Raw genomic sequence first — 56698 nt, 5'->3', positions numbered from 1 at the left:
TGCGGCACTACGGGGGCCTGCGCCTGCTGGCGGACTCCTTCACCCGGTTCCGCTACGCCGACGGCTTCACCAACGCACGGGCACTCGCCTTCCAAATGGTGCTGGGTCTGGTGCCGTTCACGGTGGCACTGGTGGGGCTCGCCACATCGGTGCACACCGAATCCGTGGGACGTACCGTGGAACTGACCCTGGCCCGGATCGTTCCCGGAGCCAGTGGCGAAGTGGTCGCGGACGCCTTCGACTCGACCCGCGGCACCGCGGACGGTGATGTGTGGAGCACCTTGGCGCTCTGGCTCGGCCTCGCTTTCGCGCTGCTGAACCTGACCTCCGCGATGGGGCAGATCGAACGGGGTGCCAACCGTATCTACGGCATCGAACGGGACCGCCCGCTCCCCCACAAGTACGCCCGCTCCCTCGCCCTGGCGCTCGCCGCCGGACTGCCGATGATCGTGGGATTCGTCGTCCTGGTGGCCGGCGAGGCGGTGGGCGACGCGGTCGAGGCGTCCTCCGGGTGGTCTCTCGGCTCGCCCGGCTGGCGAAGCGCTCTGGAAGTGCCGGTGGGTCTGGCCCTCGCGTGGATCGCGTCGGCGGTGATCTTCCGGTGGGCGCCGCGCCGGGTCCAGCCCGGATACACCTGGCTGGCCTTCGGCTCAGCGCTCCATCTGATCCTGTGGGTGACGGCAACCTGGCTGCTCGCCCTGTACGTCGAAGGCAGCGGCGCCTTCGGCGCGCTCTACGGGCCGCTCACCGCGTTCGTCGCCCTCCTGCTGTGGGCCAACCTCACCGCCGTGGCCCTCTTCTACGGCATCGCCTTCGCCGCACAGCTGGAGGCAACCCGGGCCGGCATCACCCGACCGGCCCACCCCGACCCCGGACCCGGCTCCTGAACAATCCAGGACACCCCGCGCGACGAGAATCTCCTGGGCAACGCCGTGACCGTCGGCAGGCATCTCAAACAGCGACTCAAGGCCCTGGGCGACCGCTACAGCATCATCGGCGCCGTCCACGGCTCGGGCCTGTACCTCGGCCTCGAACTCGTCCGCGACCGCACCACCCCGGAACCCGCCACCGAAGAGACCGCCGAACTCTGCGACCGCATGCTCGACCTCGGCGTCATCGTCCAGCCCACCGGCGACCACCTCAACTCCTGAAAATCAAACCGCCGCTGTGCATCGATTCCGCCGCCGCGGACTGCTTCGCGGACATGCTCGACCTCGCCCTCGACCAGCTCGGCCACGGCAGCTCCCCATGACATCTCTGAGCGTGAAGGGGCCGACTTTCGGCGGCGGCCGACGTCTGCCGATCGTCACCCGGGGAGCGCTTCGTGCCCGGCGACGCCGACGGCCGGGAACGTTTCGCGCGACCGTGGAGCCGGGCCGAGGCCCGGTTCCCCGACTTCGAACGGGGCCAGGCGCAAGTCGTCCCTCCAGCGCCAGGCCAAGGTGACGCGCCACTTCGTCGGGGGCCTCATACCGCCGCTGACCGGTCGCACGCCGGACGGCATCGCTTGGAGCGACGACGCGCTGGTAGGGACGGGCGGGGGACTGCGTCGTGCACCGCAACGAGGACGGACAGCTCCCCGCGTCGTCGCGGAATCGGCGGTAAGCCCGCTCAAGAAGCGCAACCTGTGAGGTGCCCGTGGTGGGCGGCCGAGGCCGCCGTGCCCCAGCTTCGGGACACATACCTTGCCCCCGCAGGGGCACTCGATGTTCCGGACCGACGCCGTACCGATCCGGGCGCGTCGCGGATTCGGGTCGGGATCACGGCCCGCCTTTCCCCCATGGGAGGCCGGCGCCATGTTGCTGCCTGCGGAAGAAGACCTCCGTACCGTCCTGGCACGCTTCACCGAAGCACGCACCCGACACGACGTGAAGCCCACCGGGCACTCGAGCCGGGAACTCGAGGACACCGCCTACACCCTGTGCGTCATGACCGGCACCCGGTCGGTGGATCAGGCCCTCATGGCCGCCGACGCCCTGTTGCGGCAGTACCGGGCCAGCGACCAGGCACCTGCCGGAGCCGCTGCGGCACTCACGGCATGACCTGCGTGCTGCGCCACAGGCGATCGCATCCGGCCCGTGCAGGGCCACTCCGCGTCGTCCCATGACGCGTACCGGGACGGCCTCGGCTCCGCCGGCACGCCGCCTCAGATCCGGCAGCCATCCGTACCCCTTCACCAGCAGGGACACCGTGGAGTCCAGGAGGGGGGCGTGTGCTTGCGCGGGTGTGCTGTGAGCTGTACTCGTCATGGAGCCCCGGGTTCCACGTCCCCCGGATCCCACACCCGGTCCCGGCGCGCCCTGCCCCGGGCCGGCGGACGCGGGGGTCACACGTGTTGCGGCCAGTAGTGCGTGGTGAGCTGCTCGCGGTAGTCGCTGCTGTCGTAGTGGCTCTCACGGTGGAACTCCGGCGCCTCCTTGACCTGCTCCTTGGTGAGGCTGAGGTGGACCGTCTCCTCCTCGATGTCGATCTGGGTGACGGCACGGGCGGGGATGAGGATTTCCTTGCCGAAGATCCACGGGCCGGTGTCGACCACCAGGCAGGCGGCGCCCACCTCGTTGGTGTACTTGTCGACCTTGCCGATGTCCCCGCCGACGGCCTCGACCGTGTAGCCGGTCAGGTCGGCGCCGCCGTATCCGGCGGAGGGCTGGTACTCCCAGGAGTTCTCTCGCATGGCTCGCGTTCCCTTCTCAGAGGTTTCGGAGTCGATCCGGGTCACACGGGTACCCGTTCGCCTCGGAAGCACCCGAGAGGAGTGAACGCACATGAAGATCGCCCTTCTGGTGGCCCCCGAGGGCGTGGAGCAGGTGGAGCTGACCGAGCCCTGGCAGGCCGTCAAGGACGCGCGGCATGTACCGGTGCTGGTCTCCACCGAGAGCGGCAGTGTCCAGGCGTTCGATCATCTGGACCACGCGGACACGTTTCCCGTCGACGAGGTCGTGGGCGCCGCGGACGTGGCGGACTTCGGGGCGCTGATCCTGCCCGGCGGGGTCGCCAATCCGGACGCCCTTCGGCTGGACGAGCAGGCCGTGGCGTTCGTCAGGTCGTTCTTCGAGGCCGCCAAGCCGGTGGCCGCGATCTGCCACGCGCCCTGGACACTGATCGAGGCCGACGTGGTACGGGGGCGGACGCTGACCTCCTGGCCCAGCCTGCGCACCGACATCGGCAACGCCGGCGGCACGTGGGTCGACGAGGCCGTGCACGTGTGCCGGGCCCACGGCAGCGTCCTGATCACCAGCCGCAAACCTGACGACCTCAAGGACTTCACCACAGCGTTCACGCACGAGTTCGCCGCCGCGGCGAACTGACCCCGGCCACCCGGCGTGTGCGGCAGAGAAGCGTCACCCGGGGCTTGCAAGGGCCCGCTCACCTGATACCGACGCCGGAGCACACCGCGTCCGACGCCCGGCGTGAACTCCTCGGCGGCGTACGCAAGGGCGCCGGTGCCGAGACCCGTCCACTCGCCGGACGAGTCCGCGGGTGACCGGCGCCGAGCGCACTGACGTGTCCGCCGTACGGCTTCGCCCGGTTGCGCCCGGCATCCGGCACGCCCTTCATGAGACCGGACGACACCACACCTCACCGAAGACCGAGACGAAGGAGCCCAGTCATGCCACGCGGATCCAGCCCCAAACGGGAACGTCAGTACGAGCACATCAAGGAGTCCGCCGAGGAGCGCGGCGAGTCCACGAAGCGGGCGAAGGAGATCGCCGCCCGCACGGTCAACAAGGAGCGGGCCCGCTCCGGCGAGTCCAAGACCGCGAGCCGCACCTCGCTGAAGGACCCCAAGTCCGCCTCCCAGCGCGGCGGGCAGCGTTCACACAGCGGCGCGCAGGGGCCGACGAAGGACCAGCTCTACGAAGAGGCGAAGAAGAAGAACGTCCAAGGCCGCTCCACCATGACCAAGCAGCAGCTGAAGAACGCCCTCGGCCGCTGAGCCCGTCCCCTCAACGCGCTGCCACGACCCGGACCTTGCCGAGGTCCGGGTCGGCGGCGTCCGGCACCACCATCCCGGCGGCCACCCCGGAGTTCAGGTACTCCAGCACCGCCTTGCGAACGCCTCCGCAGCGGGCGGGTGCGCCAGATGCCGTTCGGCGTCCCAGTTCGGGTCGACCCACACCGGTTCGATCCCGGCCGGCACCAGACCGGCGACAACCGACTTGTGGGCGTCACGGCCCACGACCAGCCGCTCGTGCGGGCCTGCCACGGCGAGCATCGCGGACCTCACCGACAGGGAGCTGCCGGCGGTGGCGAAGAAGGTGTGCTCGGCCCCGACGGCGTCCGCCATCAGTTCCTCCGCCCGCTCCAGTACCCGCTGCCCGCCGGTGCGGTCGTCCAGCCCGGACAGCGCCGGCACGTCGGAGGCGAACACCGCCTGCCCCAAAGCGTCCCGCACCCGCGGATCGGTCCCGCGGCCCTGCTTGTGACCGGGCGGGGTGAACGGAACCTGCCCCGACTCGTGGAAGTCGGCCAGAGCTTCCAGCACCGGTACCCGCGAGTGATCGACGCCCACTGCACATCCCTCTTCCGGGTCCGGCGACCGCCGGGCGCACATCCCGGCGGTCAGGCTCTCTCGGTCGTTCACGGCACGTGATCCGCGCCCCGCAGCCGTCGGGCGCGCCGCCCTCGCCGAGTCGGCTCCCCGGGTACCCGCCGCAGCCGCGATCACGCCGTCCGCTGCCCACCGCAGATCGACCCGCACGTGTGGGCGCTGTCGGAGGCGGGCACCCGGGAGATCCCGCGGGCCACTCCCGCCACCCCTGGGCCCGTTTGCCGGACAGGAAGGACTCCACACCGTGACCGTCTCCGCCGCAGGTGCGACACCGCTTGCCGTGCCGGTGCTGACCTGGCCGGGCGTCTACGCCCCGCAGGACGACACCCGGCTGCTGGCCGCCGCCCTGGACCGCGAGCACATCCCCCGGGGCGCCGCGGCGCTGGACTTGTGCACCGGCAGCGGCTCGCTCGCCCTCGTGGCGGCCCGTCACGCGACGACCGTGACCGCCGTGGACATCTCCCGCCGGGCGGTGTGGAACGCCCGCCTCAACGCGCTGCTCGCCCGCCGCCGGATCCAGGTGCGGCGCGGTGATCTGACCGGGGCGCTGCCCCCGGGTGGGCGCTTCGACCTCGTCGTCAGCAACCCGCCCTACGTCCCCGCGCCGCCCGGCCCCGCGGCACACGGCCGGGCCCGTGCCTGGGACGCCGGAGCCGGCGGGCGCGATGTGCTGGACCGCATCTGCGACGACGTGCCCCGCGTCCTGAGCCCCGGTGGACTGCTGCTCCTGGTGCACTCCGCGCTGAGCGGGGTGGACCAGACCCTGCACCGGCTGGCCACGGCCGGGCTGAGCGCGGAGGTCGGCGAGCGGGCCCGGGTGCCCTTCGGCCCGGTCCTGCGCCAACGACGTGACTGGCTGTGCTCGCGGGGCCTGGTGGCCCCGTGGGACGAGAGTGAGGAACTGGTGATCGTCCGTGCCCAGCGCTCCTGAACCCCGGCCCCGCCGCGTCCGTAGCGAGCCCGGCGGGCCCGTCCTGGTCGACGGCCCGGTGGAGGTGGAGCTGGACGACGGCACCACCGTCGTCTCGCACCGCCCCGTGGTGGCGCTGTGCAGCTGCCGGCGCAGCCGCATCCATCCCTGGTGCGACACCAGCCACCGGCGCAGGCCGCGCCGCGCCACCGGACCGCAGGACTCCCCGTGACGGCCCCCACGACCCTCACCGCCGCGCCCTCCCTGCCGACAGCCCGCGGCGAGGTCTCGGCCGCCGTGCTCGGCCGGCTGACCGCACCGGCCCCCGCACCGACGGGCCCGCTGACGGTCCGCCTCCCGGACGACCCGTACGGGGACGACCTGCACCTCGCCCTGTACGTCCTGTACGAACTGCACTACCGGGGCTTCGACGGCGTCGACGAGCGACTGGAGTGGGACCCGGAGCTGCTGCGCCTACGGGCCGCGCTGGAGGAACGGTTCCTGACCGCCCTGCGCGACGAGATCCCCCAGGGCGGCGGAGCCCACCAGGAGTTGGCCGGGCTGTTGGCCGCCCCGCAGGACGGCAAGGGAAGCGTCAGCCATCACCTGCTGCGCAAGGGCGAGTTGTGGCAGCTCCGGGAGAACGCCGCACTGCGCTCCCTGTACCACCTCAAGGAGGCCGACCCCCATCTGTGGGTGGTGCCCCGGCTGCGCGGACGGGCGAAAGCCGGCATGGTCGCCGTGGAGTACGACGAGTTCGGCGCCGGCCGGGCCGAGGAGATCCACGCGCGGCTCTACGCCGACCTCCTCGACGACCTGGGGCTGTCCAGCGCCTACGGCGCGCATCTGGACGCCGCTCCGGCGGAGATGCTCGCGATCGTGACGATGATGTCCCTCTTCGGTCTGCACCGCGCCCACCGCGGGGCCCTGGTCGGCCACTTCGCCGCGGTCGAGGTCACCTCCTCCCCCGCCTCTGCCCGCATGGCCGACGCCCTGCGCCGGTGCGGAGCCGGCCGAGCCGCCCAGCGGTTCTACGACGAACACGTGGAAGCGGACGCCGTCCACGAACAACTGGTACGCCATGAGGTCGTAACGGGACTGCTGACCGACGAACCCCACTTGGAGGACGACATCGTCTTCGGCATCCGCGCCACCGGCCTGCTGGAGGACCGGCTCACCGCCCTGCTCCTCGGCTCGTGGGAGAACGGCAGGAGCGTGTTGCGTTCCCCGTGAACACATCGGCGCGCATCGCCCCTCGGAAGCGAGAACCGTGCCGTCACCTCTGAGGTCGTTCTCAGGGACGGAGCAGCGTCTTGATCATTCCGTCCTGCTCGTTCTGGAAGGCCGCGTACGCCCGGGGCGCATCCTCCAGCGGCAGGTGGTGCGTGGCGAACCCGTCCACGCCCAGGGGGTCCTCGTCCGTGAGCAGCGGCAGGATCTCCGGCACCCAGCGCCACACGTTCGCCTGCCCCATCCGGAACTGAAGCTGCTTTCTGCTCGCCGAGGTCATCGACACGGCCGGCGCGGACCTCGCTGTGCACGGTCATGCCCACGCCGGTACCGAACACGGGATGACCGGGGGCGGAGTGCGTGTGCGCAATGTCGCCCAGCCGGTCATCGCGGCGGCGTTCCACGTGTACCGCCTCACCCCGCCGGAGCTGCCGGAGAACGGCGGCTCGCGGTAGGACCGCTCAGTCCTCGCCCCTTACGACGTTCCAGTCGGCCTCCTGCCGCGTCTGCCCGGCCTCACCGTCGAACTTGGCCCGCACCCAGGTACGGAGGGGCTCGCCGCGCAGCCGACGGGCCTTCGCCCATCCCGTCTCCGGCCGGCGGTCAACACACATCTCGGTGCTCTCGGCGGTCACAGCACTTCATCTACCTTCTCAGCCCGGCCTGTTCGAGGTCCGGATCGTCTCGTCTGATCATTGGCCAGCACGTGGCTCTGTGTCGTCTTTTGACCGGGTCTCCGTTGAGCACCGTGTGAAACCCCGGTCAGCGCACCGTGCTCGCCCGGTCCGAGGCGGGCCGCACGTGGGGGAGGTCGTCGGGCACGCCGGGAAGGAGCGCTCCGTACAGCTCCGGGTCCTTGCGGGGCAGCGCCGAATGGTGGCCGCACGAGCGCCTCCTCGTACCCCGTCCAGCCGGGACAGGGGAGGAAGGTCTGTATCGGACGCCGGTCACTTCTTGCGCAGTGCTGATGCCTTGTGGACCGCGGTTCTGCCGCTGTCGGCGCTGCGCACCTCGTACTGGGGTTCCTCGGCCGAGGCGTCCACGGTTCGGCCGGCCGCCTCGGTGCTCCTGGTGATCTTCCTTTCGACGGTGCCCTCGACCGTGTGGCCGTGGCTCTTCCAGGTGACCTCGTCACCCCGGACCAGCTTCTTGTTCTTGTTGTCCTGGCCCTTGTCGCTCTTGTTCGTCACGGCGGTTCCCTCGGGTTCGGTGGTCAGGCGGAGTGGTCGGGGTGGCCGTGGGTACGCCGCCGTTCCTTCAGCTCCGCTTCGTAGAGGTGGTCACGCCCCTCGGCGAGTTCCCGCACGGCGCGGGACTCCAGTGCGCGGAAGGGTCCGTAGTAGGTCTCGTCGTAGGCTTCGACGATCTGGAACGTCCAGTGGCCGGGGATGACGTTGCGTCCCAGGATCTGCTCGCGGACCTCGGCGGCCCACTGCGGGTGGCCGGCCTTCTCCAACAGCTCGACGGCCCGGTCCAGTTGCAGGTCGGCGGTGCCCGTCAGCTGGTGGAAGTCGTACAGGCGGCCCCTGGCGCGCTCGGTGGTCTCCAGGGCCTTCGACAGCGCGCCGAGGGCCTCGACAGTGAGGTCGTCGACGCCTTCCGGCCTCCGGTGACGGCGGTCGGGGCCGGCATCAGTGGCGGGGTCGTCGTGGTGGTCGTGCACTGTTGCTCCTTGCCTACGGGTGGCCCCGGGCGTCCGCGCGGGGGTCAGGTTCCTTCTCCGGTGCGGTCGCGACGGGCCAGCAGCCGTTGGGCGCCGGTCAGTGCGTGCGGCCGGCCCCGGTGCAGCGCGGCCCGCGCGGCGTTGGCGCCGGGGGCACCGTGCACTCCCCCGCCGGGGTGAGCGCCGGCGGAGGCCAGGAACAGCCCGCGTACGCAGGTCTCCGGGCGCGCGGTGCCCACGACCGGGCGGAAGACGAGCTGTTGGTGCAGGGCTGCCGTGCCGCCGTTGAGGGCGCCGCCGTGCAGGTTGGCGTCCAGTGCCTGCAAGGTCGGAGGTGCCAGCACGCGGCGGGCGCGGATCAGGGAGCGGAAGCCGGGTGCGAAGCGCTCCACCTGCTGTTCGACCCGGTCGGCCATGAGCTCCTGCTCCTTGGTGTCCCAGCGTCCGGTGATGCCCTCTTCCGCCGCGTCCCCGTCGGTCTCCTGGGGGACGTGGGTGTAGGCCCACGCCGATTCGGTACCGCGCGGGGAGCGCGTGGCGTCGGCCGTGGTCATCTGGCCGAAGAGCAGGAACGGGCGGTCGGGGATGTGCCGGCTCGCGATCTGCGCGGCGAACCGGGTGAGTTCGTCGAGACCGTCGGCCAGGTGCACGGTACCCGCCCGGGACGCCTCCCGCGCCTGCCAGGGAACCGGCGCGTCGAGCGCCCAGTCCACCTTGAAGGTGGCGAAGTCCCACTCGAACTTGCGCAGATCCGCCCTTAGTTGGGCGGGCAGGTGCTCGCTGTCCAGGAGCCCGCCGTAGAGGGCGGGGACCGACACGTCCGCCAGCACCGCCCGCCGTGCCGCGATCTCGTCGCCCCGCGTCGTCCGCACCGCGACGGCCCGCCCGCCGCGCACCACGATCCGCTCGACGCGCCGCCCGCAGTGGATGCGGCCGCCTCGGTCCTGAAGTCGCCTCGTCAGGGCGGCGGTCAGGGCGCCCGAGCCGCCGACGGGGACAGGGAATCCGTAGGTCTGTCCCAGCATCGACATCAGCCAGCCGAAGCCGCCGCTGCCCGCCGCCTCCGGGGCGAGGTCGGCGTGCAGGGCGTTCCCGGCCAGCAGCAGCCTGCCGCCCTCGCCGCGGAACTCCTCCCGCCCCATACGCCGCACCGGAAGGATCATCGTGCGGGCCATCCGCAGCCCGCCGGCGGCCCGCAGCCGCAACGCCAGCCGCGCCGTCGCCCGCAGCGGGGGGAAGGGGGTGAACAGCGCGTCCAGGAGGTCCGGGCGCAGTCGCTCCCACACCCCGTGCAGCTGCCGCCAAGCCGCCCCGTCACCCGGCGCGAAGGTGTCCAAGGACGCGGCGGTGGCGTTGACGTCACGCTCCAGCACGGCGCACCTGCCGTCGGTGAGGGGGTGCGCGAGCACGGCGGGCGCGTGACCCCATCGCAGCCCGTACTCCTCCAGTCGCAGCCCGGCCAGGACCGGGGAGGCGGCGGCGAGCGGATAGAAGGAGCTGAACAGGTCGTTGACGAAGCCGGGGTCGACCCCGCGATCGTGGCGCACCGCTCCGCCCGGTTCCGGCTGCTCCTCCAGCACCTCCACGCTCCACCCGGCGTCGGCCAGGAGGTTGGCGGCCACCAGACCGTTGGGGCCGGCTCCGATCACCACTCCGTCAGGCACGACCCGCGCCCTCCCCGCCGACCGTCGCCGACCGTCCGGAACGCGAAGGCTCGGGCCGCTCCTTCTCGCAGAGCCGGGCCAGGCGCGCCAGCATGGTGCGGTGCCGGAGCTGGATCACCGCCTCGAAGCCGGTGTTGTGCAGGCGGCCGCCCGCACCCTGGAGGGGGTGCTCGTCGAGGATCACCAGGCAGTGCTCGCCCCACGGCCGCAGTTCGATCGCTATGCGTGCCGTGCCCAGCGCGTCGGCGTAGGCCTCCAGTTCCAGCGCCGTGCCTTCCTCGCACCGGCGCACGACCGTGTGGTTCGCCCAGCGGAGCGGGCCGAGGCGGATCTCGAAGCGGATCGCCGCGTCCAGGTCGGGCCACCGTCCGTGGACCGGCTCGGAGTGTGCGGCGCCGACCACCCACTGCGCGTAGCGGTGACCGTCCGCGAGGACGGCCCACACGTCGCTCGGGCTTGCTTTGATCAGACGGTGTCGGACGGCCACGGCGGCCTCCAGGGGCTGTTCGGACCGGGTCACGCGTCGACCGGGGCGCTGTGGGCCCGGGCGCTGTGAGCCCGGACGTTCCTCAATGGTGGCCGCCGGGCAGGAAGTCCTGCAACTTGGCCTTGAAGCCCTGCCGGACCATGTCCGCCCGGTCGCTGTCGCCCTTGATGACGGCCGAGGCGGCGGCCTCGATCTGGTCGAGGGTGGCGTGCGGCGGGATCGGCGGTACGGCGGGGTCGGTCACGAAGTCGAGCACGCAGGGCCGGTCCGCGGCGAGCGCGGATTCCCAGGCACCGGCCACCGCGTCCGGCCTCTCGATCCGCATGCCGTCCAGGCCGAGCGACCGAGCGAAGTCGGCGTACCCGACGTCGGGCAGGGACTGCGAGGGGAGGAACTGCGGGGCGCCCTGCATCGCACGCATCTCCCAGGTCACCTGGTTGAGGTCCCGGTTGTTGAAAATGGCGACGATCAGCCGCGGATCCTGCCACTCCTTCCAGTACTTGGCGATGGTGATGAGTTCCGCCAGGCCGTTCATCTGCATCGCACCGTCGCCGACCAGGGCCAGCGCGGGCCGGTCGCCGTGCGCGAACTTGGCGCCGATGGCGTAGGGCACGCCCGGCCCCATGGTGGCCAGGGTGCCGGACAGCGAGCCCCGCATGGCTCCGCGCAGCTTCAGATGCCGGGCGTACCAGTTGGCCGCGGAGCCGGAGTCGGCGGTCAGGATGACGTCGTCCGGGAGCCGTGCGCTCAGTGTGTGGGTGACGTACTCCGGGTTGATCGGCTCGGCCTCGACGTGGGCCCGCCGGTCCATCACCTCCCACCAGCGGGTGACATTGTCCTCGATCTTCCGGCGCCAGGCGGGATCCTCCACCTGTTCCAGCAGCGGCAGCAGACGGCGCAGGGTCAGCGCCGCGTCTCCGACCAGATTGACCTCGAAGGGATAGCGCAGCCCGACCATGTGGGGGTCGATGTCGATCTGCACGGCCCGCGCCTTGCCGAAGTCGGGCAGGAACTGGCTGTAGGGGAAGGAGGAACCGATGACGAGCAGGGTGTCGCAGTCCCGCATCATCTCGTACGACGGCCGGGTGCCGAGGAGGCCGATCGCGCCGGTGACGTGGGGCAGGTCGTCGTCGAGCGCGTCCTTGCCGAGCAGCGCCTTGGCGATGCCGGCGCCGATCCGGTCGGCGACCTCCAGCACCTCCGCCCGGGCTCCGCGAGCGCCCTGGCCGATCAGGATCGCCGGCTGTCCGCCGGAGTTGAGGACGTCCGCGGCCCGCTGGAGGTCGTCGTCGTCGGGCACCGGGGCGTAGTGCGGCATGCCGAGGCTGGAGGGAACCATCTTGAAGGCGTGCTCGGGCGGCGAGTAGTCCAGTTCCTGCACGTCGGCCGGAATGATCACGGCGGTCACCGAGCGGCTGGCCATGGCGGTGCGCAGCGCCCGGTCCAGGACGTTGGGGAGCTGCTCGGGCACGGTCACCATCTCGCAGAAGTCCGAGGCGACGTCCTTGTACAGGGAGAGCAGATCGATCTCCTGCTGATATGAGCCGCCCATGGCGCTGCGGTCGGTCTGGCCGACGATCGCCACCACCGGAACGTGGTCGAGTTTGGCGTCGTACAGGCCGTTGAGGAGGTGGATGGCGCCGGGCCCGGAGGTGGCGGCGCAGACACCGACCCGGCCGGAGAACTTGGCGTACCCGACGGCCTGGAAGGCGGACATCTCCTCGTGACGGGACTGGATGAACCTGGGCTCGTTGTCGGCCCGCCCCCAGGCCGCGAGCAGCCCGTTGATGCCGTCTCCCGGGTAGGCGAAAACGTGTTCGACGTCCCATTCACGCAGACGTTGGAGGATGTAGTCGGCGACCGTCGTCGACATGGTGGACAACCTTCCGGAGTTGGGTGGTGTGCCGTGTGTCGTGCGCGGTGGGAACCGTCACAGGGCGCCGTCGGCCGGCGCCTGCGGTATCCCGTCGAAGACCGAACTCATTCCTCGGCCAGTGGCCGACGGGTACCCCGGAAATCCACGTCACTCGCATCGACGATCCGGGCGCCCATGTTGCGCTCCATCATCTCCAGCGCCGCGAACCCCAGCCGCGGATGGATGGCGGCGACCGCGTCCCTCGGCACGGTGACGTCGAAGTGGCGGATGTGCGCGTCCAGGGCGGAGTACAGGACGCACTGCTCGGTGACCTGCCCGGTCAGCACCACCGTGCCCACGCCCAGCTGCCACAGCAGATACGACAGGGGCGTGTCATGGAAGATCGAGTGCCGGGTCTTGACGACGAAGAGGGAGGCGTCGTCCGGCCGGATCGGCTCGACGAGGTCGGCGTGCGGGTGGGTGAGCGCGGTCTCGACGAGTTCACCGTGGTGCGAGCGCCAGGCGCCGAAGTTGTCGTTGACGTAGATCACCGGAGCGCCCGCGTCCCGGGCCCGGCCGATCAGCTCCGCCAGAACCGGCACGACCTTCGCGGCCGCGGCCGCCAGCAGCTCGGCGTCTTCGTGATCGTAGGTATTGATCATGTCGATCACGATGAGCGAACTGCCGTCGTTCTCCGCGAGACCTCCACGGCTATGCCGCGTGGACCCACCCCGAGTGGTGGGCGCACTCTGAGGACCTCCATCCCAGGGAGACGCACCCGGCCCTCGAAGAAGCGATGGAGGAGTACCGTCGGTGCGTTGGGCCTATGGAGCTGCTGGGTGAGTCCTACGTGCCCTCCGAGAGTTCACTGCAACTCGGTGGCTCGCTGCTCAGCATGGCCCAGGATCCGCCGGAGCTGGACCTGGTCGATCTCGGGGACGACTGGAACTGGGACTTCAGCGACGAAGTGCTCCGGAAGGTCGCCGCCTGGCGGCTTTTCGGCCACTTCCACGACGGCAACGGCATCGAGTCCTACTGGCTGGTCCACCGGACGGACACGAAGGTGGACCGCTACGACCAGATCGTCTGGATGGAGCAGGCAGACTGAGCCCGCGGTTGCCCTGAGCCCGGTCACGGACTGGCCGACTCATGGATGGGAAGCGCTCACTGGGGTACTCGGACGATCCGAATCACGGAGGGGCGTATTGCAGGCAGCGCCTGCGCTCGCACCGAGCAGGCGGCTGGTTCCTTAACCGGAAGCCGATGAGGATGACAGCAGTGCAGAGGCCCGAACCAAGCACGACTCACGCCTACCGGGCCGTCCTCATGCTCGACGAGAAACGAGTGATCGCCGAACGTCACCACACCGGCATGTTGCGCGCGCTGGAACGATGGGGTTTCGAACCCCTCCCGAGCAGTCTGCTGCACTACGCGCCCTTCGGTGGTTCCTTCCACTGCGCGACCCTCGACATCAGGCACCACGGCTCGCTCCGGTCGTACTTCGACTGACGAACCCGGAAGCGGAGACGCTCGGCCGTTCAGAACAGGAGGGATGGTGACTCTTCAACCGGTCGGCCCAACCACCGCGAAGGGCGAATCGCATCCGAGGACGAACGCGCGGACCGGATGTGGAGCGACCTCATCCAGGAGATCCGCGTCGCCCAGATGGGCGTGCAGATCCTCTTCGGCTTCCTGCTCACGGTCGTCTTCACACCGCGCTACGCGGATCTGAGCGACGCGGACCAGGCCATCTACGTCGTGACGGTCACCCTGGCTGGTCGCGGCCATGACCCTCTGGTCCATGCTGTGCTGGCTGGTCCTGCCCTTGTGGGCCCGACGTCGCCATACCCTCAAGTAGCCTTCGACTGAGCCTCGGTGAGCGGACCGCCGCCGCTGAGTCAGGCGCGCTTGCGATAGGCCCGGTCGAGAGCGGCCAAGGTGGCGTCGATGTCCGTGGTCCCCTCGAAGAGGCCCTGGATCTGGGTGAAATGGGTCTGCTGGACTGCTGAGTTCGGCCAGCGCTGGTCCATGAACGGGACGGTGGTACCGGCCTTCTGCCGTTCCGCGACCTCCTGGATCGCGGGGTCGACGGTGAAGGAGGCGTTGGGGATGGCGGGCAGGGTGGAGCCGGAACGGTTGTAGAGGTTCTGGCCGCGTGCGGATCCCAGGAAGTCGACGAAGGCGAGGGCTTCCGCGCGGTGGGATGTGTCGGGATTGAGGCCGTAGGCGGCGGAGACCGCGCCCGGCATCCAAGTGGCGTCCGGGTCGTCAGTGGCCGGCAGCGCGGTCATACGCAGGGTCAGGTCAGGGGCCGCGGCGCGCAGTTCGGACAGTACGCCGGCGACCTGGACCACGCCCACGGCCCGGCCCGTGGCCACCTGGTCGAGGGTCTCCTCGTACGTCGTGTCCAAGGGGTCGGGGTTGAAGCAGCCTTGGTCCTCCATGTCCATGTACTTGCTCAGCGCCGCTCGCCAGCCGGAGCCGGCGAAGGTCTCCTTGCCGAGTTCCATGTTCAGGTCGAAGTCCGGGTCGTCGGCGTAGACGGTCGTCGCGACCAGGGCGTAGGTGATGAGCTGGGTGACCCAGGGGGTGGCGTTTCCCAGGGCGAGAAGGACCTTGCCGTGTTCGCGGGCCGTGTCGCACAGCGACAGCAGTTCGGTCCAGGTCCGTGGCGGCACGCCGTCGATGGCGTCCAGTGCCTCCATGGAGAAGACGGCTCCGATGCCGCTGAACGTGACCGGCACGGCGAAGGTGCCGCCGTCGATGTCGGTCACCGGTACGACGCCCTCGGGCATCGTGAGGCTGAAGCGGCGGAGGCTGAGGTTCTCCAGGAGGCCGTCGTGCTCCAGTGCCCTGACGGAGGCGGGGTTTCCGCTGCCGGGCCAGACCGTGAAGACGTCAGGGCCCTCTCCGGTGCGGAGTTCGGCCGGCAGCTCCTTCTGGAGGGTGTCGGCGTCGTCGTAAGCGACCGTGACGTCGATGTCCGGGTTGAGGCGGTGGAAGTCGGCGACGACGGCGTCCATGGCGGACTTGTCGGTGACGCTCGCCCTGACGGACAGCTCGACCGGTCCGCTCTCCGAGGCGTCGAAGGGGCCGCATGCGGCTGTCGTCGTGGTGCAGAGGGCGAGGGTGAGGGTGAGGCCGAGCAGGTTCGAGGTGCGTCTCACGGACGGACTCCCGGCGGGAAGTAGGGGCTCGGATGGATGGGTTGCGTGGGCGGAGCGGGCGACCGCCGGCGGTCCGTGTGACATCAGCGCAGGGGGTGACGGAGACGCACGGACCGCCGACGGCTTGAGGGGGCTGCGGTGGTCAGGCGAGTGTGAGGACGCGCTGGGCGGTGATCGCGCGGGAGGAACGGGCCGTCGCGAAGGTGTAGGAGCCCGGGGTGAGGGTCATCGCCCCCGACTTCCAGATCTTGAGGTCCTGGGCGGGGATCTTCAGGCTGATGCGCTTCGTTCCGGAGGCGGGGAGTGTGACCTTCTGGAAGGCGACCAGGCGGCGGGGTTCGGCCGCCGCGGAGGCGGGGAGCGTGGCGTACACCTGGAGGACGTCGGTGCCCTGGCGTTGTCCGGTGTTGGTGACGGTGACCGCGAGGTTGACCTGCTGGGCTGCCGCGTCGTAGGTCGCTTCCAGGGAGCCGTGGGCGAAGGTGGTGTAGGACAGGCCGTGGCCGAAGGGGAAGCGGGGTTCCTGCTTCCTGGTGTCGTAGAAGCGGTAGCCGACGGCGGTGCCCTCGTCGTAGGAGACGGTGGCGTTCGTGCCGGGGTAGGTGGCGGGGGTGGTGCCGGGGCCCTGGGTGGGGTCGGCGGGGAAGGTGACCGGGAGGCGGCCGGACGGGTCGCTGTCTCCGAACAGGACGGCGGCCAGGGCGGTGCCGGCCGCGCGGCCCGCGTACCAGGCCTGGATCACAGCCTCCACGTCGTCGAGCCACGGGGTGGCGACGGGGCCGTCGGTGTTGAGTACGACGATGGTGCGCGGGTTGGCGGCGGCGACGGCGCGGATGAGCTGGTCCTGGTCTCCGGGCAGGGAGTAGTCCGTGTGGTCCATGCCCTCGCCGGCGACCCGGTTGACGATGACGACGGCGGCGTCGGCCGCGCGTGCCGCGGTCACCGCGGCAGGGATGAGGGACTGGGGCTGCCAGCCGAAGGACAGGCCGCAAGTGCCGGGCTCCGCGGTGGCGTTGGTGTAGGTGATCTCCACGCTGACGGCGCGCCCGGCGGTCAGTTCGGCGGTTCCCTGGAGGGGGTAGTCGAAGGGGCCGAGGAAGAAGCGGGCCATCTGCCGGGTGCCGGAGACGACGGTCCTGCCGTCGATCTTCAGCGAGGTGGTTCCCGAGGGCAGCAGGGAGAAGCGGTGCAGGCCGGTGGTGGTCGGGGTCAGCGTGCCGGTCCACTTGGCCGACCACACCTGCGGCAGGCCCTCGACGGGGGCGCTGGTGAAGTCGACGGTGGTGTCGGTGCGGGTCGTGAGCGGCGTGCCGGTGCCGTCGGCGCCGGCGTGGAAGGCGGCCGTCAGTCCGGCCGTTCCGGTGGGGGTGCGCAGGACGGTGGAGGGGACTGTGGTGAGGGGGATGTCGCCCTGGGTGCCCTGGGCGTGCGTCACCTTCACCGTGCTTCCCGCGCGGGCCCGGATCGCCTCCAGGGGGGTGGTCCAGGTGCCGGGGGTGACGTAGGTGGAGCCGGACACGCCGGTGTAGGTGTCGGTTCCGGCCGGGCCGATGACCGCGAGCGACTTCACCTTGCCGGTGAGGGGCAGGGCCGCGGCACGGTTGGCCAGGAGCACCGTGGAGGCGACGGCGGCCTCGTGCGCGAGTTCCTTGTGTGCCGGGGTGCTCACGTTGTCCGCGGGCGCGGGGACCGGGTGGTCGAAGAGGCCGTTCGCGAACAGGGTGAGGAGGATGCGCCGGGCGGCGTCGTCCAGCCGGGCTGCAGGTATCGCGCCGCCGGTGAGGGAACCCGCCGGGATCTGGACGCCGCCGGGGCCGAGACCCGCGAGGTCCATGCCCGCACGGGCGGCGGCGACCTGGTCGTCGCCGGCCCAGAAGTCGGGGACGGTGTAGCCCTGGAGGCCCATCCCCTTCTTGAGGTCGTCGAACAGGCCGGCGTTCCGGGTGGCGAACGTGCCGTTGATCTTCGGGTAGGCCATCATCACGGAGGTGGCGGGGGCGGCGGCGATCACCCGCCGGAAGGGCGCCTGGTAGTACTCGTGCAGGGCGCGGTCGGAGACCAGGGTGTCGGTGAAGAAGCGGTTGACCTCCTGCGTGTAGCCCGCGAAGTGCTTGACGGTGGCCACCACGTGCTGGTTCTGGAGGGCCACGGTCAGGGCCGCGCCCAGGCGTCCCGCCAGGACGGGGTCCTCGCCCATGGCTTCGGCCTGGCGGCCGAAGTGCCAGGTTCGGGTGAGGTCGATGGTGGGCCCGAGGGCGTTGTTGTAGCCCTTGCCTCGTGCTTCGGTGCCGATGGCCGTTCCGATCCGGCCGGCGAGCCCCTCGTCGAAGGTGGCCGCCTGGGCCACGGGGACGGGGAAGGCGGTGACGCCGGTCTCCCCGCGCAGCCCCGCCGAGGCGTCGACCATGGCGAGGGCCGGGATGCCCAGGTGGGCGACGGCTGTGAAGTCGCAGCGCACGAGGGCTTCCTTCTCGGCCGCCGTCATCCGGGCGAGGAGTGCGGCGGCCCGGTCCTGCGCGGTGGAACTGGGCGCGGCGACCGCGCTGCCGGTGACGGCGGGGGCCATGCTCGCGGCAAGGGCCGTGAAGGCTGCGGCGGATAGGAACGTTCGTCGGTTCACAGCGGCTCTCCGGACTGACATGGCGGCACGGTGCGCCGCCGCGGGTTGGGGGTGGGGCCGGCCGAGGGGTCAGGTCACGGCCGGCCCCGGCTCGATGGGGCTCGTCGAGCTGCCGGTCGGTCGCTCATCCCGTGGGGATCGCGATCGGGTTTCTCGCTTCCCGGCGGCGGGATCCGACTCGCCGCATCCCACGGCGAGCCCTCGACGCACAGCAGTATTCAGCCGTGAATCTCACACCGGCAGGCTGGAAACTATGGCCTATTCCAACCGGAGGTCAATACTCGGAAACATGCAGTTTAAAATTGGCTCTGACCAGCGGATTCGTCTCTCACGGATTGAAAGAGAATCTGAAATTTCAATTGAAGCGGCCGGAAATCAGACTCGGCATCGACCGCCTGGATGCTCGGCATACGCAATGCAAATGACAGCCCGACGAATCACTTATTCGTCGGGCTGCCATTTGTCTGTACTCGGTGGGATCAGGCCGCTGCACCGAGTTCGGCGGTGTCCAGGACGTGGCTCCCCGGCCCCAGGACGAGCGGTGCGCAGCCGGGCAGTTCCGCTGTGGCCGTGCAGCCCGGCGGCACCGTGATGTCGGCTGTCATGCCGGTCGCGGTGAGCTGCCAGGACAGTACCGCTGTCCCGTACGGCGTTTCGTGGCGCACCCGCGCCCAGGTGATGCCGCCGCCCGGGCGGGGGCGGAAGGAGAGTTGGCGGTAGCCGGGTGCGGTGGCGGTGATGCCGCCGACGACCCGGTGCAGCCAGTCGGCGACGGCTCCGAGTGCGTAGTGGTTGAAGCTGGTCATGCCGCCCGGGTTGAGGGTGCCGTCGGGGCGCAGGCTGTCCCAGCGTTCCCAGATCGTGGTGGCGCCCATGGAGACGGTGTAGAGCCAGGAGGGGCATTCGGTCTGGAGCAACAGCCGGTAGGCGACGTCGAGATGACTGTTGTCGGTGAGGGCGTCGCAGATCAGCGGGGTGCCGACGAAGCCCGTGGAGATCCGCGCTCCGTCGGCCAGCACGATCTCGGCGAGGCGGTCGGCGGCCGGCGCCCGCTGCTCCGGGGTGAGCAGGTCGAAGGCGAGGGCGAGAGCGTACGCCGTGGCGCTGTCGCTGGTGAGGCGGGCCGAGGGCAGGACGTAGCGGCGCCGGAAGGCGTCTTTGACCTCGTCGGCGAGCGCCGCGTACCGGGCGGCGTCCGCGCGGTCGTCCAACTCCGCCGCGGCCAGGGCCAGATGGCGGGCGGAGTGGGCGAAGTAGGCGGTGGCGACGAGGTAGCGGTCGGTGCGGCCGGCGCCGGGGTCGTCGGGCGGGGCGGCCGGGTCGAGCCAGTCGCCCAGTTGAACGCCGGTGTCCCACAGGCGGGTGGGCCCGGCGAGGCGTTCGACCAGGTCGACCCAGGCTTTGGCCATGGGGTAGTGGCGGCGCAGGAGTTCGCGGTCGCCGAAGCGCTGGAAGAGGGTCCAGGGCGTGAGGGTGGCGACGTCGCCCCACGCGGCGCCGGGGTGGATCGGCGTCCACATCGGCTCGCCCGGGATGACCGGGACGTACCAGGGGATCGTGCCGTCCGGGAGTTGTTCGAGGCCGACGTCGGTGAGCCAGGAGTCGAGCAGCCCGGCGCAGTCGTAGAGGAAACTGGCGGTGGGGGTGAAGACCTGGATGTCGCCGGTCCAGCCGAGGCGCTCGTCGCGCTGCGGGCAGTCGGTGGGCAGGTCGACGAAGTTGCCGCGCATGCTCCACACGACGTTCTCGTGCAGGCGGTTGACGAGCGGGTCGCTGCACTCGAACCAGCCGGTGCGGCGCATGTCCGAGTGGTAGACGCGGGCGCTCACCTGATCCGCCGTCATCTCGCCCACCCATCCGGTGATCTCGGCGTAGCGGAAGCCGTGCAGGGTGAAGCGGGGTTCCCAGGTGAGCGGTCCGCTGCCGGAGAGGATCAGTGTGTCGACGGAGGTCGCCTCGCGCAGCGGGCGGGTGGCCAGTTCGCCGTCCTGGAGGACTTCGGCGTGCCGCAGGGTGAGGGTGGTGCCGGCCGGGCCGTCGGCGGTGACGCGGAGCCGGCCGACGAGGTTCTGCCGGAAGTCGAGGAGGTAGCGGCCCTCCCCGGTGCGGGTGAGGGTGGGGGTGATCTCCTCGGTGCAGCGGACGGGGGGGCCGACGGGGGCGACCAGGGTGGCGGGGTCGCGTGTCCCGGTGCGGACCGGCGTCCAGTTCCCCGTGTCGGCCGCGGACGGCGTGGCCCATGCGGGGTCGTGCAGGCGGGCGTCGAAGGTCTCCCCCTCGTACAGGCCGCTGGTGAGGATCGGCCCGGGTGCTGCCGTCCAGGTCGCGTCGGTGGCGACGACGTCGGTGGTCCCGTCGTCGTACTCCACCTCCAGTTGGGCGATGAGCGACTGGTCGGTGCCGTAGATGTTGCGGGTTCCGCCGTCGAAGCCGTACTTGCCGCGGTACCAGCCGTCGCCGAGCCAGGCGCCGATGGTGTTCGCGCCGTCGGTGAGGTGGGCGGTGACGTCGTGGGTGCGGTAGCGCAGGCGGTGGGGGTAGACCGTCCAGCCGGGCGCGAGAGCCTCGTCGCCGACACGTTGGCCGTTGATCTCGGCCTCGTACAGGCCATGGGCGGTGACGTAGAGGCGGGCGCGGGTGACGGGCCGGCGGAGGTGGAAGTCCTTGCGCACACGGGCGGGGCGGCGCTCGCCGTCGGGGTCTTCCGCCCAGTCGGCGCCCACGGGGACCGCCTGCCAGTCGGCGGGGTGGAGCAGTCCGGCTTCGACGTGGGCCGGTGGGCTCCACGGCGAGGGCTGCGAGGGCTGCAGGGCCTGGGCGGTGTCGCTGGTCCAGACGCGGACGCGGACGGTGACGCGTTCCCGGGAGGTCAGGGGTTCGCCGGGCCAGGCCACGAGGACCTGCTCGGCGCTGTCCACGCGTCCGGTGCGGTGGGTGTCGCCGCGGCGTACGAGTTCCAGTTCGTACCCGGTCTGGCGGCCGGTGCCGGCGGGCAGGGTCCAGGTCAGCCGGGGCGAGGTGACGCCGATGCCGAGTCCGTCCGGCAGGTGTTCGCAGCTGACCGGGGAGGGCTGAGGGGGGAGCAAGGGGGTGACCCTTCTTTCACGTGTGGTCACTTGCGGGAGCGTGCGGGGTGCGCGCGGCGAGCCGTCCTTCGGGGCGGGGCCCGAAGGACGGCCGGCCCGCGCGGGGGCCGGTGTCAGCCCTTGAGCGCTCCGGATGTGAGGCCCTTCATGACCTTCTGGTTGAGGAAGAGGTAGATCAGGAGGGTGCCGAAGACGTTGATGCAGATGGCCGCGAAGAGGGGGCCGTACTGGGTGGCGCCGAAGTCGCCGGTGAAGTTCAGCAGGCCGACCTGGATGGTGCGCAGATCCTGGTTGTTGGTGAACGTCAGCGCGATGAGCAGGTCGTTCCAGATGAAGAAGAACTGCACCAGGCCGACGGTGAGCAGGGCGTTGCGCACCAGGGGGAGGCTGATGGTCCAGAAGGCGCGCAGGATGCCTGCGCCGTCGAGGGTGGCGGCCTCGAACAGTTCACGGGGGACGCTGCGGTAGTAGGTGGCCATCATGAAGACCGTCAGCGGCAGGCCGGTGCCGGTGTAGGTGAGGATGAGCGGCCACAGCGTGCCGGACAGGCCGGTCTGGAAGTACACCGTGAACAGGGGCAGCAGGATCATCTGCGGCGGGACCATCATGCCCGCGAGGAACACCAGCAGGGTGAGGCTGCGGCCCTTCCACACCATGACCTGCAGGGCGAACCCGGCGGCGGTGCCGAGGAGCAGCATCAGCGCGAGTGCGGGGACGACCGCGAGCAGGCTGTTCTGGACGTAGAGGCCGATGTTGCCGGTGGTCCACGCCTCCGTGTAGTTGCCCCATTCCCAGGTGGTGGGCAGCGACCAGGTGGAGTTGTTGAGGTAGTCGTCGTTGGACTTCAGCGAGGTGAGGAACATCCAGATCATCGGATAGACCTCGACGACCAGCAGGAGACCGACGACGATCTTGACCCAGATGCTGTTCCCCCGGCGGGCGCGGCGGGTCCGGGCTCGGGCGGGCGTCTGCCCGGCGGCGGGCGCAGAGGTCTTCGCGGGCGTGTGGGTGGTGGCCATGGTTCTCAGCCCTCCGTGAGGTCGCGCCGCGAGACGCGGTAGACGATCAGGCTCACCAGCAGGCACACGACCGTCAGCAGCAGGGCGATGGTGCTGCCGTAGCCGTAGTCGCCATAGCTGAACGACGTCTGGAACATGTACAGGGTCAGCGGTGTGGTGTCGGTGCCGGGGCCTCCGTTGGTCAGGGCGACGACCGAGTCGAAGACCTTCAGGGTGCCGTTGATGCTGAAGATCAGCGAGGACAGCAGGACGGGCAGGGAGAGCGGCAGGACGATGTGCCGGACCAGCCTGAGTCCCGTGGCGCCGTCCAGCCGTGCCGATTCCAGGACCTCGTCGGGGATGTCGACCAGGCCGGCGAAGAGCAGCACGGCGTAGAAGCCCATCGAGCGCCAGATGTCCATGCCGACCAGGACCCAGAAGGCGCTGCCCGCGCTGCCGAAGAAGTCGACGGAGTCGATTCCGACGGCGTTGAGGAGCGAGTTGACGGGCCCGGTCTGCGGTGCGACCTGGAAGAGCTTCTGGAAGAGCAGGCCGACGGCGACGGTGGGCAGGACGACCGGGAAGAACACCAGGGTGCGGATGAGCCCGGAGGCGCGCTTGAGGAAGAAGACGTAGAGCAGCGCCAGCAGGTACCCGGCGATCACCTGGCCGACGGTGACGACGACGGCGTACTTGAGGGTGAACCAGAGGGCGTCCCGGGCGGCGGGGTCGTCGAGGAGGCGGGAGAAGTTGGCGACGCCGTTTCCGGTGAAGCCGTTGATCGCGTTGCCCGTGGTGAAGGAGTAGCCCAGCGACCACACCATGGGGACCAGCATGATCAGGGAGTAGACGAGGAGGGCGGGACCGAGCAGGATCGCGATGGCTCTGCGGTCACCGAGGACGCGGTGCATGGGTGGTGTCCACTTTCTTCGGAGGGACGGGGGCGGCCCGCGCGCGGCGGGGCGGGCAGGAGCGGGCGGGCCGCCCCCGGCCGGTCACTGGGCGGAGAGCGCGTCCTGAACGGTCTGCATGAACTGCTCGGGGCTCTTGCTGCCGCTGACCAGGCCCGCCGCGTTCTGCTGGCTGATGGTGGTGGCCTTGGTGCTGAACAGGGCCTCGAACCACAACACGTTCTGCTTGGAGGTGCTGATCGTGTCGCGGACCTGCGTGGTGACCTCGTTGGCGTCCTCGACCTCGGTGTTCACCTTGAAGCCCGAGATGGAGCCGTGGTCCTTCAGCCCCGTGGCGCCGTAGTTCTTGGCGATGCAGGAGACCCAGTCACCGGTCTTGGCGTCGAAGGACTTGGCGCCCAGGGTGATACCCAGGCCGACGTTGGAGGGGTACTGGTCGACGGAGCCCTTGCCGCCGGTCACGGCCGGGAAGGGCATGAAGCCGGTGTTCTCCGCGCCGATCTTGTTCTGCTCGTCGTCGGAGATGTTGGCCAGCGCCCAGCTGCCCATGTAGAACATGGCGGCCTTGCCGGTGAGGAACTCGTTCATGGCCGTGTCGTAGTCGATGGACCCGACGCCCTTGCCGAAGTAGCCCTTCTTCCCGAGGTCGGCGATCTCCTCGGCTGCCTTCACGTACTCGGGGTCGGTCAGCTTCGCCTCGCCGTCGGCGACCTTCTGCAGGGCGTCCGGGCCGAGGCTGCGGTAGAGGTAGCCGCTGATCAGACGGGTCAGCGGCCAGCCCTGCTGGCCGGAGGCGGAGAACGGCTGGACGCCCTTGGCCTCCAGCTTCGCCGCGGCGTCGACGAGTTCGTCCCAGGTGCCGGGCACCTTCAGGCCGTTGTCCGCGAAGAGCTTCTTGTTGTAGAAGATGCCCTCGACGTTGTACTCGTACGGCAGGACCCGGAGTTCGCCGCCGTACAGGGCCTTGATGGTGGAGACGGCGGCCGGCTCCAGCTGGTCGAGCACCCCCAGGTCCTTGAGCTCCGCCTCCAGGTCGGCGATCTTGCCGGACTTGGCCAGCTCCTGGGTGAGCGCGGGGGCGTTGCCGGCGGCGAACTGGACCGGCAGCGCGTCCTGTCCGGCCAGCAGCTGGAGCTTCTGGTCGAGGCTCGCCTGCGGAACGGTCTCCACCTTCAGCGGCAGGGCGTCGTTCGCGCTCTTGCAGGCGCCCTTGGACAGGGTGCCGAGCGCCGTCTTCACGGTGGAGTTCTCCGTGACGCTCAGGTAGTCGAAGTTCTTGGGTGCGGAGGAGGCTCCGGCCCCGCTGCCGCCGCACGCGGTGGCGAGCAGGGCGAGCGAGGCGGTGCCGGCGGTGAGCAGGCTCAGACGCGCACGGCGGGCGCGGGAGGTACGGAGGGGCACAGGAGACTCCCAGAGATCATGACGAGCGGGCTGGAATGCGGGAAGGGCGCCATGGGCGATGAACGAACCCGGCAGAACGGCGACGGAGGAGCAACGACGGAGCGTGTATAACGTTCTCCACTCCGAGTGGGCAACACCTTGCACCGCTACTCCGCTACCGTCAAGACACGAGCAGGTAACACTGCGGTGATGTACGGAAGACTTGACGAGCAGTGGGGAGTAACGTGTAGACCGTTACACCAACGATTCCTAGACCCGGGACGTGGACCATGGACGGGCCTTCCGCAGCCAGGCCGAGCAAACGCGTGACCATCACCGATGTCGCCCGGCACGCCGGCGTCTCCACAGCCGCCGTCTCCAAGGTCATGCGCAACGCCTACGGCGTCAGCGAGGCCATGCGGGAGAAGGTCCAGAGCGCCATCTCCGAGCTGGACTACCGACCGCACGCCGCGGCACGGGGCATGCGCGGACGGACCTACACCATCGGCGTCCTGCTGGACAACGTCCGCAACGCGTTCTTCGCCGACATCCTCGACGGCATCCGCGACGAACTCCGGCACACCGACTACACCGTGCTCATCGGCGCGGCCGGCTTCGACCCCGACGAGCAGGCCAAAACCATCCGCTCCCTGGTCGACCGGCAGATGGACGGACTGATCCTCATCGCCCCGGGCACGCCCCGCGCGGAGGTGCTGGCCACGGCCGCCTCGACGCCCACCGTGGTCATCGGCCACCACGACCCCACCGACGCCTACGACGCGGTCGTCGACGCCGACGATCTCGGCGCCGACCTGGTGGTGGATCACCTGGTCTCGCTCGGGCACCGCGACATCACCCTGGTCTCGGCCCCCGGCACCCGGGCCAACAAGTGGAAGCGCACCCCGGAAGCCGTCCTCACCGAGGGCTACCTGCGCGCCATGGAACGCCACGGACTCACCGAGCACGCGCACGTCCACCACGCCGCCTACTCCGACGAGGGCGGATTCAAAGCAGGCATGACACTGCTGACGGCCGACCGAACGCCGACAGCCGTCATGACCGGCGCGGACGTCGCCGCGCTCGGTGTCTACCGCGCGGCGCACGAACTCGGCCTGCGCGTCCCCCGCGACCTCTCGCTCGTCGGCTACAACAACACCGCGCTCGCGGCCCTCGCCCCCGTACAGCTCACCAGCGTGGACCAGGCCGGACACACCATGGGCTCCGCCGCCGCCCGGATGCTCGTCGAGCGGGTCGAAAGCCGAAGGGACAGAGCCATGCAGACCACGATGACACCCCGCCTGGTGGTGCGCTCCACCACCGGTGCGCCGCGGGAACGCTAGGCCGTGGACCCACAGCCGACCGCCACCGCAAGGGCGGAACACGAACGTTCCCGCCCCAGCGGGACGGCTCTCTCGGGGCATGCCGTCCGCACACGTTCCCGGGTCGGCATCAAGGACGTGGCCCGGGAAGCCGGAGTCTCCCTCGGAACCGTCTCCAACGTCCTCAACCGGCCCGAAGTCGTGGCCGAGACGACCCGATCCCGCGTCCTGGAAGTGATCGACTCCCTCGGCTACATACGGGCCGAGGGCGCCCGGCAGCTGCGCGGATGGTCCTCCCGCGTGATCGCCGTCATGGTCCTCGACATGGCCAACCCCTTCTTCACCGCGCTCGCCTCCGGAGTGGAACAGGCAGCCCGGGAAGCGGACCTCGGCGTCATGGTCTGCACCGGCGCCCACGACCCGGCGGAAGCCGCCCGCCACCTGTCGCTGATCACCTCCCACCAGGTCCGCGGCGCCGTCCTGACCTCCGGCGAAGGAGTCGGGCGCACGGTCTCGGCGTTCCGCCGCAACGCGGTCCCCTTCGTGGTGGCCGACCAGCTCGCACCCCAGCCCGCGGCCTGCTCCGTGGGCATCGACGACGTGGCGGGCGGACGGGCCGCGGTGCGCCACCTGGCCGAGCGCGGTCACCGCCTGCTCGCCTACGTCAGCGGACCCGACCGCCTCCAGCAGGTACGCGACCGCCGCCGGGGCGCCCTCACCGCGGTGCGCGAGGCAGGTCTGCCGCCCACGGCACTCCGGGAACTCGCCTGCGACGCCCTCACCGTGGCGGCGGGCAAGGACGCCGGGCATCGCATACTCGGCCTGCCCGAGCGGCCCACCGCCGTCTTCTGCGCCAACGACCTGCTGGCCCTCGGCGTCCTCCAGGCCCTGTACGAGGCCGACCTCAGAGTCCCCGACGACATCGCGGTGGTCGGCTACGACGACATCGAGTTCGCCGCGTCGGCGGTCGTACCGCTCACCTCGGTGCGGCGGCCCGCCACGGCCATGGGCCGGCAGGCCGGCCGGCTGCTCATCGAGGACACCGCGCACGGAACCGGGCACGCGCACCGCCACGTGGTGCTCCAGCCCGAACTGGTCGTACGCCGCTCCACCATGGCCGCTCCCCCGCGGTGACTGTCCCCGCCCGGTGACCGCAAACGGAGGTGCGTGACAGGCGGAGAGCGCGAAAGGGGAAACGGGCACGACGGAACTCCGGCCGGGGATACGGGAGAGCCGACCCCGGAGACACCGGTCGTCCGGAGGTCGGAGGGGGGCGTCGAGCGGGCATGCGCCGACGCGCCTCATCCGAGCATGCGTGGCGTGGAGCGCTCTGCCCACCCCTGCCGGGATTCACGTACCGGATGGAAGCCATCCATCGCGTGGATAGCGTGCGGTGGCCGCCGCTCACTCCTCCAGCTCGTCGGACATCCGCCTGCCGACGCGCGCGGCCGTCTCGCGCAGCCAGATGTGGCCCGCGTCGTGGGTGTGCACGGGGTGCCACCACAGCGCCTCCCGCAGCGGTACCGCCTCGTACGGCGGCTCCACCACGCGCACGCCCGCGACCGGTGCCAGGAGGCGGGCGAGGCGGCCTTGCAGGAGGGCGATGCGCCGGGTGCCGGCGACCAGCAGCGGAATGATCTGGAAGCTGTCCACGGAGACCTCGACCTGCGGTTCGATGCCCAGCATCCCGAGCTGGCGCACGGCGGGCGCGTCGTAGGTGCGCTGGTAGGTGACCCAGGGAAGGCGGGCCAGGTCCTGGCGGGTGAGACGGTCCTCGACGCTGGGGTGGTCGTCGGAGACGAGGAAGACCCAGCGGTCCCCGAACAGGTCGGTGGCCGGGAAGTCGCTGATGACCCCGTGCGGCATCAGCAGACCGTCGGACGTGCTCAGCAGGGAGTCGGTGGCGTCCACCACCGTGGTCGGGGTCTGCGCGAACCGCAGCCGGATACCGGGCGCCTCCTCGTGCAGGACCCGGGACAGTTCGGCGCCGAAGACCGCCACGGCGTAGTCGGACGCGATCAGCTTGAACTCCCGTTGCTCCCGGGCGGGATCGAAGTCGGCCTGGCTGGCGAAGAGGCGCTCCAGCACGTCGTAGGCCGTGGTGGTGCGGTCCAGGAGGACCTGGCCCAGGGCGGTGAGTTCGTAGTGGCCGCCGACGCGGGCGAGGAGGTCGTCGTCGAAGTGGCGGCGCAGGCGGGACAGGGCCGCGCTCATCGCGGGCTGGCTGAGCCCGACCCGTCGCCCGGCGCGGGTGACGTTGCGTTCTTCCAGCAGGGCGCGCAGGGCGACGACGAGGTTGAGGTCCAGGCGACTGAGATTCATCAGCGGCTTTCCTAGCTTTGCGGCGACCACCTGAGGTTATTCACCATACAGATGGTTCTTATCCACAGAATCGATTTCCGTGATCGCGGGTGGCGGGTCCAGATTAGTGCCACCGCAATCAGGAGGACATGTCCGTGAAACCTGAAGCCGCGTCCGCCCTCTTCGCCGGACCCTTCGCACTGGCCACCCTTTCCGCCCCCGAAGGCCCCGCCTTCCCCGCTATCGTCACCCCCGACGCCCAGGTCCTCGCCCTGCGTCCCGCTCTCGACGACCCCGGCCTGACCGTGCGCGGCCTGCTCGACCAGTGGGACGCGGTACTGCCCCGGCTCACCGCACTCGCCGAGGACGACACACTCGCGCGCACACCGCTCGCGGATCTCCACGTCCACGCTCCCGTCGAGCCCCGCCAGGTCTTCCAGTCCGGCGCCAACTACCGGCAGCACGTCATCGACCTCCACGTCGCGCACCGCGCGCCCGGAGACGAACGGCCCGAGGCGGAACGGCGCGCCGAGGCCGCGGAGATCATGGACCGCCGGGCCGCCGAGGACCTGCCGTACGTCTTCATCGGCCTGCCCAGCGCGATCACCGGCCCCTATGACGACGTCGTGCTGCCCGACTGGGCCGAAAAGCCGGACTGGGAACTGGAACTGACCGCGGTCATCGGCCGCCCGGCGCACCGGGTGTCCGTCGAGCAGGCCCTGGCCCACGTCGCCGGCTACACGATCGCCAACGACCTCACCGACCGGGCCACCGTCTTCCGCCGGGACATGCCGCAGATCGGGACGGACTGGCTGCGCAGCAAGAACGCTCCCGGCTTCACCCCGCTCGGACCCTGGATCGTGCCCGCCACGTCGATCGCCCACCCGGACGACCTGCGCCTGACGCTGAAGCTCAACGGCGAGACCATGCAGGACGAGTCCACCAAGGACATGATCTTCAACGTGGCGCGGATGGTGTCCTACGCCTCCCAGACCGCCCGGCTCCTCCCCGGCGACCTGGTGCTCACCGGCTCCCCCGCCGGCAACGGCATGCACTGGGGCCGCCTGCTGCGCGACGGCGACGTCATGGACGGCTCCATCACCGGACTCGGCGCCCAGCGCACCCGCTGCGTGACGGAGGCGACGTCATGACCCTCGACCGCACCGACCCCGCAGGCTCGGTCGCGCGGGCCGCGAAGGCGTACTCCAACTGGGGCCGCTGGGGCGAGGACGACGTCCTCGGCACCCTCAACTTCCTCGACGAGGCCAAGCGCCGCGAGGGCGCCGCGCTGATCCGGCGGGGCGTGAGCTTCTCCCTCTCCCAGCGCTTCGACATCGACGGCCCCCAGAAGGGCTGGCGCAGGCGCACCAACCCCGTCCACACCATGCTGGACACCGGCACCGACGCCGCCCTCGGCAACCAGGGTCTGCCGCACGGCATCGGCGGCGCGGACGACGTCATCGCCATGCCGTTGCAGTGCTCCACGCAGTGGGACGGGCTCGGCCACATCTTCGACCACGGCAAGGCGTGGAACGGACGCGCCGCCGAGCAGGTCGTCACCTCCGACGGCGACCAGGTCACCGGCATCGAGCACATGGCCCCGCACATCGCCGGCCGCGGTGTCCTCCTCGACGTCGGCCGGGCCCTCGGCGACGACGGCGAACTGCCGGACGGCTTCGCCATCACCGAGGAACACCTCACCGCCACCGCCGAGGCCCAGGGCGTCACGGTCGGCCGCGGCGACCTCGTGCTCGTGCGCACCGGCCAGCTCGCCCGGGTCCGACGCGACGGCTGGGGCGACTACGCCGGGGGCCCCGCCCCCGGCCTGTCCTTCACCACAGCCGGCTGGCTGCACGGCAGCGAGATCGCCGGAATCGCCACCGACACCTGGGGCTTCGAGGTGCGGCCCAACGAGTTCGACCACGCCTTCCAGCCTCTGCACCAGGTCGCCATCCCCCACCTCGGCCTGCTCATCGGCGAGATGTGGGACCTCGAAGCCCTCGCCGAGGACTGCGCGGAGGACCGCAGATACGACTTCTGGCTCACCGCCGCCCCGCTACCCATCACCGGCGCGGTCGGCTCCCCCGTCAACCCGATCGCCGTCAAGTAGGCCGAGGAACAAAGGAGTTCCCCATGAGTCCCCTCAGCGCAGACCGAAGGGTCCTCGTCGTCGGCGGCGGCGCCGCGGGCAATGCCGTCACCATCCTGCTGCGCCGCGCCGGTATCGCGGTCGACCTCGTCGAGGCCAAGCAGGACTGGAACGCCACCGCCGGTTCCGGTATCACCCTCCAGGGCAACGCCCTGCGCGTCCTGCGCGAACTCGGCGTGTGGGAACAGGTGCAGGCGTCCGGCTACGGCTTCGGCTCGGTCGGCATCACCGCACCCGACGGCACCGTCCTGCACGTCCAGAACGACCTGCGCACCGGTGGCGACGACCTGCCCGCCACCGTCGGCATGCAGCGCCCCCGCCTCCAGCAGATCCTCATCGAGGCCGTGCGCGCCAGTGGCGCGACCGTCCGCCTCGGCAGCACAGCCGACCTCCTCGGCCAGGACGACGACGGCGTCTCGGTCCGCCTCTCCGACGGCTCCGAGCACCGCTACGACCTGGTGATCGCCGCGGACGGACTCGGCTCCGCCACCCGGGCCGCGATCGGTGTCACCGACAAGCCCGAACCGACCGGCATGGCCATCTGGCGCATCGAGGCACCCCGCCCCACGGACGTCACCCGCACCGACCTCGCCTACGGCGGGCCCGCCTACATCGCCGGCTACTGCCCCACCAGCGAGAACACCCTGTACGCGTACGCCGTGGAGGCCAACCGCGACCGCGCCTCCATCCCCCCGGAGTCCTACGCGGACGAGATGAGCCGCCTCACCCGCCACTACGGCGGATTCTGGCCCGAGATCACCGCGCACATCACCGACCCGGCGAAGGTCAACTACACCTGGTTCGACCGGATGCTCGTCGAGGGCTCCTGGCACCGCGGCCGAGTCGTCCTCGTCGGCGACGCCGCCCACTGCTGTCCGCCCACCCTCGCCCAGGGCGCCGCGCTGTCCATGGAGGACGCCTGGGTCCTCGCCCAGATGCTCACCGCTTCCGACCCCTGGGACGAGGCACTGCTCCAGGCGTACTACGAGCGACGGATCACGCGGGTCCGCCCGGTGGTGGATGCCTCCGTGCAGATCGGCCAGTGGCAGCTGGACGGGGTGCGGGACGCCGACGTGCCGGGCCTGATGGCGCGCACCATGACCATGCTCCGGGAGCTGCCGTGACCACCCCGCAGCCCGGGGCGGTCGCCCCCACCGTGGACGTGCACGCCCACATCCTGCTCCCCGAGGTCGAAGCGCTGGTCGAGGGCCGGCCGGGTCTCGCCGAGGCACGCGCGCTGGACGCCCGGCGCAACGGTCCCGCCGCCCTCGCCGTCAGCGGGCCCATGGTCCGCGAGCGGTTCCCCCGGCTCACCGACGTGACCGTACGCCTCGCGGCGATGGACGCCCAGGGTGTGGACGTACAGCTGGTCAGCCCTTCCCCGTCGCACTACCACTACTGGGCCGACGAACCGACCGCGGAAAGGGTCTGCCGGCTCGCGAACGAGGCCACGGCCGCGCACTGCGCGGCCGCCCCCGACCGCCTGCGCGGACTGGGCCTGGTCCCGCTCCAGCACCCCGGTCTCATGGTCAAGGCGCTCGACGACGCCCTCACGCAGGGCCTGTTGGGCGTGGAGATCTCCTCCCACGCCCCCGGGCGCGAACTGTCCGACCCGGCCTACGAGCCCTTCTGGACGCGGGCCGAGGAAACCGGCGCGATCGTCTTCCTGCACCCCTTCGGCTGCACCCTCGACGAGCGCCTCGACCAGTGGTACCTGTCCAACACCGTCGGACAGCCCACCGAGAACGCCGTCGCCCTCTCCCACCTCATCTTCTCCGGCGTCCTCGACCGGCATCCGGGGCTGAAGGTGATCGCCGCGCACGGCGGCGGCTACCTGCCGACCCACATCGGCCGTTCCGACCACGCCTGGTCCGCCCGGCCCGACGCGGGCGCCGGCTGCGCGCACCTGCCCAGCAGCTACCTCAAGCGCCTGTACTTCGACTCCCTGGTCCACGACCCGCACGTCCTGAAGGAGTTGATCCGGGCGGCCGGCTCCGACCGCGTCCTGCTCGGCTCCGACTTCCCCTTCGACATGGGCACCGAGGACCCCGTCGGCGCGCTGCGCGCCGCGCGACTGCCCGACTCCGACTTCCACGCCGTACGAGGCGGCAACGCCGCCGCCCTCCTCCGGAAGGACTGAACCCGCCATGCGCCTGCTCACCCACCTGCGGCACGTCGACCTCGCCGTGCCCGACTACGACAAGCAGCTCGACTTCTACGCCGGTGTCTGGGGCCTGACGAAGGTCGCCGAGGACTCCGGGATCTCCTTCCTCGCCGCCGAGGGCAGCCCGGAGCAGTACGTGGTCCGGCTGCGCAAGGCCGAGGAGAAGCGCCTCGACCTCGTCTCCTACGGCGCCGCCTCCCCCGCCGACGTCGACACCCTCGCCGAGCGACTCCTGGCGGGCGGAGTGCGGTTGCTGTCCCAGCCGGGCAAGGTGGACACCCCCGGCGGCGGCTACGGCTTCCGCTTCTTCGACGTCGACGGCCGCACCATCGAGGTCTCCGCCGACGTCGAGGTACGCCGGCACCGCAAGATCGAGGAGAAGGAGTCGATCCCGGTCAAGCTGTCCCACGTCGTCCTCAACTCCCCCGACCTGGACCGCACTCGCGCCTGGTACGAGACCCACCTCGGCTTCGCGCTCTCCGACACGCTCAGCTCGCCGCACATGGGCGAGGTCATGCACTTCATGCGGATCAGCAGCCAGCACCACTCCATGGCGCTCGCGAAGGGCCCGCACACCTCCCTGCACCACATCTCCTTCGAGATGCGCGGCATCGACGAGTACATGCGCGGCTCGGGCCGTGTCATCCGCGCCGGGTTCAAGAAGGTGTGGGGTCCCGGACGGCACCTGGCCGGTGACAACACCTTCACCTACTTCCTCGACCCGCACGGCAACACCGTCGAGTACACCACCGAGTTGGAGTGCCTCGACGAGGACACCTGGCACCCGCACGTCTACGACTTCTCCCAGCCCGAGGTCACCGACCAGTGGGGCACCGCCAACGCGATGAACGAACTGGTCGCGAAGGAGTCCTTCAACGACGTCGACCGCGGCGTGTTCGTCGCCCCGCCCGTCTGACCGTCTCCCCACTCCGGGGGCGCGGCGGCCCTGTCAACTGCCCTGACGCTCCACCCCGTGCCCCCGGTCTCCTCCCCCCGCCTGGAGCCCACTGATGCGTTTCGTCGCCTACGAACACCAGCACAAGCACCGCGTCGCCGTCGTGGACGGCGAGGGTGTCCTGTTCCCCCTGCCCGGAGTCCGCTCGCTGACCGAACTCATCGGCTCCACCGGTTCGCTGCCCGCGCTGCTCGACGCGGGAGCCGCGTCGTACGACGTGCCGCCCGGCCCGCACCTCTCCGAGGTCCGGCTGCTGCCCCCGCTCCGGCCCACGTCCGTCCGGGACTTCGTCACCTTCGAGGAACACGTCGAGGGCGTACGCCGGTCCGTCGACGGCGTCTCGGGCGTGCCCGAGCAGTGGTACGCGGCCCCCACCTTCTACTTCGCCAACCCGCACGCCGTGTACGGCCCGCACGACGACATCCCCATGGCCCCGGGCTCGGCCGTCCTCGACTTCGAGCTCGAAGTCGCCGCCGTCATCGGCAAGGAGGGCCGCGACCTCACTCCCGAGCGGGCGCGCGAGCACATCATCGGCTACACCGTCTTCAACGACTGGTCCGCCCGCGACCTCCAGTCCGCCGAGATGAAGGTCGGCCTCGGTCCCTGCAAGGGCAAGGACACCGCCACCACCCTCGGCCCGTGCCTGGTCACCGCCGACGAACTGGAGCCGTACCGCGACACCGACGGCTTCCTGCGGCTCGCCCTCACGGCCGAGGTCAACGGCGAGACGGTCGGCAAGGACCTGCTGTCCAACATGAGCTGGACCTTCGAGGAGATGGTCGCCTACGCCTCCCGCGGCACCGTGGTCCGCCCCGGTGACGTCCTGGGCTCCGGCACCTGCGGCAACGGCGGCTGCCTCGCGGAACTGTGGGGCGTACGCGGCGAACGGACCCCGCCGCCGCTGAAGCCCGGCGACACCGTCACCCTCACCGTGGAAGGCATCGGCACCGTCTCCAACACCGTCGTGCCCGGCCCCGACCCCGTACCCCTGCCCACCGGACGGCGCCGATCGCGGGAGCGGCCGTGAGCGACCTGCATCCCAAGCGGCTGCTGGGCAAGGTCGTCGTCGTGACCGGAGCGGCCCGCGGCCAGGGCGCCGCCGAGGCCGAGGCGCTCACCCGGGAGGGCGCCCGGGTCATCGCCACCGATGTCACCGAGGCCCCGGGCTGCCGCCGGCTGGATGTCACCAGCGAGCAGGACTGGCGGGAACTCGCCGCCGAACTGCGCGACGCGTACGGGCAGGTGCACGGCCTGGTCAACAACGCCGGCATCACCTGGCGCGCACGCGTCGACGAGGTACGCCCCGAGGACATGGCACGCGTCCACGCCGTCAACGTCACCGGCCCCCTGCTCGGCATCCAGCACCTCACCCCGCTCATGCCGCCCGGCGCCTCCGTCGTCAACGTCGGCTCCACCGCCGCGCTCACCGCCCACTACCCGGTCGCCTACACCACCAGCAAGTGGGCCCTGCGCGGCCTGACCAGGACGGCGGCCACCGAACTCGGTCCGCGCGGCATCCGGGTCAACGCCCTGCACCCCGGCTTCATCGAGACCGAGATGACCGCCTCCGCAGCCCCGGCCTTCCGCGAGGCGAACATCCTGGAGACCCCCCTCGGACGCACCGGAACCGTCGACGAGGTGGCCCCCCTGGTCGTGTTCCTCCTGTCCGACGACGCGTCGTTCATCACCGGCGCCGAGATCCCGGTCGACGGCGGCCTGACCGCGCACGGAGGCGTGATGTCCATCGCCCGCGCCGTGCGGCCCCCGGAGGAGGCGGAATGAAGCGGCTGGAAGGAAAGGTGGCCCTGATCTCGGGCACCGGCCGCGGCCAGGGCAGGGCGGCGGCGCTGCGCTTCGCGGCCGAGGGCGCCCTCGTCGTCGGCGGCGACCTCCTGCACGAAGAGGCGCTCAGGACGCAGCAGTTGATCGCCGAGGCCGGCGGCACGGCACTCGTGCCCGGCCCGCTGGACGCGACCGACGAGACATCCGTACGCCATTGGGTGTCCGAGGCGGCCGACGCCTTCGGCGGCATCGACATCCTCTACGCCAACGCCGGTGCGGTCCGCTTCGGCGCGGTGGACGAACAGCCCTACGAGGACTTCGCGTTCACGATGCGGGCCGAGCTGGACTCGGTGTGGCTCTCGGCCCGCGCCGCCTGGCCCCACCTGGTCCGCAGCCGGGGCAACATCATCACGGTCGGCTCCACGGCCGGCCTGACCGGCTCCGTCACCAACGCCCGCACCGCGCACTCCGCCTCCAAGGGCGCGGTGATCGCACTGACCCGCCAACTCGCCGCCGAGGGTGCCCCGTACGGGATCCGGGCCAACTGCGTCAGTCCCGGAATGATCGACACCGAGGGCACCCGCGGCGACCTCCTCGCCGAGGACCACCCGATGCGCGGGATCGCCCGGCACATCCCGCTCGGCCGCGTCGGTGCCCCCGACGAGGTCGTCAACGCGGCCGTCTTCCTCGCCTCCGAGGAGGCCTCCTACATCACCGCCGCCAACCTCGTCGTCGACGGCGGCTGGTCCTCCGTACTCCCCGGCTGAAAGGTCCCCTGAAAGTGAACAAGGTCAGCGCGAGCGCTGCGGAGGCGGTCGCCGACATCCCGGACGGCGCCTCACTGGCCGTCGGCGGCTTCGGCCTCAGTGGAGTACCCGAGGTCCTGATCCGGGCTCTGCACGAGCAAGGGGCCACGGGTCTGTCCGTCGTGTCCAACAACTGCGGTGTGGACGGGCGCGGCCTGGGCGTGCTCCTCGCCGACGCCCGTATCACCCGCGTCACCGGCTCCTACGTCGGTGAGAACAAGGAGTTCGCCCGCCAGTACCTCTCCGGCGAACTGGAGGTGGAACTGGTCCCGCAGGGCACGCTCGCCGAGCGGCTGCGGGCCGGCGGCGCGGGCATCCCCGCCTTCTACACCCCGGCCGGCGTGGGCACCCAGGTCGCCACCGGCGGCCTGCCCTGGCGCTACGCCGCCGACGGCTCGACCGCCGTCGCCTCCCCGGCGAAGGAGACCCGCGACTTCCACGGCCGACCCCACATCCTGGAGCACGGCATCACCACCGACTACGCCCTCGTACGGGCCTGGCGCGGCGACCGCCACGGCAACCTCGTCTTCCGCAAGGCGGCGGCGAACTTCAACCCGCTCGCGGCGACCGCCGGACGGATCACCGTCGCGGAGGTCGAAGAGCTGCTGGAACCGGGCGAGTTGAGCCCGGACAAGGTCCACCTCCCGGGTGTCTACGTGCAGCGCGTGGTGGAACTGTCGGCAGCCCAGGCCGCCGACAAGCAGATCGAGAAGAGGACGGTACGTTCCTGATGGCCTGGACCCGCGACCAGATGGCGGCCCGCGCCGCCGCCGAACTCACCGACGGCACCTACGTCAACCTCGGCATCGGACTGCCCACCCTCATCCCCGGCCACCTCCCGCATGGGGTGCACGTCGTCCTGCACTCCGAGAACGGCATCCTCGGCACCGGTCCCTACCCGCACGACGACGAGGCCGACCCCGACCTCATCAACGCCGGCAAGGAGACCGTCACCGTGCTGCCGGGCGCCTCCTTCTTCGACTCCGCGCTGTCCTTCGGCATGATCCGCGGCGGCCACATCGACACCGCCGTGCTGGGCGCCATGCAGGTCTCGGCCCGCGGCGACCTCGCCAACTGGATGATCCCCGGCAGGATGGTCAAGGGCATGGGCGGCGCGATGGACCTGGTCCACGGCGCCCGCAGGGTCATCGTCCTCATGGAGCACACCGCGAAGGACGGCGCCCCGAAGATCCTCAAGGAGTGCTCCCTTCCCCTCACGGGCGAGCGGTGCGTCCACCGCGTCATCACCGACCTCGGCGTCCTGGACGTCACCGGCGACGGCCTCGCCCTGGTCGAGACGGCACCCGGCGTCACCGTCGAGGAGATCGCCGCCCGGACCGACGCCGAGGTGCGCGTGAGCAGCGCCTCGGCGCTGTGCTGACGGCGACATCGGTCTCGCCGAGACGGCCCCCTGCCAGTGCCTGGTGCAGCGGCAGGGGGCCGTTCGTCGCGGTGGACCGTGCGGCTCAATAGCCCCGCGCGATCCACGTCGCGAGGTGCGGTGCCTCGTCGCCGATGGTGGTGTCCGCACCGTGTCCGGTCCTCACCACAGTGGTGGGTGGCAGCACGAGCAGGCGGTCGCGGATCGAGCGGATGATCGTGGGGAAGTGCGAGTACGACCGCCCGGTGGCTCCCGGTCCTCCGGCGAACAGCGTGTCGCCGGTGAAGACGGTGCCGAGATCCGGCAGGTGCAGGCAGATGGCTCCCGGGGTGTGCCCGGGTGTGTGCAGCACGCGCAGCCGGGTGCCGGCGACCTCGACGCTCTGGTGGTCGGAGAGGAAGCCGTCCGGATCGCGGTCCGGGTGGGTCTGCTTCCACAGCAGCCGGTCGTCGAGGTGGAGCAGGATCGGCGCGCCGGTGGCCTCGGCGAGCGCCGGAGCCGCGTTGACGTGGTCGTTGTGGGCGTGGGTGCACACGATGGCGGTCAAGCGGCGCTCGCCGACGGTCTCCGCGATGGCCTCCGCGTCGTGGGCGGGGTCGATGACGACCGCCTCGTGATCGTCGCCGACGACCCAGACGTTGTTGTCGACGTCCCAAGTACCTCCGTCGAGGGCGAACAAGCCCGAGGTGACGAGCCGTTCGACGCGTACGCCGGTGTCTGTGCCCGTCAAAGGATCACCACCGAGCGCAGGACATCTCCCTTGTGCATACGGGCGAAGGCGTCCTCCACCTCGTCCAGGGCGATCGTCTCACTGACGAAGGCATCGAGGTCCAGGCGGCCCTGGAGGTGGAGGCCGATGAGCATGGGGAAGTCGCGGGAGGGCAGGCAGTCCCCGTACCAGGAGGACTTCAGCGCCCCGCCCCGCCCGAAGACGTCCAGCAGGGGCAGTTCCAGCTTCATCTCCGGCGTGGGCACACCCACCAGGACGACGGTGCCGGCGAGGTCGCGGGCGTAGAACGCCTGCCGGTAGGTCTCCGGGCGGCCGACGGCGTCGATCACCACGTCAGCGCCGAAGCCGTCGGTCAGGTCTCGGATGGCCTCGACCGGTTCGACGGAGCGGGAGTTGACCGTGTGGGTGGCGCCCAGGGCGGTGGCAGTGGTCAGTTTGCGGTCGTCGATGTCGACGGCGATGATCCGCGCCGCGCCGGCCAGCCGCGCTCCGAGCACGGCTGCCGCACCGACGCCGCCGCAGCCGATGACGGCCACGGTGTCGCCTCTTCCGACCGCCCCCGTGTTGATCGCCGCACCGATGCCCGCCATCACGCCGCAGCCGAGCAGCCCGGCGACGGCCGGGGAGGCCGTCTGATCGACCTTGGTGCACTGCCCGGCAGCGACCAGGGTCTTCTCCGCGAAGGCGCCGATACCGAGGGCGGGCGACAGCTCGGTGCCGTCGCCGAGCGTCATCTTCTGCCGTGCGTTGTGGGTGTCGAAGCAGTACTGCGGGCGCCCTCGCCGACAGGCCCGGCAGCGACCGCACACCGCGCGCCAGTTGAGGACGACGAAGTCTCCCGGGGCCACGTCGGTCACGTCGGGGCCGACCTGCTCGACGATGCCTGCGGCCTCGTGACCGAGGAGGAAGGGGAAGTCGTCGTTGATGCCGCCGTCGCGGTAGTGCAGGTCGGTGTGGCAGACGCCGCAAGCGAGGACCTTCACCACCGCCTCTCCCGGTCCGGGGTCGGGTACGACGATCGTCTCCACGCGTACGGCGTCGCCCTTGGCGCGGGCGACGACACCGCGTACGTGCTGGGGCATGGGAGCAGGTCCTTTCGGTGGTGGGATGCTGCGGGGGCGGTGGGACAGGTGCGGGTTGCCGACCGTCAGCTCAGTCGGAGACGGACGGGCAGGGACGCCCAGGAGCGCAGGGTGTTGTTGAGGTGCCGTCGTGGCTCGCCGGCGAGTTCCAGGTGTGCGACGCGGCGGGCGAGGGCGGTGAGCAGGGCTTCGGCTTCCAGTCGGGCGACGTGCTGGCCGACGCACTGATGGATGCCCATGCCGAAGCCGACGTGGCCGGAGGGATCACGGGTGAGGTCGAAGCGGTCGGGGTCCGCCCAGCGTTCCGGGTCGCCGTTGGCGGCGCCGAGGAACATGAGGATCTTGCCGCCCTCGGGGACGGGGGTACCGGCGATGTCGACGGCGGTGGTGGCGGTGCGGAAGAACGTCTGCACCGGGGACTGCCAGCGGACCGCCTCGTCGAACGCGACCCGCGCCAGCTCCGGACGCGCCCGCAGCCGCTGCCACTCCTGCGGATGCGTGGCGAAGGCGTACAGGGCGGCGGCCAGTCCGTGCACGGTGGTGTCGACGCCGGCGGTGAGCAGTGAGCGCACCACGAGCGGCGCCTGGGCGTGGGTGAGGTCGCCGCGGTCGGCGGCGGCCCAGATCCGGGCACCGAAGCCGTCCTCGCTCAGCGCCTCGCGAGCGCACTGGGCGTTCACCCAGGCCGACAGTTCCCCGACCCGGTGCGCGTCGGCTTCGACGAGGGCGTTGCGCGGACCGAAGGCGTTGAAGGCCATGTTGCCGTACGGCAGCAGGTTCTCCAGTCCGTGCGGGCCGAGGCCGACGGCCGCGGGGAAGACACGCAGGGGGAACGCCGCCGCCAGCACCGCGAAGGCGTCGAATTCCGTCCCGTGCTCGGTCAGTGCCGTGTCCACGAGTTCCTCGGCGGCCGTCTGCCACCTCTCGCGCAGGTGGCGCAGGGCGAGCGGGGTGAGGATTTCGCGCAGCACGCGACGCGGGGCGTCGTGGTGGGGCGGGTCGGCCTCCAGCAGCAGGCTCGGTGGCCGCCAGGGCTTCTCGTGGCGGAAGTTGGCCAGCCCCACCCCGGCTCCGGACTGGAAGGTCTGCCAGTCGACGAGAGCGGCGTGGACGTCCTGGTAGCGGGTCAGAGCGTGTACGTCGTAGCGGGTCAGGTGAACGACGGGGCCGGCTGCGCGCAGGCGCCGGTGGAGTGCTTCGGGGTGTGCCAGGTGCTCGGTGGCGAACGGGTCGGCGTCGCTGGTCGGCAACGACGCGGAGGGGGCAGCTGTATCGGTCATGGCGGCTCCACGAGATGCGGCTGGGGCAGGAAGGCGGCAGGCGTGGCCGGTGGGCCGACGGACGCCCGGCGCGGTCGGTGGCGGGCTGGGAGCCCTCAGAGGTCGAGGACCAGGCGGTCGGAGTGCGAGCGGGAGACGCAGGGCAGCATGCAGTCGCCCGCCGCGCGTTCGTGGGCGGCCAGTACCGCGTCGCGGTGATCGGGGATTCCCTCCAGCACCGGGACGAGGCAGGTGCCGCAGGTCCCCTGTTCGCAGGAGGACAGCACCTCGGCACCGGCCCGGCGGACCGCGTGCAGCACGGAGACGTCCGGCGAGACGGTCACCGTACGTCCGGTACGGCGCAGTTCCACCTCGAACGGCGTCCGGCGCACGGGCTCGGACGAGTCGGGGGCGGTGAACCGTTCGGTACGCAGACTGTGCGCGGGCCAGTGGGCGCATGCCGTGTCCACGGCGGCCAGCAGCGGGGCCGGTCCGCAGCAGTACACCTTGGTCCCGGGCAGCGGCTCGCCCAGCCAGGCGGCCAGGTCCAGCAGGCCGCACTCGTCCTGCGGACGGACGTGCACGCGGTCGCCGTAGGCGCTCGTGAGGTCGGCGTGGAACGCCATGGAGGCGCGGCTACGGCCGCCGTAGAGCAACTGCCATGCGGCATCGATCAGTTCGGCCTGCCGGATCATCGGCAGGAGCGGGGTGACGCCGATGCCGCCGGCGATGAACAGGTAGCGGTCGGCCGGCACCAGAGGGAAGTGGTTGTGCGTCCCGCCGACACTCACCGGGTCTCCGGGCGTCAGCCTGTCGTGGACATATGCCGATCCTCCGCGCCCGGCCGGCTCGCGCAGGACGGCGATGCGGTAGGTGTACGGATCCCATCGGTCGCCGCACAGGGAGTACTGGCGGGTCGAGCCGTTCGGCAGCGTGAGATCGATGTGCGCGCCGGGCGTCCAGTCCGGCAGCCGCGCCCCGTCTGGGTGGTCGAGGGTGAGGGACACGACGCCGTCCGCGACGACGTCCTTCGCGCGGACCCGCAAGGAGAGGGTGGGAGTGGGGCGGGGAATCGCGTGGAGCAGGTTGTGTACGACCACGTTGTCGCCTCCCGTCGGTGGAATGCAGGAAGGATGCGCGTGGCCGCCGTCACAGCGCGACGGCATTCTCACTCAGTGAGAGGCGAAGTTCGCGTCGCTGTCACATGCCCGTCACACCCCGGTGTCCTCCCGCCCGTTGGGCGCGCCCAGGGCACGGGAGACACCTCGGGCGGCCATACGCACGACGGGGACGACCGACTGCGCTGCCCCGTCGTTGGGGACGATGACCGACAGGGCCGCCACCACCGTTCCGTCGGAGCCGCGCACGGGAGCCGCCACTCCCAGGGCCTCCGGATGGACGTAACCCGGGCAGTAGGCATAGCCGCGCTGTCGGACCTCGGCCAAGGTCGCGCGCAACCGGCCGGGCGTGGCCGGGGTCGCCGGTGTGTAGGCGGTGAGCGGGCCGGCCAGCAGCCGCTCCTTGAGGTCCGCCGGACCGTGGGCCAGCAGCACCAGGCCGCTGGAGGAGGCGTACAGGGGCAGACGCCCCGCGATCCGGGTGTAGTTGATCACCGCGTTCGGTGCCGAGAGGCGTTCGAGGAAGAGGACCTCGTCGCCGTCGAGGACACCCAGTTGCACGTGGTGGCCCACGACGTCGTGCACGCCCTCCATGAACGGCATGGCGGTCTCCCGCAGGGACAGCGTGGGCGAGGCCCGTACCGCGAGTTCCCACAGCCGGACACCGATCCGGACCCGGCGATCGTCGTCCCTGGCCAGGAAACCGTGCGCGACCAGTTCACCGACGAGCCGGGAGGCCGTGGCCACGTGCAGACCGGTGCGGCGCGCGATCTCGGAGACGGTCAGGGCCGGCTCGTCCTGAGTGAACGCCTCCAGGATGCGCGCGGCACGGGAGAGGACCGACTCCTCGTGAGGTGCCTTCACCGTGCCACCGTCTCACGCATGGGGCGCGCACCGCGTCATCGGGGGCGACCCGTGTCACTGCGTGGACACGTACCGCCCCGACGGATGAAGTCCGGCTCGGGGTTCAGCCGGCCAGGGTGAGCGACAGCGTGGGCGGGTTCGTCGTGTTCTCGCGGGAGTTGAGGATGACGGCGAGGCCTGGGGCCTCCTCGGCGAGGGCCAGCGACACGCGGTCGCCGACGGCCGGGGCGACCTGGGCGGTCACGTCGAACTGGAGCGGGCTCTTGGTTGTGGTGGCCACGGCGGACGACAGGACAGGGCCCAGCGCGGGTTTCGTGTCCCAGGTCAGCGCGGACTCCGCCCAGGTCGGGTCGGAGACTCCGCAGGCGGCGACGGTCGTGGTGTCGCCGCCACTGTCCGAGACATAGCCGTACGCCGAGAGCGTGGCGGCGTCGACCGTGCCGAAGACCGGCGAGGTGTCGAAGGTCAGATACGACTGCCTGGTGTATCCGGTGCCGCTCGCGTTCTTGACGACCAGGGTGGTGGCGCCGCCGTAGTTGGTCGCCGCGTAGGAGCCGTCCCGGACGTAGGCGTCCGCCACCGGGGTCAGCGTCGCCGACGTGATGGTGAAGGTGGCCGCGCGGCTCGCGCCGGCCGCGCCGGACAGGTCGACGAGCAGGGTCAGCCGGGGTGCGGAGCCGGTGACGGTGACCGCGTCGTCCGCGCTCACCAGGGTGCCGCCCAGCACGAGTTGGACGGTGACCGCGGACGCCGTCCGGGAGGGGTCCGAGACGGCGATCGTCAGCCGGCCGCCCGTCTGCCGGGTGATGACGGAACAGGGTGCCGAGACCGTGATGCCCCCGGCGGAACCCGCGGCGAAGAAGTTCGCGGCGATCACGCCGCTCGCGCTGTCCCGGACCGCCTGGACGGACGCGGTGTTGGCCAGCACGGTCACCGTGGGTGCGGCGGCGCGGGCCGCGGTGCGGGCCTGGCTGAAGCCGGGCAGCAGAACGTAGGCGTAGGAGGCCGACGAGGGTGCGGTTCCGTGCGACAGGCACAGGGAGACGTACTGGCGGGTGAGTGGGTCGGTGGGCCCGGAGAGGGTGTTGATGTCGCTCCAGGCACCGGTACGGCTCGTACGGGCCGCCTGGAGGGTGGCTCCGCCGGGAAACAGGTAGCCGCCCACGTCCTCCAGGTGGGCCCAGGACGTCACGTCGAGCGTGCTCGTCCAGCCCGGGGCTGCCGGCTGAGTCGTGCCGTCCACGGTGAGTGCGTTGCCGCCGTCCTCGTGGAGGTTGCGGTTCTCCACGGTCGTCACCACCTCAGCCCCGCTTCCTCCGCCGATGCCCGCGCCGAGACAGACGACAGCGTCGTCAAGGAAGATCCAGGACTTCCTGGCGGTCAGCGTGGAACCGTGCTGCCGGAAGTCCATGCCCGCGCAGCCGTATCCGTCCGGCAGGCTCGCTCCGCCGACCCAGGTGGCGGCGGACCGGGTCCCGGTACCGGCCGCGTCGGCCAGCGTGAGGGTGTCGACGGTGGTGCCGGGCAGCCGGTACGGGTCGACGGTGGGCCAGTACCCGTCGGTGTAGTGCCCCGGGTCGGAGGCGAGGTAGAGGTAGCCCATGCCGTCGCCGGTGTGCCAGCCGTGCAGGTTCTCGCCGTTGATCGACTCGTAGCGGGCGACGCGGGCGGAGGACATGGCGAGGGCGTACGCCCAGCCCTCGCCGCGGTGCACGGCCCGGTCCATGGAGGGGAACTGGACGTGCCCGGCGGCCTCTTCGGCGGCGGGAAGCGAGGAGTCGTCGAGTATCGGCCGCGCCAGGGCGAGGCCGGCGACGGTCGCGGTGCTGGCGAAGGGCGCGTACGCCTCGCCGCGGGTGATCCAGCCCTTCGCCAGGCTCCTGAAGCGGTCGGCCTGCGCGGTGGTCGGGGCGGATTCGGCGGTGCGCAGCACGGACTGGATGACGAGGTTGCCGTCGTAGAAGTCGGTCTCGGCTGCGCGGCTGACGGCTCTGCCGCGTACGGCGTCCATGCACAGCCCGTTCCACATCCACGGCCGGAAGGCGCTGTCGACCGAGGTGTACACGTTGGCGGCCGATGCGTCGGTGATCGGCCAGTCCGAGCTGTCGAGGAGTTGGAAGAGAGCGGCGAGGCCCCGCAGCATGACCATGCCGTAGGTGCCGGTGTAGGGGATGTAGGTGTGCTGGACGAACGAGCCGTCGGCGTAGAGGCCGTCGCCCGAGGTGACGTACGGGAAGACGTCGGAGAGGGCGGACACGGCCGTGGCGAGGCGCTCGCTGTCGCCGCCGAGGATGCCGCGCACGGCGACGACCTGGCAGAGGTCGACGCGGTTGGCTCCGGTGGAGGTCGTCCGGGCGGTGCCGTATCTGTTGAGGGTCGGGTCGGGGACGAAGTGGTCGATCGCGGCGAGGTGGTCGGCGAGCTGCGTCGACGACAGCAGGGGGTACACCAGGACGGCTGTGTTCGTCAGGGCGACGGGCGAACCGATCTCCCACTCCCACCAGTTGCCGGACTCGGCGGTATCGGCGTTGTAGACCTGCGTGTGCAGGAAGTCGAGGCCGGTGACGATCGCCGTGCCGAGCGCGGCATTGCCGTGGAGGGTGCGTCCGCTGCCGTCGGTGGCGGTGGTGCCGGGGGTGGCGTACGCCGTTGCCATGGTCGCCAGTCGCTTGTGACTGGTGGTCATGTTCGCCGGGGTGGTGAGGGTGAGGCCCGGCCAGAGGGAGCCCGCCGAGGCGTCCGCGGACAGGGAGTTCCACAGGTCGGTGGCGGTGGTGGAGAGACTGGTCAGGGCGGTGGAGTAGGCGGCGTCGGTGGGATCGATCGGCCCGCCGGTGACGATGTCGGCCCACAGGGCGCGCAGGACGGCGTGGGCGTCGTCGGCCCTGGCGGGCGTGGCGCCCGGACCCAGGTGGACGGCGCCGGTCAGAGCACCGAGGGTGATCGCCGCCGCGGTCAGGAAACCGCGGCGGCCGAAGGACGTTGCTGTGTTCTCGTGCACGGGGTTCCTCCGCTGGGTGGGGTGCTGGCGGGGCAGGTGGGGGCCGGGGGTTGTTTCCGGGCCGGCTACGGGCAGGCCGGTTCCTGTGCTCGGCCGATCAGCCGCAGCAGGCGCGCCGTTTCGGCCGTGACGGCCGCGCGGCCCGCGCTCAGATAGCGGCGGGGGTCCACGGAGACCGGGTGAGCGTCCAGGTCGGCCCGTACCGCCCGGGTGAACAGTGAGTTCAGGTGGGTGGAAATGTTGATCTTCGTCATTCCGCGGGCCACGGCTTCGGCGAGAGCGGCGTCGGCGACTCCGGAGGAGCCGTGCAGGACCAGCGGTACCGGCACGGTGTCGCGCAACTCGCGGATGAGCGCGAAGTCGAGGACCACGTCGCGGGTGAGCATCGCGTGCGACGTGCCGACGGCGACCGCGAGGGCGTCCACTCCGGTGGCGGCGACGAACTCCGCCGCCTCGGCCGGGTCGGTGCGCGCGCCGGGCGCGTGAACGCCGTCCTTGCCGCCGATCTCCCCGAGTTCGGCCTCCACCCACACCCCGCGCCGATGACAGCGCTCCACGAGCGCGGCCGTGGCGGCGACGTTCTCCACGTACGGCAGTGCCGAGCCGTCGTACATCACGGACGGCACCCCCAGCGCGACGGCCTCCTCGACCAGGGCCGGCGAGGTGGCGTGGTCCAGATGTACGGAGACGTCCACCCGGGCGGCCTCGGCGGCGCTGAGGGCGGCGGTCGCCAGGGGGCGCAGGGCGCCGTGGTGGCGGACGGTGTTCTCGCTGACCTGGAGGACGACGGGGGTCTCGGCGTGTTCTGCGGCGGTGACGATCGCGGTGATGTGTTCGAGGTCGATGACGTTGAAGGCGCCGAGGCCGCGGTGTTCGGCGGCGGCCGTGTCGGCGAGCGGGCCGGTTCCCACGAGGGGCATGGGCGGGTTCTCCTTCTGGGGTGGGGCGGACCGTTCGAGCGTGTCCGGCCCGCCGATCGCTCTGCTCAGGTGCGATGTTGGGGGTTGAGGTCCGGCGTAGGTGCTGCGCGGCGGGCGGCAGGGGCTCGTCCTCAGCCGTCGGGCGTGACGGTTGTGCCTGACAGCAGGGACCGGTAGGCCGGGGCGTCGAAGTCACCGGCCAGCGGGGCCTTCACCGCCGCCGCCGACAGCGCGACGGCCTGGCGGAGCCGCTCCGGCCACGGCGTGTTCCGGGCCAGTCCGGCGCTCAGCGCGGCGACCGCGGCGTCCCCGGCGCCCGTCGGGTTGCCGCTCAGGCGCTCCGGTGGGCGTGCGGACCACGCGCCCACCAGGGTCACGGCGAGCAGTCCTTCGGCGCCGAGAGAGACGACCACGGAGCGGGCCCCGGCCGCCCGTAGCTCCTCGGCGCCCGCTCGGACGTCGGCGGATCCGCCCAGCGTCTCGGCCAGTTCGAGGGCGTTCGGCTTCACGAGGGCGGGACCGGCGGGCACGGCTGCCAGCAAGGACGGTCCGCAGCAGTCGAGGACGACGGGCACGTCGTGTCGGCGGGCCAGCAGGACCAGTTCGGCGTACGTCTCGTCGGGCAGTCCCGCGGGGAGACTGCCCGAGAGCACCATCACGCGCGAGGTGGTCAGCAGGTGCCGGTAGTGAGTGCGGAACTCCCGCCACTCCGCCGCAGTCACCTCGGGCCCGGGTTCCAGGAGGACGGTGGCGTCGCCGGCCGCCTGCTCGACCACGGTGACCGTCTGCCGGGTGGTTCCGGCGATCGTGACGAGCGAGTCGCGCAGGCCCGCGGCGGCCAGCTCCAGGCGAACGGCGTCTCCCGACGGGCCGCCGACGAGTCCGGTGACGGTGGTGTCGTGACCCGCCGCCGCCAGGACCCGGGACACGTTGATCCCCTTACCGCCCGCCCGGCGGTGTGCGGCGGGGAGGCGGTGGCTGCCGCCGCTGCGGAAGCGGTCCACCGTGTAGGTCACGTCGACGGCGGCGTTGAGTGTGACGGTGGTGATCACGGTCCCGCCTCCACGGATTCTCCCGGGTGGGCCGGAGGGTCACGGTCGTAGACCACGGATTCTCCCGGGTGGGCCGGAGGGTCACGGTCGTAGACCACGGATTCTCCCGGGTGGGCCGGAAGGCCGCCGCCGTCGACCAGGTCGAGGGCGAGGAGCGCCGCCCCACGGCAGCCGGCCTGGGAGCCCAGTGCCGCGACCACCAGTTCGGGCGGCCGGTGGAAGGCGAGGCGGGCTGCCAGGCGTGAACGCAACGGATCCATGAGGGCCGCCCCGGCGCGGGCCAGTCCGCCGCCGATCACGATCGTTCCCGGGTCGCACAGCACCGTGTAGGCGGCGAGACCGTCGGCCAGCGATGCCACTGCGCTGTCCCAGATCCTCCGGGCGGTCGGTTCGCCGGCGCCGGCCCTTCGACAGACCTCCTCCGCGGTGACGGCGGCCGCCGACGGAGCGCCCTCCCGGTCATCGGCGCCGATCGCCCGGGTGTACCGGCGGGCGACGGCGGACGCCGAGGCCAGGGTCTCCAGGCAGCCGGACCGTCCGCAGCCGCAGTGCGCGCCGCCGCGCCGGACCGTGAGATGGCCGAGTTCACCCGCCGCGCCGCGGTGCCCCTCCCACACCTGTCCGTTGCGGACGTGGGCGGCGGCGATCCCGGTCCCGAGGGCGACGAAGAGGAAGTCGTCGTGCCCTTGGGCGGCGCCCAGGTGTCCTTCGGCGAGTGCGCCCGCGCGCACGTCGTGTCCGAGGGCCACGGGGAGGCCGAGGCGCTGGGTGAGGACGGCGCGCAGCGGCAGGTCGTGCCAGCCGAGGTTGGCGGAGTAGCGGGCCACTCCGCGGGCGGTGTCGACGAGGCCGGGGACAGCCACGCCGACGGCGAGCGGTGGCCGTCCGGTGCTGGCCCGGCTCTCGGCGGCGAGGGCGGCGGCCGTGTCGGTCACGGTGTCTACGACGGCTTGTGGTCCCCGCTCCCGGTGGGTCGCCCTGCGCTCGGTGCGGGTCACGCTGCCGTCGCTCGCCACCAGGGCTGCCTTGATGTCGGTGCCGCCGAGGTCGACGGCGACCACGTGGCCGGGTGGAGGGCTGCTGCCGGTCATGGGGTGATGCTCCTTTCGGTCAGGCGAAGGCGGGCCCCTCGGGCGCACACGCCCCGCTCAGGCGAGGACGACGGAGCGGGTGAGGTTGCGGGGCCGGTCCGGGTCGAGCCCGGCGGCCTCGGCGCGGGCGACGGCCACGCGTTGGACGAGGACGAGTTCGGCGAGGGGATCGCGCTCCGAAGCGACCAGGAGCGCGCCCGTGCGGGCGATCTCCTCGGGCAGTCGCGCCGGCGGCGGTCCCAGGAACCAGACGACGCGGCCGGGTGCGGCGATGCTGATGGGGCCGTGACGGTACTCCATCGCCAGGTAGCTCTCCGTCCAGGCACCGGACGCCTCACGCATCTTCAGCGCGGCCTCGTCGGCGAGTCCGCCGGTCCAGCGGGTGCCGAGGAAGGTGAACTGTTCGGCCCCGACCCAGCGGGGATCGAGGGGCTCGGCGAGGGCGCGGCGGGCGTCCTCTGCGACGGGAACCAGGTCCTCACCCAGGTGCGCGCGGAACAGGGCGAGGGCCGTGGTGGCGAACCGGGTCTGCACCACGGAACGTTCGTCGGCGAAGGGCAGACTCAGGACCTGGTCGGCGGCCCGCGCTGCCGGGGTGCTCGCGTCGGCGGTGATCACGGTGGTGGGAGTGGTCCCCTGTGCGGCGGTGAGCAGGTCGATGACCTCGGTGGTGGTGCCCGAGCGGGTGAGGGCGACGATTCGGTCGTAGCGGCGTCCGGACGGGAACTGCGATGCGGCGAAGGCGTCGGTGCGGCCGTGCCCTGCTTCCTCGCGCAGGACCGCATAGGAGCGGGCCATGAACCACGAGGTTCCGCAGCCGACCACGGCGACTTCCTCGCCCGGTGACGGCAGCACGGCACCGACACCGGCACCCTCGGTGGCCTCGGCCGCGCGCAGCCAGCACTCCGGCTGAGTGGCTATCTCTTCCTGGGTGAATGACACGGGCGTTCCTCAATCTCGTCTCTTACGCGGCTTGTTTGCGCGGGCGGTGGCAGCGGACCACCAGGGCGCGGGACCCGGGGGAAACTCACAGAGCGGCGTACCGCAGCGCCTCGGACAGTTCGGGGGCCTGCGGGAACCACCGCTTCTCCCACTCCAGGCAGAGCCAGCCGCGGTAGTCCACGGCGGCCAGGGCGGCGGGCAGCTCGGCCAGCGGCACCGCTCCGGTACCCGGAAGCAGGGGGCGGGGGTCGTCATAGGCAGCCACGTCCTTGATCTGCACGTGGTCCAGCCAGGGCGTCAGCACTCCGGCCGACTCCTCGAAACCCTCCCCGGCGCGCCAGGTGTGCAGCACGTCCCAGACGGCGCCCACGGCCGGGTGGCCGACGGCGTCGAGGACACGCGCCACATCCCTCGCGGCGGGGTGGGAGTCGTGGGTCTCCAGTAGCAGGCGTGTGCCCGCCTCGGCGGCACGGTCCGCCGCCGCGCGCAGGCGGCGCACCGCACAGGCGTCCCCGGCCGGGCCGGGCCCGGGCGCGCCGGGGAACACCCGCACGCCCAACGCTCCGACCTCGGCGGCCAGTTCCAGCAGGGTGCCCAGCCGGGCCAGGCACTCGCTGTCCTCGACGGTGTCGTCCGCGACCCGCACGTAGGAGGCCAGCCACAGGGCGCGTACGCCGACCGAGGCCAAGTGGGCTTTGACCGCTGCCCGCTCGGCCGGTGAGGAGCGCGGGGTGAGCAGTCCTTCCGGGGGCGCGCAGCGCAGTTCGACGCCGGTGCAGCCGTGGGTCCGGGCGAGCCGGGCCACTTCGTGGACGTCCGCGTCGGGGCAGCCGAGGGTGCTGAAGGCCCGCTCCCAGCGAGTTGCCGTGACCGGCTCAGTCAAGGGACGCCTCCGCTGTGCCCGGCAGAGCGACGCGCTCGCCGGTGGCGCACGAGGCGTAGACGGCTTCCACGGCCTCGATGACGCCCCGCCCGTAGGCGGCCGGAATCGCGGGCGGCCGTTCGCCGCGTACCGCGGCGGCGAACTCGGCCAGTTGGTCGCGGAAGGCGGTGGGCACGTCGTCGGCGGACTCGGCGGCCAGGAGCACCGGGTCGGTGCCGTCGTCGGGGTGGAGCACTGCGCCGGTGCCGCGCGCCACCCGGATCGTGCCCCGTGCGCCGATCACGGTCAGTTCGTCCCGGGCGGGCAGGCGGGTGCTGGTGACCGTGATGTGCCCGACGGTCCCGTCCTCCAGTTCGAGCCGGGCCAGTACGTCGGTCTCCACCCGCAGGTCCCCCCGGTGGACGGCCGTCGCCGCGACCGCGACCGGGCGCTGCCCGGTGAGCCACAGCAGCCGGTCCACGCAGTGGGTGCCGATGTTGATGAACACGCCTCCGCCGGAGACGGCGGGGTCGAAGAACCAGTCGGGTCGGCTGCCGGGGCGGTAGTCGGTGCTGCGCCAGTCGTGCACGGCCCGTACGGCGCCGACGGCGCCCGCGTCGAGGGCGCGCCGGGCGGCGGCGACGGGCGGCAGGAAGTGCTGGATATGTCCCACGAAGAGGACGACGCCCGCGTCGGCGCACGCCTTCTCCATGTGGGAGCAGTCCTCGGAGCGCGTGGCCATCGGCTTCTCGACGAGCACGTGCAGGCCGGCCGCCGCGGCGGCGGTGACGATGTCGGTGTGCAGGGCGTGCGGGGTGTTGACGACGACGGCGTCCACCAGCCCGGAGGCGATGAGTTCGCGGTGGTCGGTGAAGACCGCTGCGTCCAGGGCGGTGGCGACGCGGGCGGCGGTCTCTGCGACGATGTCGCAGACGGCGGTCACCCGCACTCCGGGGGTCCCGGCGGCGGCGTCGGCGTGCAGCTCGCCGACGGCGCCCGCGCCGATCAGGCCGAGCCTCATGTCCGTCACGTGGTGCTCTCCTCGGTGGTCGTGTCACCGGTGTCCTGCGCGGCTCCGCAGGACTGCCGGACGACGATGGTGGGGCGCAGCAGTACCCGGCTGCGCGGCAGTTCGGGGTCGTCGAGTCGGCGCAGCAGGGTGTCGGCCGCGGTCTTGCCGAGTTGCCGTTTGGGGGGCGCGACCGCGGTCAGTGGAACGTCGGCGACGTCGGCGATCTCGTCGTCGTAGGCGACCAGGGCGAGGTCGCCGGGCACGGTGAGTCCGGCCCGGCGGGCCGCGCCGAGCAGCAGGGCGGCCTGGCGGTCGCCGAAGCAGACGGCGGCTTTCGCCCCGGCCTCGCGCAGTGCGGTCAGGCAGCGGTCGGCGGCCGCGGGGCTCCATTCCTCGCGTGCGGCGCGGAACTCGACCGTGGCCAGGCCGCGTTCGTCGATCGCCTGGTGGAATCCCTCGGCCACGTGGCCGGAGGTGGGGCTCGGGTGGCGCAGGACGAGGCCGATCGCGCGGTGCCCGAGGCCGGCGAGGTGGCGGACGGCGTCGTAGGCGCCGGCCTCGTGGAGGGTGCACACGTATTCGTTGGTGTCCCCGAGGGAGGCGTGGCGCCGCTCGACCAGTACGGTCGGCACCGGCAGTGCCGCCAGCCGCGCGAGGTAGTCGCGGGCCGGTTCGGGTCCGTCGAGGGTGGGCACGACGAGCAGGCCGTCGACCCCGGCGTCCAGCATGTCGCGCAGGTCCTTGGCCTCGCGTTCCTGGTCGTAGCCGGAGCAGGCGAACAGCAGCCGGGCGCCGGCGGCGGAGAGCGTCTCCTCGATGCCCTGGAGGACCTTGGGGTAGTAGAAGGCGGTGTCGGGGACACTGACGCCGACCAGGGCCCGGACGGGTCCGGCCGCACTCGGCGGTGCGACGAAGGTGCCCGAGCCCTGCCGGCGGACGACCAGGCCCTCGGCGACGAGTTCGTTGACCGCACGGCGTACCGTGCTGACCGACGTCCCGCTGCTGTCGGCGAGTTCCTTCTCGGTGGGCAGTCTGCCGCCCGCCGGCCACACCCCTTGCAGCACCTGCTGCCTCAGCTCGGCGGCGAGCTGACGGAACTTCAGGTCACGGACTTCGGTCACGACGGTCCTCAATCTCCCTGCGACTGCGTTCACTTCACCGAGCCGACGGTCATTCCCTCGATGATCCGGCGGCCCAGCCACACATAGCAGGCGAGGACGGGCAGGACGACTAGCGCCACACCGGCGAACAGTCCTCCCCAGTCGGCGCCGTTGTACTGCATCTGCTGGAGGAAGCCGAGCAGCGCGAGGGAGAGGGTCTGGTGGTCGGTGGTCTGGATGAAGACCAGGGCGAAGACGGTCTCTCCCCAGTGCTGGATGACGTTGAGGATCAGCACGGTGACGAGTCCGCCGCGGGCCATCGGCAGCATGATCTGCCAGAAGGTGCGCAGCGGTGTGGCCCCGTCGAGGGCGGCGGCTTCCTCCAGTTCCACCGGGAGGGTGGCGAAGAACCCGGTCAGGAAGAACACCGCGAACGGCAGCGAGGTCGCCACGTAGACCACGACGAGTCCGAACAGGCTGTTCACAAGCTGGAGTTGGTTCATGACCACGAACAGCGGCAGCATCACCACCTGGGCGGGGATGCCGAGCCCGAGGGCGAAGAAGAGGGTGAGCCCGGAATTGAACCGGGTGGTGATACGGCTGAGGACATAGGCGGCGGGAGCGGCCAGCAGCAGGGTGGCCACGGCGGTCCCGCCCACCACGACCACCGTGTTGATCATTGCCTGGCCGAACAGCCCGTCGGTCCAGGCCCGTGCGTAGTTGCCCCAGTTCGGCGCGGTCGGCAGCCGCCAGGGCGAGCTGAAGATCTCGTCGCCGGTCTTCAGGGACGACAGCAGCAGCCACAGCCCGGTGAAGACGTTGAACGCGGCGAACAGCCAGACCAGCGGTACGCCGACGACGCGGGCGGTGGTGAGCCGGTGCAGCCGGCGGGCGAGAGGGCCGGGCGGGCGACGGGTGAGCGGGCCGGGCGGGCGGCCGGGGCTGGCGACAGCCATCGGGACTGACCTCCGTGACGGGGTGCGGAAGGTTCGCGGGGAGCGGGTGGCCGGAGCCGCGCCGCTCAGTACTGCACCGATTCGCGGCGCATGAAGCGGCGGACGAGGACGACGAGTACGCCGACCAGGGCGAGCATGACCACGGCGCTCGCCGCGGCGGAGCCGTACCTGGGTACGCCACCGGAGGCGAAGGCCTCCCCGTAGGTGTAGAGGGCGGTGTTCCACACGCCGGTGTCGGGCATCTGCCCCGCGGCGCCGGCGAAGGCGTAGATGAACTCGAAGACCTTCACGGCGGAGATGGTCCACAGCACGGCGCACACGCCGACCACGTCCCACATCAGCGGCAGGGTGACGTGCCGGAACTTCTGCAGGGCGTTCGCGCCGGCGAGTTCGCAGTCCTCGTACAGCTCGGGCGGGATCTGGTCGACGGCCGCCATCAGGATGGTGGTGTAGAAGCCGGTCGAGGTCCATACCAGGCCGATCAGGATGACCTTGAACAGGTTCTCCTGGCCGAGCCAGTTGGCCGACGGGAGTCCGGCGGCCTTCGCGAGGGCGTCGACGAGCCCGTCGTGCTGGAAGAGGAAGCCCCACAGGATCGCGATGACCACACTGGGCACGATGTTGGGGAAGAAGAGGATGGACCGGGCCGCCCTGCGTCCCTTCATCTCGCGCAGCACCATGGTCAGCGCGAAGGAGAACAGGAAGGTCAGCCCGCCCGCGCCCAGGATGATCCAGAGGGTGTTGGTGAAGGCGATTCCGAACGTCGGGTCCTGGAACAGGCGGCGGTAGTTGTCCAGGCCGGTGAAGGTCATGGGTCCCGCCCCGGCCCATTCGTTGAGGCTCAGCCAGAGGGTGAACAGCGACGGCCCGGCGAAGAAGACGACGTACACCAGGACGGCCGGCAGCAGCAGCGGCCAGAACAGCTTCCGGCGGCGGGCGGCGAGCGGGCTGGGCCGGGTGTCCCCCCGCCCGGCGGCGGATTTCCGCCGGGCGGGGGTGTCCCCGCGCGGGCCGGCGCGATGGAGGGTGTCGGTGGCCGTCATGCGGCCGTCTTCCAGTACGCCGCGGAGTCGGCCGCCAGCTCGGTGGCGAAGGACTTCGCCGTGAGGTGGCCGGTGATGAACTTGGCGTTCAGCGGCAGGAACACCTTGGTGTACCACTCCGCGGCGGTCTCCTTGACCCCGTCCAGGGTCTTGACGACGTTGCCCGTGGCGAGCGCCTTCTGCGCGTCGGCGAGTTCGGCGGGGGCGTCGATGTCGGCGCGGGGGGTGATGTTCTTGGCCTGGGTGGCGATGCCCTGGAGGTGTTCCTTGGCGAGGAAGTAGGCGATGAACTTCTGCGCGGCGGCGGCGTTCCTGGCCTTCTTCGGGATGGAGAAGCCGATCAGGGAGATGTCCTGGGAGTTGTCGCCGCCCTCGGTGAAGGCCGGGAAGGGCATCGAGCGGTAGGTGAAGCCAGGGGCGGCGAACTCGGCGGTCTCGCTGGGCGCGAAGGTGCCCAGGAGCAGGAAGTCCGACTTGCCCTTGGCCCACTTCTGCTGCACGGTGGGCCACTTGGAGCCGTCGTACCCCTTGGTGAAGTCGCCGTCGGAGACGAGCTTCTCGACCTGGCGCAGTGCGTCGACGAATTCGTCCGCCTTGAGCAGCGCGCCGCTCTTGTCCGTAGCGGCCTTGCCGAAGGCGCCGGGGCCGAGGCCGCGCAGGACGGCGTAGTACGTCCAGTAGGCGGCGTAGTCGGGGATGTCACCGTCGAGGGCGAGGGGGCCGTCGCCGCGCTCCGTCCGGCGCTGGGCGAGCAGGGTGGTGAACTCGTCCCAGGTGGCGGGCGGTTGGGCGGCGACATCGGGGAGGGCGCTGCCGTCGTAGGGGAGTCCGGCTCGGGGGTGTAGAAGTTCAGGCGCAGCCCCGGGTCGGAGGGCAGGTCCAGCGCCTCGTAGGGCAGTGCGAGGTCGCCGACCAGCGGGTGACGGAGGTTCTTCACACCGGACCGGTGGAACTTCACGTCGTGCCTCGCCCATCGTCGCGCGAACTCGTTGCTGCGGGTCGTCAGCTCTCCGACCAGATCGGTGAGCGCCTTGTCGTGCGGGGCCCGGCCGGTCTCGGTGCGCAGGAAGGCGACGGCGTCGTCGGCGCCCTTGTCCCAGTCGACCCAGAAGTCCTGGGCAGCGGGGTCCAGGAACAGGAAGCGGGCGCTGTTGACGGGTCCGCGCTGCGCGAACAGCGGGGAGTCGAAGAGCGGCGCGTACAGCGCGCGGCCGAGAGCGTTGGCGGCCAGGACGTCGAAGCGGGCGTTGCGGACGAACGCCGGGACATCGCTCATCGAGTCGAGCATGCGCAGGATCGTGGGCCGTACCCGCGAGGAGGTCACCGCCGGCCGCCGGCCGGACGGGGTGGAGGCGCGGGCGAGGTCGTACAGGTGGGTGCGTTCGGCCTCGTTGAGCTGGAGGGCGTGCGCGAGGGCTTCGAGGACGGAGTCGGAGGCACCGCTGAGGTTTCCGCGCTCCAGCCGGACGTAGTAGTCCACACTCATGCCCGCGAGCAGGGCGACCTCCTCACGCCGCAGCCCCGCGACCCGGCGGTTGCCACCGTAGACGGGCAGCCCGGCCTGCTCCGGGGTGATCCTGGCCCGTCGCGTGCTCAGGAACTCGCGCACCTCCCCCGCCAGGCTCTTCTTCTCAGCACCGGCCACGGTCGCCCTCCGGACAGGGGGGCGTGCGGGAGGGAGCGGAACGGACAGAGGCTACGGCGGGCAGCGGTGGCACGGGGGAACTCCTCGGATCGGCGTGATGCGTGTGCCGGCCTCTCCACCGTAGGACGGCCCGGAAAGGGCTGCGAGGTACTGCCAGTACCTGGAAGAGCGGTGCCTCCCGCTCGCGGGGCCGCGCGATGTTCCCTGGAACAGGAGCGAGGTGCGGGCACCTCGGAAATGGTTCAAGGTCAACACCGTGCACCAGATCGGCCGCGCGCCGGCCCTGAGCCTCTCGGCGGCCGTCGCCGGCACGGCCTCCACCGGCCGCACCGCCCCTGACATCGCGCCCGCTCCGGAGCCGCTCCGACCCCGGCTCCGCCGTCCCCCTCGCACCGACCGTCGTCGTCGTGACGACCCTCATCGCGCACGCACCGGCACACCGCACCGAAAGGCCCCTGTGATGCAGACGCTCACCCTCAACAACGGCGTCGAGATGCCCGCCCTCGGGCTCGGCGTCTTCCAGACCCCGCCCGACGAAACGATCGCTGCCGTGAAGGACGCACTGGAGCTGGGCTACCGCCACATCGACACGGCCGCCGCCTACGGCAACGAACGCGAGGTCGGCCGAGCCATCCGCGACT

Annotated in this window: 52 protein-coding genes and 8 pseudogenes (2 of these 60 only partly in view); 25 read left to right on the top strand and 35 right to left on the bottom strand. The window is 71.3% G+C overall.

The features are described from left to right. The 3 genes from AB0E07_RS10415 to AB0E07_RS10405 all read left to right on the top strand — a co-directional run. Positions 1-887: the 3' portion of a YihY/virulence factor BrkB family protein gene (locus AB0E07_RS10415; RefSeq protein WP_362248246.1), read on the top strand. 79 nt of this gene lie to the left of the window's left edge; 887 of the gene's 966 nt are visible here — the last part of the coding sequence; its start codon lies off the left edge, out of view; its stop codon occupies positions 885-887. 45 nt (positions 888-932) lie between these two features. Further along, positions 933-1151, top strand: a complete 219-nt coding sequence (locus AB0E07_RS10410; protein ID WP_362248244.1) for a hypothetical protein — start codon at positions 933-935, stop codon at positions 1149-1151. Between the two features lie 645 nt (positions 1152-1796). Further along, on the top strand, positions 1797-2042 hold the full coding sequence (locus AB0E07_RS10405; RefSeq protein ID WP_362248327.1) for a DUF5133 domain-containing protein: 246 nt from the start codon (positions 1797-1799) through the stop codon (positions 2040-2042). A gap of 284 nt (positions 2043-2326) precedes the next feature. Here the strand turns inward: AB0E07_RS10405 and AB0E07_RS10400 are convergent, their stop codons facing one another. Continuing rightward, on the bottom strand, positions 2327-2674 hold the full coding sequence (locus tag AB0E07_RS10400; protein ID WP_362248242.1) for a PRC-barrel domain-containing protein: 348 nt from the start codon (positions 2672-2674) through the stop codon (positions 2327-2329). A 91-nt stretch (positions 2675-2765) separates the two neighbouring features. On the opposite strand from AB0E07_RS10400, the gene AB0E07_RS10395 reads away from it, so the two are divergent. Both AB0E07_RS10395 and AB0E07_RS10390 read left to right on the top strand, forming a co-directional pair. Then, the gene (locus AB0E07_RS10395; protein WP_362248240.1) at positions 2766-3308 is read left to right on the top strand and encodes a type 1 glutamine amidotransferase domain-containing protein; all 543 of its coding nucleotides are present in this window, start codon (positions 2766-2768) and stop codon (positions 3306-3308) included. A gap of 302 nt (positions 3309-3610) precedes the next feature. Continuing rightward, positions 3611-3937: a plasmid stabilization protein gene (locus tag AB0E07_RS10390; RefSeq protein ID WP_362248238.1), complete on the top strand. Its 327-nt coding sequence runs from the start codon at positions 3611-3613 to the stop codon at positions 3935-3937. A 123-nt stretch (positions 3938-4060) separates the two neighbouring features. On the opposite strand, the pseudogene AB0E07_RS10385 reads toward AB0E07_RS10390, so the two are convergent. Then, positions 4061-4555, bottom strand: a pseudogene (locus AB0E07_RS10385) (ornithine decarboxylase); the annotation flags it as partial. 241 nt (positions 4556-4796) lie between these two features. On the opposite strand from AB0E07_RS10385, the gene AB0E07_RS10380 reads away from it, so the two are divergent. Genes AB0E07_RS10380 through AB0E07_RS10370 form a run of 3 tightly spaced genes read left to right on the top strand, consistent with a single transcriptional unit; the run spans position 4797 to position 6695 of the window. Next, positions 4797-5483, top strand: a complete 687-nt coding sequence (locus tag AB0E07_RS10380; RefSeq protein WP_362248236.1) for a HemK2/MTQ2 family protein methyltransferase — start codon at positions 4797-4799, stop codon at positions 5481-5483. Next, positions 5467-5694 carry a CDGSH iron-sulfur domain-containing protein gene (locus AB0E07_RS10375; protein WP_362248234.1) on the top strand — a complete coding sequence of 76 codons (228 nt, stop codon included), beginning with the start codon at positions 5467-5469 and terminating at the stop codon, positions 5692-5694. Before AB0E07_RS10380 ends, AB0E07_RS10375 begins: the two co-directional genes overlap by 17 nt. Then, a complete protein-coding gene (locus tag AB0E07_RS10370) occupies positions 5691-6695 on the top strand; it encodes an iron-containing redox enzyme family protein (RefSeq protein WP_362248233.1) in 1005 nt (334 codons plus the stop codon). The genes AB0E07_RS10375 and AB0E07_RS10370 overlap by 4 nt, the downstream gene beginning before the upstream one ends. A gap of 61 nt (positions 6696-6756) precedes the next feature. Here the strand turns inward: AB0E07_RS10370 and AB0E07_RS10365 are convergent. Then, positions 6757-6954: pseudogene (locus tag AB0E07_RS10365) on the bottom strand (glutathione-dependent formaldehyde dehydrogenase); the annotation flags it as partial. Here AB0E07_RS10365 and AB0E07_RS10360 point away from each other — a divergent pair. Continuing rightward, positions 6953-7147, top strand: a pseudogene (locus AB0E07_RS10360) (metallophosphoesterase); the annotation flags it as partial. The pseudogenes AB0E07_RS10365 and AB0E07_RS10360 sit on opposite strands and share 2 nt — an antisense overlap. 6 nt (positions 7148-7153) lie before the next feature. Here the strand turns inward: AB0E07_RS10360 and AB0E07_RS10355 are convergent. The 8 genes and pseudogenes from AB0E07_RS10355 to AB0E07_RS10320 all read right to left on the bottom strand — a co-directional run bounded on the left by AB0E07_RS10355 (position 7154) and on the right by AB0E07_RS10320 (position 13032). Further along, complete coding sequence (locus AB0E07_RS10355; RefSeq protein ID WP_362248231.1) at positions 7154-7327, bottom strand: hypothetical protein; 174 nt, start codon at positions 7325-7327, stop codon at positions 7154-7156. 127 nt (positions 7328-7454) lie between these two features. Then, positions 7455-7571: pseudogene (locus AB0E07_RS10350) on the bottom strand (cytoplasmic protein); the annotation flags it as partial. Positions 7572-7639: 68 nt separating this feature from the next. Then, positions 7640-7882, bottom strand: a complete 243-nt coding sequence (locus AB0E07_RS10345) for a DUF2945 domain-containing protein (protein ID WP_362248229.1) — start codon at positions 7880-7882, stop codon at positions 7640-7642. Positions 7883-7905: 23 nt separating this feature from the next. Next, a complete protein-coding gene (locus AB0E07_RS10340) occupies positions 7906-8355 on the bottom strand; it encodes a hypothetical protein (protein ID WP_362248228.1) in 450 nt (149 codons plus the stop codon). Between the two features lie 44 nt (positions 8356-8399). After that, a complete protein-coding gene (locus AB0E07_RS10335; RefSeq protein WP_362248226.1) occupies positions 8400-10019 on the bottom strand; it encodes an NAD(P)/FAD-dependent oxidoreductase in 1620 nt (539 codons plus the stop codon). Then, a complete protein-coding gene (locus tag AB0E07_RS10330; RefSeq protein ID WP_362248325.1) occupies positions 10012-10506 on the bottom strand; it encodes an SRPBCC family protein in 495 nt (164 codons plus the stop codon). Before AB0E07_RS10330 ends, AB0E07_RS10335 begins: the two co-directional genes overlap by 8 nt. An 82-nt stretch (positions 10507-10588) precedes the next feature. Beyond that, entirely contained in the window at positions 10589-12379 is a 1791-nt protein-coding gene (locus tag AB0E07_RS10325; RefSeq protein ID WP_362248225.1) for a thiamine pyrophosphate-requiring protein, read from the bottom strand. 107 nt (positions 12380-12486) lie between these two features. After that, the gene (locus AB0E07_RS10320) at positions 12487-13032 is read right to left on the bottom strand and encodes an isochorismatase family cysteine hydrolase (RefSeq protein WP_362248223.1); all 546 of its coding nucleotides are present in this window, start codon (positions 13030-13032) and stop codon (positions 12487-12489) included. Positions 13033-13187: 155 nt separating this feature from the next. On the opposite strand from AB0E07_RS10320, the gene AB0E07_RS10315 reads away from it, so the two are divergent. From AB0E07_RS10315 to AB0E07_RS10305, 3 genes and pseudogenes are all read left to right on the top strand, one after another. Beyond that, positions 13188-13469: a hypothetical protein gene (locus AB0E07_RS10315; RefSeq protein ID WP_362248221.1), complete on the top strand. Its 282-nt coding sequence runs from the start codon at positions 13188-13190 to the stop codon at positions 13467-13469. 212 nt (positions 13470-13681) lie between these two features. Next, positions 13682-13870, top strand: a pseudogene (locus tag AB0E07_RS10310) (amidinotransferase); the annotation flags it as partial. Positions 13871-13987: 117 nt separating this feature from the next. Further along, positions 13988-14219, top strand: a pseudogene (locus AB0E07_RS10305) (DUF6328 family protein). Positions 14220-14259: 40 nt separating this feature from the next. On the opposite strand, the gene AB0E07_RS10300 reads toward AB0E07_RS10305, so the two are convergent. The 6 genes from AB0E07_RS10300 to AB0E07_RS10275 all read right to left on the bottom strand — a co-directional run bounded on the left by AB0E07_RS10300 (position 14260) and on the right by AB0E07_RS10275 (position 24544). Continuing rightward, entirely contained in the window at positions 14260-15528 is a 1269-nt protein-coding gene (locus tag AB0E07_RS10300; RefSeq protein WP_362248219.1) for an extracellular solute-binding protein, read from the bottom strand. A 142-nt stretch (positions 15529-15670) separates the two neighbouring features. After that, positions 15671-18094, bottom strand: coding sequence for a glycoside hydrolase family 3 C-terminal domain-containing protein (locus AB0E07_RS10295; protein ID WP_362248217.1), 2424 nt, complete (start codon positions 18092-18094; stop codon positions 15671-15673). Between the two features lie 533 nt (positions 18095-18627). Then, on the bottom strand, positions 18628-21234 hold the full coding sequence (locus AB0E07_RS10290) for a family 78 glycoside hydrolase catalytic domain (RefSeq protein ID WP_362248215.1): 2607 nt from the start codon (positions 21232-21234) through the stop codon (positions 18628-18630). 113 nt (positions 21235-21347) lie between these two features. Continuing rightward, entirely contained in the window at positions 21348-22253 is a 906-nt protein-coding gene (locus tag AB0E07_RS10285; RefSeq protein WP_362248214.1) for a carbohydrate ABC transporter permease, read from the bottom strand. Between the two features lie 5 nt (positions 22254-22258). Next, the gene (locus AB0E07_RS10280) at positions 22259-23143 is read right to left on the bottom strand and encodes a sugar ABC transporter permease (RefSeq protein ID WP_362248212.1); all 885 of its coding nucleotides are present in this window, start codon (positions 23141-23143) and stop codon (positions 22259-22261) included. 84 nt (positions 23144-23227) lie between these two features. Further along, the gene (locus AB0E07_RS10275; RefSeq protein WP_362248210.1) at positions 23228-24544 is read right to left on the bottom strand and encodes an extracellular solute-binding protein; all 1317 of its coding nucleotides are present in this window, start codon (positions 24542-24544) and stop codon (positions 23228-23230) included. Between the two features lie 305 nt (positions 24545-24849). On the opposite strand from AB0E07_RS10275, the gene AB0E07_RS10270 reads away from it, so the two are divergent. Together AB0E07_RS10270 and AB0E07_RS10265 are read left to right on the top strand one after the other, a co-directional pair. After that, complete coding sequence (locus AB0E07_RS10270) at positions 24850-25863, top strand: LacI family DNA-binding transcriptional regulator (RefSeq protein WP_362248208.1); 1014 nt, start codon at positions 24850-24852, stop codon at positions 25861-25863. Positions 25864-25980: 117 nt separating this feature from the next. Continuing rightward, positions 25981-26976, top strand: a complete 996-nt coding sequence (locus tag AB0E07_RS10265; protein WP_362248206.1) for a LacI family DNA-binding transcriptional regulator — start codon at positions 25981-25983, stop codon at positions 26974-26976. A gap of 270 nt (positions 26977-27246) precedes the next feature. Here the strand turns inward: AB0E07_RS10265 and AB0E07_RS10260 are convergent, their stop codons facing one another. Continuing rightward, complete coding sequence (locus AB0E07_RS10260; RefSeq protein WP_362248204.1) at positions 27247-28164, bottom strand: LysR family transcriptional regulator; 918 nt, start codon at positions 28162-28164, stop codon at positions 27247-27249. Between the two features lie 128 nt (positions 28165-28292). Here AB0E07_RS10260 and AB0E07_RS10255 point away from each other — a divergent pair, with 128 nt between their 5' ends. The 10 genes from AB0E07_RS10255 (at position 28293) to AB0E07_RS10210 (ending at position 37380) form a co-directional block, all read left to right on the top strand. Further along, positions 28293-29294 (top strand): fumarylacetoacetate hydrolase family protein, encoded by a 1002-nt coding sequence (locus AB0E07_RS10255; protein ID WP_362248202.1) that lies wholly within the window; start codon positions 28293-28295, stop codon positions 29292-29294. After that, positions 29291-30253 (top strand): cyclase family protein, encoded by a 963-nt coding sequence (locus tag AB0E07_RS10250; protein ID WP_362248200.1) that lies wholly within the window; start codon positions 29291-29293, stop codon positions 30251-30253. Before AB0E07_RS10255 ends, AB0E07_RS10250 begins: the two co-directional genes overlap by 4 nt. A gap of 23 nt (positions 30254-30276) precedes the next feature. Then, positions 30277-31416 carry an FAD-dependent oxidoreductase gene (locus AB0E07_RS10245; RefSeq protein WP_362248198.1) on the top strand — a complete coding sequence of 380 codons (1140 nt, stop codon included), beginning with the start codon at positions 30277-30279 and terminating at the stop codon, positions 31414-31416. Further along, positions 31413-32432: an amidohydrolase family protein gene (locus AB0E07_RS10240; protein WP_362248196.1), complete on the top strand. Its 1020-nt coding sequence runs from the start codon at positions 31413-31415 to the stop codon at positions 32430-32432. Before AB0E07_RS10245 ends, AB0E07_RS10240 begins: the two co-directional genes overlap by 4 nt. A 7-nt stretch (positions 32433-32439) precedes the next feature. After that, the gene (locus tag AB0E07_RS10235) at positions 32440-33372 is read left to right on the top strand and encodes a VOC family protein (protein WP_362248194.1); all 933 of its coding nucleotides are present in this window, start codon (positions 32440-32442) and stop codon (positions 33370-33372) included. Between the two features lie 94 nt (positions 33373-33466). Then, positions 33467-34438 carry a fumarylacetoacetate hydrolase family protein gene (locus AB0E07_RS10230; RefSeq protein ID WP_362248192.1) on the top strand — a complete coding sequence of 324 codons (972 nt, stop codon included), beginning with the start codon at positions 33467-33469 and terminating at the stop codon, positions 34436-34438. Beyond that, complete coding sequence (locus tag AB0E07_RS10225) at positions 34435-35193, top strand: SDR family oxidoreductase (protein WP_362248190.1); 759 nt, start codon at positions 34435-34437, stop codon at positions 35191-35193. Before AB0E07_RS10230 ends, AB0E07_RS10225 begins: the two co-directional genes overlap by 4 nt. Further along, positions 35190-35960 (top strand): SDR family NAD(P)-dependent oxidoreductase, encoded by a 771-nt coding sequence (locus tag AB0E07_RS10220; RefSeq protein WP_362248188.1) that lies wholly within the window; start codon positions 35190-35192, stop codon positions 35958-35960. Before AB0E07_RS10225 ends, AB0E07_RS10220 begins: the two co-directional genes overlap by 4 nt. 14 nt (positions 35961-35974) lie before the next feature. Then, the gene (locus AB0E07_RS10215; protein ID WP_362248186.1) at positions 35975-36730 is read left to right on the top strand and encodes a CoA transferase subunit A; all 756 of its coding nucleotides are present in this window, start codon (positions 35975-35977) and stop codon (positions 36728-36730) included. Then, entirely contained in the window at positions 36730-37380 is a 651-nt protein-coding gene (locus AB0E07_RS10210; RefSeq protein WP_362248184.1) for a CoA transferase subunit B, read from the top strand. The genes AB0E07_RS10215 and AB0E07_RS10210 overlap by 1 nt, the downstream gene beginning before the upstream one ends. Positions 37381-37465: 85 nt before the next feature. Here the strand turns inward: AB0E07_RS10210 and AB0E07_RS10205 are convergent, their stop codons facing one another. The 17 genes and pseudogenes from AB0E07_RS10205 to AB0E07_RS10125 form a co-directional block, all read right to left on the bottom strand. Next, complete coding sequence (locus AB0E07_RS10205) at positions 37466-38110, bottom strand: MBL fold metallo-hydrolase (RefSeq protein ID WP_362248182.1); 645 nt, start codon at positions 38108-38110, stop codon at positions 37466-37468. Next, complete coding sequence (locus AB0E07_RS10200) at positions 38107-39192, bottom strand: S-(hydroxymethyl)mycothiol dehydrogenase (protein ID WP_362248180.1); 1086 nt, start codon at positions 39190-39192, stop codon at positions 38107-38109. Before AB0E07_RS10200 ends, AB0E07_RS10205 begins: the two co-directional genes overlap by 4 nt. 65 nt (positions 39193-39257) lie before the next feature. Continuing rightward, complete coding sequence (locus AB0E07_RS10195) at positions 39258-40472, bottom strand: cytochrome P450 (RefSeq protein WP_362248178.1); 1215 nt, start codon at positions 40470-40472, stop codon at positions 39258-39260. 95 nt (positions 40473-40567) lie between these two features. Then, the gene (locus tag AB0E07_RS10190) at positions 40568-41524 is read right to left on the bottom strand and encodes a PDR/VanB family oxidoreductase (protein WP_362248323.1); all 957 of its coding nucleotides are present in this window, start codon (positions 41522-41524) and stop codon (positions 40568-40570) included. A gap of 138 nt (positions 41525-41662) precedes the next feature. After that, positions 41663-42433 (bottom strand): IclR family transcriptional regulator, encoded by a 771-nt coding sequence (locus tag AB0E07_RS10185; protein ID WP_362248176.1) that lies wholly within the window; start codon positions 42431-42433, stop codon positions 41663-41665. 103 nt (positions 42434-42536) lie between these two features. Further along, positions 42537-45434, bottom strand: coding sequence for a polysaccharide lyase family 8 super-sandwich domain-containing protein (locus AB0E07_RS10180; protein ID WP_362248174.1), 2898 nt, complete (start codon positions 45432-45434; stop codon positions 42537-42539). A gap of 65 nt (positions 45435-45499) precedes the next feature. Beyond that, the gene (locus AB0E07_RS10175) at positions 45500-46354 is read right to left on the bottom strand and encodes a class II fructose-bisphosphate aldolase (protein WP_362248172.1); all 855 of its coding nucleotides are present in this window, start codon (positions 46352-46354) and stop codon (positions 45500-45502) included. 131 nt (positions 46355-46485) lie between these two features. Next, the gene (locus AB0E07_RS10170) at positions 46486-47406 is read right to left on the bottom strand and encodes a 1-phosphofructokinase family hexose kinase (protein WP_362248170.1); all 921 of its coding nucleotides are present in this window, start codon (positions 47404-47406) and stop codon (positions 46486-46488) included. Then, the gene (locus AB0E07_RS10165; RefSeq protein ID WP_362248168.1) at positions 47403-48497 is read right to left on the bottom strand and encodes an ROK family protein; all 1095 of its coding nucleotides are present in this window, start codon (positions 48495-48497) and stop codon (positions 47403-47405) included. The genes AB0E07_RS10170 and AB0E07_RS10165 overlap by 4 nt, the downstream gene beginning before the upstream one ends. Positions 48498-48554: 57 nt before the next feature. Beyond that, positions 48555-49439 carry a sugar isomerase gene (locus AB0E07_RS10160; RefSeq protein WP_362248166.1) on the bottom strand — a complete coding sequence of 295 codons (885 nt, stop codon included), beginning with the start codon at positions 49437-49439 and terminating at the stop codon, positions 48555-48557. A gap of 85 nt (positions 49440-49524) precedes the next feature. Further along, positions 49525-50322 (bottom strand): TIM barrel protein, encoded by a 798-nt coding sequence (locus tag AB0E07_RS10155; RefSeq protein WP_362248164.1) that lies wholly within the window; start codon positions 50320-50322, stop codon positions 49525-49527. Continuing rightward, entirely contained in the window at positions 50315-51322 is a 1008-nt protein-coding gene (locus AB0E07_RS10150; protein ID WP_362248321.1) for a Gfo/Idh/MocA family oxidoreductase, read from the bottom strand. The genes AB0E07_RS10155 and AB0E07_RS10150 overlap by 8 nt, the downstream gene beginning before the upstream one ends. Before the next feature lie 5 nt (positions 51323-51327). Continuing rightward, complete coding sequence (locus AB0E07_RS10145; RefSeq protein WP_362248162.1) at positions 51328-52434, bottom strand: substrate-binding domain-containing protein; 1107 nt, start codon at positions 52432-52434, stop codon at positions 51328-51330. Between the two features lie 29 nt (positions 52435-52463). After that, positions 52464-53369: a carbohydrate ABC transporter permease gene (locus AB0E07_RS10140; RefSeq protein WP_362248160.1), complete on the bottom strand. Its 906-nt coding sequence runs from the start codon at positions 53367-53369 to the stop codon at positions 52464-52466. A 65-nt stretch (positions 53370-53434) separates the two neighbouring features. Next, positions 53435-54412, bottom strand: coding sequence for a sugar ABC transporter permease (locus tag AB0E07_RS10135; protein ID WP_362248158.1), 978 nt, complete (start codon positions 54410-54412; stop codon positions 53435-53437). Further along, positions 54409-55206 (bottom strand): annotated as a pseudogene (locus tag AB0E07_RS10130) (ABC transporter substrate-binding protein); the annotation flags it as partial. The gene AB0E07_RS10135 and the pseudogene AB0E07_RS10130, both read right to left, overlap by 4 nt. A 26-nt stretch (positions 55207-55232) precedes the next feature. Beyond that, positions 55233-56057, bottom strand: a pseudogene (locus tag AB0E07_RS10125) (helix-turn-helix transcriptional regulator); the annotation flags it as partial. A 460-nt stretch (positions 56058-56517) separates the two neighbouring features. Between AB0E07_RS10125 and AB0E07_RS10120 the strand changes: the two are divergent. Further along, positions 56518-56698: the 5' end (the start) of an aldo/keto reductase gene (locus AB0E07_RS10120; RefSeq protein ID WP_362248156.1), read on the top strand. Its footprint extends 704 nt past the window's final position; only the first 181 of its 885 coding nucleotides appear in the window; the start codon lies at positions 56518-56520; its stop codon lies beyond the right edge, outside the window.

Origin of the sequence: Streptomyces sp. NPDC048002 (assembly GCF_040653275.1) — a bacterium.
Classification (GTDB): Bacteria; Actinomycetota; Actinomycetes; order Streptomycetales; family Streptomycetaceae; genus Streptomyces.
Note: the sequence above shows the minus strand (reverse complement) of the source record. Positions and strands in the feature narration are given on the sequence as shown.

Excerpts from the sequence above, each read along its gene's own strand:
- AB0E07_RS10260 (WP_362248204.1), bottom strand. The coding sequence starts at position 28,164 with ATGAATCTCAGTCGCCTGGACCTCAACCTCGTCGTCGCCCTGCGCGCC.
- AB0E07_RS10135 (WP_362248158.1), bottom strand. The coding sequence starts at position 54,412 with ATGACGGCCACCGACACCCTCCATCGCGCCGGCCCGCGCGGGGACACC.
- AB0E07_RS10285 (WP_362248214.1), bottom strand. The coding sequence starts at position 22,253 with ATGGCCACCACCCACACGCCCGCGAAGACCTCTGCGCCCGCCGCCGGG.
- AB0E07_RS10395 (WP_362248240.1), top strand. The coding sequence starts at position 2,766 with ATGAAGATCGCCCTTCTGGTGGCCCCCGAGGGCGTGGAGCAGGTGGAG.
- AB0E07_RS10230 (WP_362248192.1), top strand. The coding sequence starts at position 33,467 with ATGCGTTTCGTCGCCTACGAACACCAGCACAAGCACCGCGTCGCCGTC.
- AB0E07_RS10280 (WP_362248212.1), bottom strand. The coding sequence starts at position 23,143 with ATGCACCGCGTCCTCGGTGACCGCAGAGCCATCGCGATCCTGCTCGGT.
- AB0E07_RS10295 (WP_362248217.1), bottom strand. The coding sequence starts at position 18,094 with ATGGCCCCCGCCGTCACCGGCAGCGCGGTCGCCGCGCCCAGTTCCACC.
- AB0E07_RS10200 (WP_362248180.1), bottom strand. The coding sequence starts at position 39,192 with ATGCCCCAGCACGTACGCGGTGTCGTCGCCCGCGCCAAGGGCGACGCC.
- AB0E07_RS10140 (WP_362248160.1), bottom strand. The coding sequence starts at position 53,369 with ATGGCTGTCGCCAGCCCCGGCCGCCCGCCCGGCCCGCTCACCCGTCGC.
- AB0E07_RS10315 (WP_362248221.1), top strand. The coding sequence starts at position 13,188 with ATGGAGCTGCTGGGTGAGTCCTACGTGCCCTCCGAGAGTTCACTGCAA.
- AB0E07_RS10210 (WP_362248184.1), top strand. The coding sequence starts at position 36,730 with ATGGCCTGGACCCGCGACCAGATGGCGGCCCGCGCCGCCGCCGAACTC.
- AB0E07_RS10405 (WP_362248327.1), top strand. The coding sequence starts at position 1,797 with ATGTTGCTGCCTGCGGAAGAAGACCTCCGTACCGTCCTGGCACGCTTC.
- AB0E07_RS10325 (WP_362248225.1), bottom strand. The coding sequence starts at position 12,379 with ATGTCGACGACGGTCGCCGACTACATCCTCCAACGTCTGCGTGAATGG.
- AB0E07_RS10250 (WP_362248200.1), top strand. The coding sequence starts at position 29,291 with ATGACCCTCGACCGCACCGACCCCGCAGGCTCGGTCGCGCGGGCCGCG.
- AB0E07_RS10390 (WP_362248238.1), top strand. The coding sequence starts at position 3,611 with ATGCCACGCGGATCCAGCCCCAAACGGGAACGTCAGTACGAGCACATC.
- AB0E07_RS10165 (WP_362248168.1), bottom strand. The coding sequence starts at position 48,497 with ATGACCGGCAGCAGCCCTCCACCCGGCCACGTGGTCGCCGTCGACCTC.
- AB0E07_RS10220 (WP_362248188.1), top strand. The coding sequence starts at position 35,190 with ATGAAGCGGCTGGAAGGAAAGGTGGCCCTGATCTCGGGCACCGGCCGC.
- AB0E07_RS10175 (WP_362248172.1), bottom strand. The coding sequence starts at position 46,354 with ATGCCCCTCGTGGGAACCGGCCCGCTCGCCGACACGGCCGCCGCCGAA.
- AB0E07_RS10245 (WP_362248198.1), top strand. The coding sequence starts at position 30,277 with ATGAGTCCCCTCAGCGCAGACCGAAGGGTCCTCGTCGTCGGCGGCGGC.
- AB0E07_RS10400 (WP_362248242.1), bottom strand. The coding sequence starts at position 2,674 with ATGCGAGAGAACTCCTGGGAGTACCAGCCCTCCGCCGGATACGGCGGC.
- AB0E07_RS10150 (WP_362248321.1), bottom strand. The coding sequence starts at position 51,322 with ATGAGGCTCGGCCTGATCGGCGCGGGCGCCGTCGGCGAGCTGCACGCC.
- AB0E07_RS10235 (WP_362248194.1), top strand. The coding sequence starts at position 32,440 with ATGCGCCTGCTCACCCACCTGCGGCACGTCGACCTCGCCGTGCCCGAC.
- AB0E07_RS10195 (WP_362248178.1), bottom strand. The coding sequence starts at position 40,472 with ATGACCGATACAGCTGCCCCCTCCGCGTCGTTGCCGACCAGCGACGCC.
- AB0E07_RS10255 (WP_362248202.1), top strand. The coding sequence starts at position 28,293 with ATGTCCGTGAAACCTGAAGCCGCGTCCGCCCTCTTCGCCGGACCCTTC.